Origin of the sequence: Corynebacterium sp. KPL1818, assembly GCF_000478135.1 — a bacterium.
GTDB classification, from domain to species: Bacteria; Actinomycetota; Actinomycetes; order Mycobacteriales; family Mycobacteriaceae; genus Corynebacterium; species Corynebacterium accolens.
Genome location: NZ_KI515758.1, coordinates 1,184,413 through 1,234,827, shown reverse-complemented (window position 1 = coordinate 1,234,827; position 50,415 = coordinate 1,184,413). Strand labels below are relative to the sequence as shown.

General features: G+C 59.0%; 38 protein-coding genes, 1 tRNA gene, 2 rRNA genes and 1 other RNA gene (2 of these 42 cut by a window edge). 11 read left to right on the top strand and 31 right to left on the bottom strand.

Annotated elements, in window-relative coordinates; genetic code table 11:
- The 11 genes from HMPREF1261_RS05795 to ftsE form a co-directional block, all read right to left on the bottom strand.
- A 23S ribosomal RNA gene (locus HMPREF1261_RS05795) occupies window positions 1-1,877 on the bottom strand; it reaches 1,199 nt to the left of the window's first position.
- 510 nt (window positions 1,878-2,387) lie between these two features.
- A 16S ribosomal RNA gene (locus tag HMPREF1261_RS05790) occupies window positions 2,388-3,905 on the bottom strand.
- The 16S and 23S rRNA genes sit together here, the layout of an rRNA operon.
- 583 nt (window positions 3,906-4,488) lie before the next feature.
- Window positions 4,489-5,244 (bottom strand): ABC transporter ATP-binding protein, encoded by a 756-nt coding sequence (locus HMPREF1261_RS05785; protein ID WP_023016949.1) that lies wholly within the window; start codon window positions 5,242-5,244, stop codon window positions 4,489-4,491.
- Window positions 5,241-6,218: an iron chelate uptake ABC transporter family permease subunit gene (locus HMPREF1261_RS05780; RefSeq protein ID WP_034657940.1), complete on the bottom strand. Its 978-nt coding sequence runs from the start codon at window positions 6,216-6,218 to the stop codon at window positions 5,241-5,243. The genes HMPREF1261_RS05785 and HMPREF1261_RS05780 overlap by 4 nt, the downstream gene beginning before the upstream one ends.
- Window position 6,219: 1 nt before the next feature.
- Entirely contained in the window at window positions 6,220-7,185 is a 966-nt protein-coding gene (locus tag HMPREF1261_RS05775; RefSeq protein ID WP_023016947.1) for an ABC transporter permease, read from the bottom strand.
- 67 nt (window positions 7,186-7,252) lie between these two features.
- Complete coding sequence (locus HMPREF1261_RS05770; RefSeq protein WP_023030288.1) at window positions 7,253-8,245, bottom strand: siderophore ABC transporter substrate-binding protein; 993 nt, start codon at window positions 8,243-8,245, stop codon at window positions 7,253-7,255.
- A 236-nt stretch (window positions 8,246-8,481) separates the two neighbouring features.
- Window positions 8,482-8,864: a transfer-messenger RNA gene (gene ssrA, locus HMPREF1261_RS12440) on the bottom strand.
- Window positions 8,865-8,930: 66 nt separating this feature from the next.
- Window positions 8,931-9,296 (bottom strand): DUF488 domain-containing protein, encoded by a 366-nt coding sequence (locus HMPREF1261_RS05765; protein ID WP_023030287.1) that lies wholly within the window; start codon window positions 9,294-9,296, stop codon window positions 8,931-8,933.
- Window positions 9,289-9,792 carry an SsrA-binding protein SmpB gene (gene smpB, locus HMPREF1261_RS05760; RefSeq protein WP_023030286.1) on the bottom strand — a complete coding sequence of 168 codons (504 nt, stop codon included), beginning with the start codon at window positions 9,790-9,792 and terminating at the stop codon, window positions 9,289-9,291. Before smpB ends, HMPREF1261_RS05765 begins: the two co-directional genes overlap by 8 nt.
- Before the next feature lie 44 nt (window positions 9,793-9,836).
- Window positions 9,837-10,739, bottom strand: coding sequence for a permease-like cell division protein FtsX (gene ftsX / locus HMPREF1261_RS05755; RefSeq protein WP_023030285.1), 903 nt, complete (start codon window positions 10,737-10,739; stop codon window positions 9,837-9,839).
- Entirely contained in the window at window positions 10,736-11,434 is a 699-nt protein-coding gene (ftsE, locus tag HMPREF1261_RS05750; RefSeq protein WP_023030284.1) for a cell division ATP-binding protein FtsE, read from the bottom strand. Before ftsE ends, ftsX begins: the two co-directional genes overlap by 4 nt.
- 120 nt (window positions 11,435-11,554) lie before the next feature.
- On the opposite strand from ftsE, the gene HMPREF1261_RS05745 reads away from it, so the two are divergent.
- Window positions 11,555-13,183 (top strand): AbgT family transporter, encoded by a 1,629-nt coding sequence (locus HMPREF1261_RS05745; protein WP_023030283.1) that lies wholly within the window; start codon window positions 11,555-11,557, stop codon window positions 13,181-13,183.
- Between the two features lie 21 nt (window positions 13,184-13,204).
- Here HMPREF1261_RS05745 and prfB read toward each other — a convergent pair whose 3' ends face one another.
- The gene (prfB, locus tag HMPREF1261_RS05740; protein ID WP_005277601.1) at window positions 13,205-14,308 is read right to left on the bottom strand and encodes a peptide chain release factor 2; all 1,104 of its coding nucleotides are present in this window, start codon (window positions 14,306-14,308) and stop codon (window positions 13,205-13,207) included.
- 60 nt (window positions 14,309-14,368) lie between these two features.
- On the opposite strand from prfB, the gene HMPREF1261_RS05735 reads away from it, so the two are divergent.
- Both HMPREF1261_RS05735 and hisN read left to right on the top strand, forming a co-directional pair.
- Window positions 14,369-15,205, top strand: a complete 837-nt coding sequence (locus HMPREF1261_RS05735; protein WP_023030282.1) for an inositol monophosphatase family protein — start codon at window positions 14,369-14,371, stop codon at window positions 15,203-15,205.
- Complete coding sequence (hisN, locus tag HMPREF1261_RS05730; protein WP_023030281.1) at window positions 15,198-15,980, top strand: histidinol-phosphatase; 783 nt, start codon at window positions 15,198-15,200, stop codon at window positions 15,978-15,980. The genes HMPREF1261_RS05735 and hisN overlap by 8 nt, the downstream gene beginning before the upstream one ends.
- On the opposite strand, the gene HMPREF1261_RS12435 is transcribed toward hisN, so the two are convergent.
- From HMPREF1261_RS12435 to HMPREF1261_RS05715, 4 genes are all read right to left on the bottom strand, one after another.
- Window positions 15,977-16,237, bottom strand: coding sequence for a hypothetical protein (locus HMPREF1261_RS12435; RefSeq protein ID WP_023016941.1), 261 nt, complete (start codon window positions 16,235-16,237; stop codon window positions 15,977-15,979). The two genes, hisN and HMPREF1261_RS12435, sit on opposite strands and share 4 nt — an antisense overlap.
- Window positions 16,234-18,171 (bottom strand): ferrous iron transport protein B, encoded by a 1,938-nt coding sequence (gene feoB / locus HMPREF1261_RS05725; RefSeq protein WP_023030280.1) that lies wholly within the window; start codon window positions 18,169-18,171, stop codon window positions 16,234-16,236. The genes HMPREF1261_RS12435 and feoB overlap by 4 nt, the downstream gene beginning before the upstream one ends.
- A 3-nt stretch (window positions 18,172-18,174) precedes the next feature.
- Complete coding sequence (locus tag HMPREF1261_RS05720; protein WP_023030279.1) at window positions 18,175-18,471, bottom strand: FeoA family protein; 297 nt, start codon at window positions 18,469-18,471, stop codon at window positions 18,175-18,177.
- Window positions 18,472-18,709: 238 nt separating this feature from the next.
- Complete coding sequence (locus tag HMPREF1261_RS05715) at window positions 18,710-19,801, bottom strand: S1 family peptidase (protein ID WP_023030278.1); 1,092 nt, start codon at window positions 19,799-19,801, stop codon at window positions 18,710-18,712.
- Between the two features lie 210 nt (window positions 19,802-20,011).
- Here HMPREF1261_RS05715 and HMPREF1261_RS05710 point away from each other — a divergent pair, with 210 nt between their 5' ends.
- Window positions 20,012-20,452: a DUF1990 family protein gene (locus HMPREF1261_RS05710; protein ID WP_005277593.1), complete on the top strand. Its 441-nt coding sequence runs from the start codon at window positions 20,012-20,014 to the stop codon at window positions 20,450-20,452.
- A gap of 64 nt (window positions 20,453-20,516) precedes the next feature.
- Here HMPREF1261_RS05710 and HMPREF1261_RS05705 read toward each other — a convergent pair whose 3' ends face one another.
- From HMPREF1261_RS05705 to HMPREF1261_RS05690, 4 genes are all read right to left on the bottom strand, one after another.
- Entirely contained in the window at window positions 20,517-21,134 is a 618-nt protein-coding gene (locus tag HMPREF1261_RS05705) for a hypothetical protein (protein WP_023030277.1), read from the bottom strand.
- A gap of 410 nt (window positions 21,135-21,544) precedes the next feature.
- Window positions 21,545-23,401 carry a siderophore-interacting protein gene (locus tag HMPREF1261_RS05700; RefSeq protein WP_023030276.1) on the bottom strand — a complete coding sequence of 619 codons (1,857 nt, stop codon included), beginning with the start codon at window positions 23,399-23,401 and terminating at the stop codon, window positions 21,545-21,547.
- Window positions 23,402-23,749: 348 nt separating this feature from the next.
- The gene (locus tag HMPREF1261_RS05695; protein WP_023030275.1) at window positions 23,750-24,733 is read right to left on the bottom strand and encodes an ABC transporter substrate-binding protein; all 984 of its coding nucleotides are present in this window, start codon (window positions 24,731-24,733) and stop codon (window positions 23,750-23,752) included.
- 339 nt (window positions 24,734-25,072) lie between these two features.
- The gene (locus HMPREF1261_RS05690; protein ID WP_023030274.1) at window positions 25,073-26,089 is read right to left on the bottom strand and encodes an iron-siderophore ABC transporter substrate-binding protein; all 1,017 of its coding nucleotides are present in this window, start codon (window positions 26,087-26,089) and stop codon (window positions 25,073-25,075) included.
- 631 nt (window positions 26,090-26,720) lie between these two features.
- On the opposite strand from HMPREF1261_RS05690, the gene HMPREF1261_RS05685 reads away from it, so the two are divergent.
- Genes HMPREF1261_RS05685 through HMPREF1261_RS05675 form a run of 3 tightly spaced genes read left to right on the top strand, consistent with a single transcriptional unit; the run spans window position 26,721 to window position 29,688 of the window.
- Complete coding sequence (locus HMPREF1261_RS05685) at window positions 26,721-27,746, top strand: iron ABC transporter permease (protein ID WP_023030273.1); 1,026 nt, start codon at window positions 26,721-26,723, stop codon at window positions 27,744-27,746.
- On the top strand, window positions 27,746-28,861 hold the full coding sequence (locus HMPREF1261_RS05680) for an iron chelate uptake ABC transporter family permease subunit (protein WP_023030272.1): 1,116 nt from the start codon (window positions 27,746-27,748) through the stop codon (window positions 28,859-28,861). The genes HMPREF1261_RS05685 and HMPREF1261_RS05680 overlap by 1 nt, the downstream gene beginning before the upstream one ends.
- Entirely contained in the window at window positions 28,858-29,688 is an 831-nt protein-coding gene (locus tag HMPREF1261_RS05675; protein WP_023030271.1) for an ABC transporter ATP-binding protein, read from the top strand. The genes HMPREF1261_RS05680 and HMPREF1261_RS05675 overlap by 4 nt, the downstream gene beginning before the upstream one ends.
- 88 nt (window positions 29,689-29,776) lie before the next feature.
- Here HMPREF1261_RS05675 and HMPREF1261_RS05670 read toward each other — a convergent pair.
- Together HMPREF1261_RS05670 and HMPREF1261_RS05665 are read right to left on the bottom strand one after the other, a co-directional pair.
- A tRNA-Met gene (locus HMPREF1261_RS05670) sits at window positions 29,777-29,853 on the bottom strand.
- A gap of 162 nt (window positions 29,854-30,015) precedes the next feature.
- Window positions 30,016-32,985 (bottom strand): UPF0182 family protein, encoded by a 2,970-nt coding sequence (locus HMPREF1261_RS05665; protein WP_034657937.1) that lies wholly within the window; start codon window positions 32,983-32,985, stop codon window positions 30,016-30,018.
- A gap of 123 nt (window positions 32,986-33,108) precedes the next feature.
- Between HMPREF1261_RS05665 and HMPREF1261_RS05660 the strand changes: the two genes are divergently transcribed.
- Window positions 33,109-33,645, top strand: coding sequence for a PPA1309 family protein (locus HMPREF1261_RS05660; protein ID WP_005277569.1), 537 nt, complete (start codon window positions 33,109-33,111; stop codon window positions 33,643-33,645).
- Window positions 33,646-33,681: 36 nt separating this feature from the next.
- Window positions 33,682-34,347: a hypothetical protein gene (locus HMPREF1261_RS05655; RefSeq protein WP_023030269.1), complete on the top strand. Its 666-nt coding sequence runs from the start codon at window positions 33,682-33,684 to the stop codon at window positions 34,345-34,347.
- 22 nt (window positions 34,348-34,369) lie between these two features.
- Here the strand turns inward: HMPREF1261_RS05655 and HMPREF1261_RS05650 are convergent, their stop codons facing one another.
- Window positions 34,370-35,434 (bottom strand): PDZ domain-containing protein, encoded by a 1,065-nt coding sequence (locus HMPREF1261_RS05650; protein WP_034657936.1) that lies wholly within the window; start codon window positions 35,432-35,434, stop codon window positions 34,370-34,372.
- A 93-nt stretch (window positions 35,435-35,527) separates the two neighbouring features.
- Here HMPREF1261_RS05650 and HMPREF1261_RS05645 point away from each other — a divergent pair, with 93 nt between their 5' ends.
- Window positions 35,528-36,985, top strand: coding sequence for a zinc-dependent metalloprotease (locus tag HMPREF1261_RS05645; RefSeq protein ID WP_023030267.1), 1,458 nt, complete (start codon window positions 35,528-35,530; stop codon window positions 36,983-36,985).
- 6 nt (window positions 36,986-36,991) lie between these two features.
- Here HMPREF1261_RS05645 and HMPREF1261_RS05640 read toward each other — a convergent pair whose 3' ends face one another.
- On the bottom strand, window positions 36,992-37,513 hold the full coding sequence (locus HMPREF1261_RS05640) for a M48 family metallopeptidase (protein ID WP_034657935.1): 522 nt from the start codon (window positions 37,511-37,513) through the stop codon (window positions 36,992-36,994).
- Window positions 37,514-37,633: 120 nt separating this feature from the next.
- Here HMPREF1261_RS05640 and HMPREF1261_RS05635 point away from each other — a divergent pair, with 120 nt between their 5' ends.
- Window positions 37,634-38,500 carry a hypothetical protein gene (locus tag HMPREF1261_RS05635; RefSeq protein WP_232207988.1) on the top strand — a complete coding sequence of 289 codons (867 nt, stop codon included), beginning with the start codon at window positions 37,634-37,636 and terminating at the stop codon, window positions 38,498-38,500.
- On the opposite strand, the gene HMPREF1261_RS05630 is transcribed toward HMPREF1261_RS05635, so the two are convergent.
- The 7 genes from HMPREF1261_RS05630 to HMPREF1261_RS05600 all read right to left on the bottom strand — a co-directional run.
- A complete protein-coding gene (locus tag HMPREF1261_RS05630; RefSeq protein ID WP_023030264.1) occupies window positions 38,478-40,532 on the bottom strand; it encodes an ATP-dependent DNA helicase UvrD2 in 2,055 nt (684 codons plus the stop codon). The genes HMPREF1261_RS05635 and HMPREF1261_RS05630 overlap by 23 nt on opposite strands.
- Window positions 40,525-41,256, bottom strand: a complete 732-nt coding sequence (locus HMPREF1261_RS05625) for an NAD(+) diphosphatase (protein ID WP_023030263.1) — start codon at window positions 41,254-41,256, stop codon at window positions 40,525-40,527. Before HMPREF1261_RS05625 ends, HMPREF1261_RS05630 begins: the two co-directional genes overlap by 8 nt.
- Entirely contained in the window at window positions 41,257-42,375 is a 1,119-nt protein-coding gene (locus HMPREF1261_RS05620; RefSeq protein WP_005277555.1) for a TrkA family potassium uptake protein, read from the bottom strand.
- Between the two features lie 99 nt (window positions 42,376-42,474).
- Entirely contained in the window at window positions 42,475-45,654 is a 3,180-nt protein-coding gene (locus HMPREF1261_RS05615; RefSeq protein WP_005277553.1) for an ATP-dependent helicase, read from the bottom strand.
- On the bottom strand, window positions 45,647-48,754 hold the full coding sequence (locus tag HMPREF1261_RS05610) for an ATP-dependent DNA helicase (RefSeq protein WP_198012715.1): 3,108 nt from the start codon (window positions 48,752-48,754) through the stop codon (window positions 45,647-45,649). The genes HMPREF1261_RS05615 and HMPREF1261_RS05610 overlap by 8 nt, the downstream gene beginning before the upstream one ends.
- A 32-nt stretch (window positions 48,755-48,786) precedes the next feature.
- Window positions 48,787-49,575, bottom strand: a complete 789-nt coding sequence (locus tag HMPREF1261_RS05605) for a hypothetical protein (protein ID WP_005277551.1) — start codon at window positions 49,573-49,575, stop codon at window positions 48,787-48,789.
- 10 nt (window positions 49,576-49,585) lie between these two features.
- Window positions 49,586-50,415, bottom strand: the 3' portion of a protein-coding gene (locus HMPREF1261_RS05600; RefSeq protein WP_051142520.1) for a DUF3152 domain-containing protein. Its footprint extends 124 nt past the window's final position; the window shows 830 of its 954 coding nt (coding positions 125-954); its start codon lies beyond the right edge, outside the window; the stop codon is at window positions 49,586-49,588.

The following is a 50,415-nucleotide window of genomic DNA, read 5'->3' as shown; positions in this document are numbered from 1 at the left end:
AGTTACGGGGGCATTTTGCCGAATTCCTTAACCACAGTTCACCCGAACGCCTTAGTATCTTCAACCTGACCACCTGTGTCGGTTTAGGGTACGGGCCATACACACACTCGCTAGAGGCTTTTCTCGACAGTACAGGATCACCACCATCAACCCTTTTAGGGTCTACGCATCACGCCTCAACCACAAAGTGCGGCGGATTTACCTACCACACGGCCTACACGCTTACACCACCAATCCAATAAGTGGCGCGGCTACCTCACTGCGTCACCCCATCACTTGAACCACACATCAGGCCCCACGACATCAACACCACCAACACTCAAAAAAGTGAACAGGTAGCGTATCCGCAGTGGTTAGTATCCGTGCTTTATCATGGGCGCACATGTACGGGTACCAGAATATCAACTGGTTATCCATCGACTACGCCTGTCGGCCTCGCCTTAGGTCCCGACTCACCCTGGGAAGACGAACTTGACCCAGGAACCCTTAGTCATCCGGCGGTAAGGATTCTCACCTTACAATTCGTTACTCATGCCTGCATTCTCACTCGCACACAGTCCACGCCTCCTCACGGTAACGCTTCCACCCATGCACGACGCTCCCCTACCCAAACAACGTATGTTGCTTGCCGCGGCTTCGGCGGTGTACTTGAGCCCCACTACATTGTCGGCGCAGAACCACTCGACCAGTGAGCTATTACGCACTCTTTCAAGGATGGCTGCTTCTAAGCCAACCTCCTGGCTGTCTTCGCGATCCCACATCCTTTTCCACTTAGTACACCCTTAGGGGCCTTAACCGGCGATCTGGGCTGTTTCCCTCTCGACTATGAAGCTTATCCCCCACAGTCTCACTGCCGCACAACACAATTGATGGCATTCGGAGTTTGGCTGACATTGCTAAGATTGTAGTCCCGCTCAACCAACCAGTCGCTCTACCTCCACCAAGCTAAATGCGACGCTGCACCTAAATGCATTTCGGGGAGAACCAGCTATCACGGAGTTTGATTGGCCTTTCACCCCTACCCACAGCTCATCCCCGCAGTTTTCAACCTACGTGGGTTCGCGCCTCCACAACCTCTTACAGCTGCTTCACACTGGCCATGGGTAGATCACCCCGCTTCGGGTCCAGGACATGCCACTTATCACCCCATTAGGATTCGGTTTCCCTACGGCTACCCCACACGGGTTAACCTCGCGACATGCCGCTGACTCGCAGGCTCATTCTTCAAAAGGCACGCCATCACACACAAACAGGTGCTCTGACGGATTGTAAGCACATGGTTTCAGGAACTATTTCACTCCCCTCCCGGGGTACTTTTCACCATTCCCTCACGGTACTATCCACTATCGGTCACACTGAGTATTTAGGCTTACCGGGTGGTCCCGGCAGATTCACAACAGATTCCACGAGCCCGTTGCTACTCGGGAACCCAACAACCCCCACATCATCATCTTCAGCTACAGGACTCTCACCTACTCCGGTAGATCATTCCAAACCACTTCACCTAACAACAATGCACAGGGCGTGCCACTGGTAGATGACACAAAGCTAGGCCCCACAACACCGCACACACAACCCCTACCAGGTATCACATGCACACGGTTTAGCCTCATCCACGTTCGTTCGCCACTACTAGCAGAATCATTATTATTTTCTCCTCCTACGGGTACTGAGATGTTTCACTTCCCCGCGTAACCCCCACAACAGCTATGAATTCACTGAAGGGTAACCCCACATAACCAGGGCCAGGTTTCCCCATTCGGACATCCTCGGATCAACGCTTTATTGACAACTCCCCGAGGCTTAACGCAGCCTTACACGTCCTTCATCGGCTCAGCATGCCAAGGCATCCACCATGTGCCCTAAATAACGAACACACCAACCACCACACACAAACCACACAACACAAAGGTCACACAATCCGTATGCAGTGGCAACAAGTGAACTTGACAAAATAAACAAAAAGAAAAATCACATCACACACAAGACACCACAAGCACAAAAACAAGTGGCATCATGTGAGATGCTCGCGTCCACTATACAGTTCTCACACAACACCCCAACCAGCAACAAACACCACCACAACAGACGATGCTCATCAACCAGTCAGGCACACACAAAAGGGGATAATGCCCCAGACACCCAACAATGCACCAACGTACAATCAACACTCATTTTCGTATACATGGACACTTTTACGCATGTCACAAAGCACTGTCTCAACACTTAGACCTGCTGATTAAGGTGTATGTCCTACCCGGAATTTCCAAACATCGGTGGCAGCAGAACACTCGCCTACTCAACCACCAACCCACCATCAAACAACAGTGGGCAACCCACAACTGTGGGTCATGGCTGCAACTGCAGCCAAAATAAAAGCTCCTTAGAAAGGAGGTGATCCACCCGCACCTTCCGGTACGGGTACCTTGTTACGACTTCGTCCCAATCGCCGATCCCACCTTCGACGGCTCCCTAACACGTTTAGGCCACCGGCTTCGGGTGTTACCAACTTTCATGACGTGACGGGCGGTGTGTACAAGGCCCGGGAACGTATTCACCGCAGCATTGCTGATCTGCGATTACTAGCGACTCCGACTTCATGGGGTCGAGTTGCAGACCCCAATCCGAACTAAGGCCGGCTTTCAGCGATTCGCTCCACCTCACAGTGTCGCAGCGCGTTGTACCGACCATTGTAGCATGTGTGAAGCCCTGGACATAAGGGGCATGATGATTTGACGTCATCCCCACCTTCCTCCGAGTTAACCCCGGCAGTCTCTCATGAGTCCCCAACCAAATGCTGGCAACATAAGACAAGGGTTGCGCTCGTTGCGGGACTTAACCCAACATCTCACGACACGAGCTGACGACAACCATGCACCACCTGTACACCAACCACAAAGGGAAACTACATCTCTGCAGCGATCTGATGTATGTCAAGCCCAGGTAAGGTTCTTCGCGTTGCATCGAATTAATCCACATGCTCCGCCGCTTGTGCGGGCCCCCGTCAATTCCTTTGAGTTTTAGCCTTGCGGCCGTACTCCCCAGGCGGGGCGCTTAATGCGTTAGCTACGGCACGAAAGTCGTAGAAAGACCCTCACACCTAGCGCCCACCGTTTACGGCATGGACTACCAGGGTATCTAATCCTGTTCGCTACCCATGCTTTCGCTCCTCAGCGTCAGTAACTGCCCAGTAACCTGCCTTCGCCATCGGTGTTCCTCCTGATATCTGCGCATTTCACCGCTACACCAGGAATTCCAGTTACCCCTACAGCACTCAAGTTATGCCCGTATCGCCTGCACGCCCGGAGTTAAGCCCCAGAATTTCACAGGCGACGCGACAAACCACCTACGAGCCCTTTACGCCCAGTAATTCCGGACAACGCTCGCACCCTACGTATTACCGCGGCTGCTGGCACGTAGTTAGCCGGTGCTTCTTATCTAGGTACCGTCACAAAAAGCTTCGTCCCTAGCGAAAGGAGTTTACAACCCGAAGGCCTTCATCCCCCACGCGGCGTCGCTGCATCAGGCTTGCGCCCATTGTGCAATATTCCCCACTGCTGCCTCCCGTAGGAGTCTGGGCCGTATCTCAGTCCCAATGTGGCCGTACACCCTCTCAGGCCGGCTACCCGTCGCCGCCTTGGTAGGCCATTACCCCACCAACAAGCTGATAGGCCGCGAGCTCATCCTACACCGAAAAAACTTTCCAACCACCACACTAAAGATGGCTCCTATCCGGTATTAGACCCAGTTTCCCAAGCTTATCCCGAAGTGCAGGGCAGATCACCCACGTGTTACTCACCCGTTCGCCACTCGAGTACCCTGCAAGCAGGGCCTTTCCGTTCGACTTGCATGTGTTAAGCACGCCGCCAGCGTTCGTCCTGAGCCAGGATCAAACTCTCCACAAAAAGAATTTCAGCAAAACACTGAAAAGGCCGTGAAAAGCCCAAACCTAACCAAAAGAACAAACCACCACAAACCCACAAAAGCAGGCCCATGCTGGCGTCCAAAAATTACTGCAAAGAAAAAATATACTGCCTCCCCAACCCGACGGGGCAAAAAAGGGAGACAAAAAGTTGAACACAATCACATGCCAACCAATCCATCAATGCAGCCGAAACACTAAACAGTATTCAAAAAGATGCGTATTCCAACACCTTACCGGCACACACCAACCAACAAACCACCATTAGGTTCGCCGGCCAACAGACCAATCAACACACAACCATGCACACAAAAATAAAAAATAAGTACATTGGCACACTATTGAGTTCTCAAACAACATCCACACACCACAAGAAGATTAACCAAACGTTAACCTCTCAGCGGCGGCTCGTACCAACTTACCCAACAACCTGAACCAAGTCAAATCCCCGAGCCAAGTCAGTACAAAAAGTCACTCAAAAGTAACCAACCGGCTACCTCTCGGCGACTCGCTAAAATTTATACTACCCCACTACACAACGCAAACTCGCAGGCCAACGTTGCTTTTTAGTGATAGCACGCGATCTTTCCATCGGGCCCATCGATAACGCGCACCGGAGTATTGAAGATGGGCGTCAGGATATCGTCGCGCATAATCTCCTCCGCCGGGCCGTATTCGACGATCTGCCCGTCCTTGCAGGCGCAGATATAGTCCGCGTAGCGCGCGGCAAAGTTGATGTCATGCAGAACCACGATGACCGTGCGCCCCAACTCCTGGGCAGCCTCGCGCAGGTGGCGCATCATGTCCACCGAGTGCGAGATGTCCAAGTTATTCAGGGGCTCATCCAGCAGCACGTAATCAGTTTCTTGGCACAGCACCATAGCTACGTACGCGCGCTGGCGCTGACCCCCGGATAGCTGGTCAAGATAGCGGTGCTGCAATTCTTCCAAATGCAGGAATTGGATGTACTTAGAAATGACCTCTTCATCGTGTTTATTGAGCCGCCCCTTGGTATAGGGGAAGCGGCCAAAGCCCACAAGCTGGCGCACGGTCAGTTTCGTGACGAAGTGATTTTCCTGCCGCAGAATAGACACGATCTTTGCCAAATCGGCGGACTTGCTGGATTGGATGTCATAGCCGGCGATTTCGATGCTGCCTTCATCCATGTCGAGCAGGCGCCCGATCATGGTGAGCATCGTGGACTTACCCGCACCATTCGGCCCCACCAGCGCGGTGATGCCTCCCTGTGGGATGGTCAGGTTGAGTGGACCAATAGCGGTCTCGGCGGAATAGGTTTTAGAAACGTTCTTTAATTCGATCACAGTCGGCCCTTTCGCATAATGACAAAGAGGAACACGGAGCCACCTACCAGCTCAATGATGATGGACACCACACCTTGGGCGGAAAATACGTGCTGCATGAGGAAGTACGCCGCAATGAGCACGAAGAATGCTAGCCCCACCGCCATCGGAAAGATATAGCGGTGATCGTAGGTATCGGCGAATTGATAGGCCAGCGTCGCCACCAAAAAGCCCAAGAAGGTCATGGGCCCTACCAGCGCGGTCGTCGTCGCCATCAACAACGAGACCAAAATCAGCGTGTAGATCGCATGCGCTTTATGGTTCACACCCAGGTTGGTGCTGACATCGGCGCCCAAGGAAATCACATTGAGCTTGCGCGCATTGAGTACCAAAAGGGTGGTAGCGATGGCCACGATGGGAATGGCAATGGGATAGTACTCAGTTTCGGCGTTATTCACGGAGCCAAAAAGGCGCGCGGTCAGCACGTCGAACTCGCTGGGGGTCAACATGCGCTGCATAAAGGTAGATAGTGAGCCCAGGCCACCACCGATGACCACGCCGACCAGCAGCATGGCATGCATATTCTGTTTCCTATTGGTCAGCAGCCACGAATAAAGCACCAAGGAAAGGCCCACCATGACACCCATTTGCATGAGGAAGGTGGGCACAGTGCGGGCATCGTTAAGCCCGCTAGCGCCCAGGAAGAAAATGGTCGCGGTATTGATGGCAACGTAGAGGGACTCAAAGCCCATGATGGATGGCGTCAAGATGCGGTTATTCGTCACGGTATGAAAAGACACCGTGGCCATGGCTTGGCACACAGCGACGATCGCCATGGCGATGAGGGCATCGGCGCGGCGCTGGGCGATGAGCCAAAACTTGCGGGTGCCAAAGTCCATCGGGTTGCCATAGGCCAGGTAGGCAAAAGCCAAAGCCGCAGCTAAGCCCCATACGCAGACCAGCATGATCCAGTACTTCTTGGGTGGGGCGGACATCTTAGTTCGCACGGGTCGACCTCACAATCATGATGATGAAGACGATGGCGCCAATGACGCCAAGAATGACCGAAACCGGCATCTCGAATGGGGCGATGATGACGCGCCCCACCAGGTCACACACCGTGACGATGCCGATGCCCAGCAGGCAGACCCAGGGAACGTTGGAGCGCAGGTCATCGCCGCGCACCATGGAGACGATATTCGGCACGATAAGCCCAAGGAATGGCAGAGATCCTACGACAACGGTGACCACGCCCGTAGCAATGGCAATGAGCCCTGTTCCAAGCAACAACATGCGGTTATAGTTCAGCCCAACGTTGGTGGCCACGTCCTCGCCCAAGCCAACGACGGTGAGGCGGTCGGCGTAGATATACACTGCCACCAGCACCAAGAGCACGATCCACAAAACCTCGTATTGACCCTTGTACACCGCGGTAAATGAGCCCATGAACCAGATTCCCAATTGCTGGAGCATATCCGTCATCAAGGCGAAAAACGTCGAGACCGCAGAGACCACGGCGCCCAGCATGATGCCGATGATCGGCACGATGAGCGAGGAGCGCAGGGTCACTCGACGTAAGAAGAGGAAGAATACGACGGTACCCAGGAAGGAAAAGACCACCGCACCTATCATCTTGGTCAGGATCGAGGCAGTGGGTGCGACGGCCATGACGACGAGAAGACCCAGCCCGGCCCACTCCGTGGTGCCGGTGGTAGAGGGTTCGACGAAGCGATTTTGGGTAAGCAGCTGCATGACCAGGCCGCTTACAGCCATGGCCGCGCCGGCCAGCACCAAGGCAATGGTGCGCGGCAAGCGGGTAATGCCGAACATGGCGGCCCCATCATCGGCACCAAAAACGTCGTACTGTCCGGTCAGCAGAGAAGTAACGAGCAACGCGGCGACGATGAGTACGCCGAGGCCCAGCTTCCAATCCCAGACCTTTGTGCGGGTGGTGGTTTCCATAACTATCCTTTACGCACCTGAAAACCGGAGGGCACAAATCCCTCCGGTTTCCGGTTTTTAGTGGTGGCTAGTTCTTTTCAAACGCGTCTGCCATCGCGTTGAGCGTCTCCGTGAAGGTAATGATGTTTTCATTGGTGTAGGTATCCTGCGGAGCGGCAACGATGTTGCCTTCCTTAACGGCAGTCACGTTCTTGAGTGCCGCGGAATCCTCTACCAGCTTCTTGCCTGGGGTGTAGCCTGCTTCATCCTTGGCAATGGCACCGTCGCGGTCCATGATGAGGATGTAGTCAGGGTTGGAATCAGCGATTGCCTCGACGGAGATGTCATCGCCCTCGTGGTCATCGCTAGCGTTTTCCACCTCGAGGGAAGGCTTCATGCCCAGCAGGTCAAAGAATGGCCCGAAGAAGCGGCCCTTACCTGGGGCGATATAGTTGATATCGCCACCGGTGGTGTTGACCGCCATGACGGTTTTCTCAGGATCGTAGGCGTCCTTGGCACGGTCCAGCGCCTTATTGAAGTCATCCACGAGCTTCTTTGCTTCGTCTTCGTGGTCGAAGATCTTGCCCAGTGCTTCGGTCTGGCGGATGAGTTCTTCCGCCATGTCCTTATCGTCGCGCGGGGAGAAGTCGAGGACCGGGGTATCTTCCATCAGTGCCTCGATATCAGCCTGGTGCTGGGTGAAGCGCTGACCGTTGATGACGATGTCCGGCTCTGCGGCAACCAGTGCTTCCAGGTCAGGTTCGCGGTGCATACCCAGGTTGGCCTCGATCGTGTCTTCATTGATCTTGTCCGAGAGGGTATCTGGGACAATGCCGAGCGGGGCAGCCACGATATTGAGGTCCCAGTCCGCGAGGATTTCGAAGGCGCGGTTATCCGTTACCGCGACGCGCTCGAACGGTACGTCCAGCTCGTGGGTGCCGTTATTATCTTCGATCTGCAGTGCGCTTTCCGATGTCCCCTTATTCGAACCCTGGTCCTCTTCTTCCGCAGTGCTACATGCGGTAAGTGCCAAGGAGGCGACAGCTACGACAGACAAAAGAGCGCGATGAATTTTCTTCATTGTGCTTTCCTTATAGACGAGAAACAAATGCCCCATTAACTTATCTTAAGTCACCCTAACCAATCAAGGTTGAGGGTAACCTTTCCTAAAGCGCATCGCCCCGACCATAGAAACGCGCTGCATTTGCGAAAGAAAACCCCTGTTGCGAGGACAAATCGATACCCGCCTACCCTACCCCCGCGCGGATGGATTTTATGAGAAAAGCCCCAGCTAGAACTGAATCTAGCTGGGGCTCTTGGTGGAGCTGCCGGGACTTGAACCCGGGTCCTTCGTCACCTTGCCAGGGCTTCTCCGTGCGCAGTTCGCACATGATCTCTGCTCGGCCCTCCGGTTCGGGCGAACTCGTACCGGATGATGGGCCCAGTCACCAGTAAAAGTCCCATCTGGTCCTGATGACACAGCCAGACGGCAAGTTCCTTAGTCGATGCCAGGTTCTAGGTCAGGAACGAAACCTAGGCTGACAGACACGCGTCGCTGTAATTAGGCAGCGAGGGCGTAGTCACGCTGAGAGTTCTTCTCTGCGTTTATTTGTTTGCTACGACGCTTAAACGGTGGTCGATAGCCTTCACCGGCACGCTTCCCCTGGCGCAGTGTACGAAGTCGAAACCAAATCAACCCCATAGCACTGTAGGGACGGGATAGTGCATCATTCCCTACGGTTATTCCAACACTACCGCAGACGCTTTTATTTCTCCAAGTGCTCTTCCAGCCAGTCTTTTAAGACCACCGCGTGGTTAATCGCGCGGTCGGCGGCGCCAAAGAGCAGGGTGAGGTCCCCCTCCTTTGCCAAGGAGAGCAACCGGGTGAGTTCCTCGGACTCGCGGTCATCGAGCTCGGCGCGGTAGCGGCGCGAAAACTCCTGGAAGGAATCCTCGTCATGGCCCCACCACTTGCGCAGCTCGGGGCTGGGCGCCACGTCCTTAAACCATTCGTCATAGTCCAGGTCCGCCTTGGCGATGCCCCGCGGCCACAGGCGGTCTACCAATACGCCGGTTCCGGAAATGGAGTCCTCGCCCTTGACTGCATCGTGAACCTTTACCGTTTTAAGCATTAATCCCCTTCACGCGGCGGCCGAGCTCGCGGGTGATTTCGCGGTTCTGGTCGCGCCGCTTGATGTCTTCGCGCTTGTCATAATCCTGCTTACCCTGCGCGAGCGCCAGCGACAACTTCGCGTACCCATTTTTGAGGTACACCTTGAGCGGCACCAAGGTTTTATTGCCGTTGCGCACCTGCCCGTAGAGCTTGTCGATCTCCCGGCGGTGCAGCAAGAGCTTGCGGGTGCGCCGCGGGCTGTGGTTGGTCCAGGACCCCATCGAATACTCCGGAATGTGTAGATTCCGCAAGTACACCTCGCCATTATCAATGGTGGCGAAGGCATCATTAAGCGAGATCTTGCCTTCCCGGAGGGATTTGATCTCCGTGCCGAGCAGGACGATGCCGCACTCGAATTCTTCGAGGATCTTATAGTCGTGCCGGGCCCGGCGGTTGGTCGCAAGCATGGCGTCCCCGGAAGCCGCCTTCTTATTCTTCTTGCCCTTTTTAGCCATAATTGCCTCAGTGTACTGCTCGTTTACCGCACCCGGCAAACGGCTTAGCGGCGGACATAAGAACGCAGGGTAATCTGCGCGGTGGCAGCGGTAACCGCCAAGGCGAGCAAGCCCACCAGCGGCAGCGCTACCCACAGATCGCTGGACTTCATCGGCGCCAGCAGCTGCGATTCATACAGGCCCTGTAGCGCAGGATCGATCACTTGGGATTTCGCCACGAGCAGCCCGGCGCCGCCCAGGACGACGCCAATAAGGGAGGCAAGCACGGCTTCTACCACGAACGGCGCCTGCGTCATCCAGCGCGAGGCGCCCACCATGCGCATGATTTCGGTCTCGCGGGTGCGGTGGAAAGCGGCGATTTGCACCATATTGGCCACCAAGAAGATGGCCGCAATGGACATCACAATGGCTACGATGAAGGTGGCGGTGCGGATGGAATCGAGGTTGCTTGCCGCCTCGCGCACCTCTTCTTGCTGGTCCACGACCTCTTCTACCGCTGGGTTATCCCGCACGGCATCGATGGCGGAGGCTTCTTCCGGATCCACGAGGCGCACGTGCAACGCTGCGGGCAGCGCGTCCGGCGAGGTTTGTTCCACCATCACCGGATCCGTGTCTTGGAAGAGCTCACGGAAACGCTCGTAGGAAGCCTCCCGGTTGCGAAATTCCACGGATTCCACGGAACTATCGGATTCCAGCTGGTCCTTTAAATCCGCACAGGCGGGAGTGGAGCAGTTTGGATCCGTGGCGGAAATATCCTCGTTGAGCTGCACCATGACCTCGACGCGGTCCAAGTAGATATCCTTCGTATCCTTGGTGAGGTTGGTGACCATGATGCCGGCAACCACGGCGCCGACAGAAATGGCTGTGGTAATGAGCATCGCGATGGTCATCGTCAGGTTGCGGCCCAAGCCCTTGGTGGCCTCGCGGAAGATGAATCCTAGGTTCATGCCTGCTCCTCCTGCGCCGAATAGGCGGCGTTGTGTTCATCGCGAACGAGCGTGCCATCGCGCAATTCCAGCACGCGCCTCTTCGCCTTATCCACGGCGCGGGAATTGTGCGTGGACATCACTACGGTGGTGCCGCGCTTGTTGATGCGCAACAGCAAGTCCATGATCCCGTCGGCGGTGGCGGGATCGAGGTTGCCCGTGGGTTCATCGGCAAGCAGCAGCTTCGGCCGATTGACCAGGGCGCGGGCGATAGCAACGCGCTGCTGCTCACCGCCGGAAAGCTCGTGCGGCATCGCATGGTGGCGGTTTTCCAGCCCCACCATCTCCAGCACCTGCGGCACCGCGTCGGAGATGCGGTGCTTGCTCTTGCCGATGACCTCCAGGGCAAACGCCACATTCTGGTACACGTTCAGCTTGGGAAGCAGCCGAAAATCCTGGAATACGTAGCCAATGGATTGGCGCAGGGCGTTAATATCCTTGCCCTTCAACTCATTGACGTGGAAGTCACCGAAGTAAATATCGCCCGAGGTCACATTGCTATAGCGCACCATGAGCTCAAGAAAAGTGGACTTTCCGGACCCCGAAGGGCCGATGAGGAACGCAAACTCACCGTCCGCAATTTCAAAAGACACCCCATCGAGCGCGGGGCGGGACTGGGCGGAATACACCTTAGTCACGTTATTGAAAGTAATCACCCCGCCACTGTAGCAACCAAAGTTGACAGTGACCTGTGAACGCTATTTAGTAGTGTAGTCTAGAACACAAAATCTGGTACGCAATGATGCCCGACCCGATCGACAGAAAGTGCCGATACTATGGCCGAGACTAAAACCAAAGAAAAACCGGAGAAAGCAAGCGGCTTTTTAGGCACCGTAGAAAAGATTGGTAATAAACTCCCCGATCCTTTCTGGCTCTTCGTCATCCTCGCGATCATCGTCGCCATTACCTCATGGATTGGCCACTTAATTGGCATGAGCGCCGAGGATCCCAAATCCGGCGATACCATCGAGGTTGAATCCCTCCTGACCACCGAGAATATCTCGCGCATGGTCACGGACGCGGTGGAAAACTTCACGAGCTTCCCGCCGTTGGGCGTCATCCTGGCCGTCATGCTGGGTGTGGCCGTGGCCGAACAGTCCGGGCTCTTGTCCGCGCTCGTGCGCGCCATGGTGGCCAAGGTCAGCCCGAAGTTCCTTACCTTCATCGTCGCGCTGGCCGGCGTGACCGGTTCCGTGGCTTCGGATGCCATTTATGTCATCCTCATCCCGCTGGGCGCGATGGCCTTCCACTCGGTCGGCCGCTCCCCCATCGTGGGTGCCATGGTGGCCTTTGCGGCATCCTCGGCGGGCTTCAACGCCTCGCTGATCCTCAACATCACTGACCTCCTGCTGGCCGGTATTTCCACTCCTGCCGCACAGTTTGTGGATGAGGCTTATGAGGTCAGCCCGCTGGCCAATATCTTTTTCGTCATCCCATCCGCCATCGTGCTATCGCTTATCATTACCGCCGTCACGGAATGGTTCATGGTGAAAAAGGCCCGCGACCTGGTCAACCACGACAAGATCAATTACGAGGAAGTCTCCTTCTCCCAGGCCGCCGGCGCCGCTGATAATGAGGCGGACGAGGACGCGGAAGAAGGCGACGTTGATTTCGAGGAAGAAGAAGACGAGCTGCGGGTAAAGCCGGAGGAACAAAAGGGCTTGACCGCCTCTGGCATCGCGCTGCTCATCTTCCTCGCTGGTTTCTTCGCCCTGCTCTTTATCCCGGGCTCTCCGCTCGCTAGCCAGGAAGATAGCTTCATGGAATCGCCGCTCATTAGCGCGATTGCGGTTCCCATTGCCCTGGCCTTTTTGGTCTGCGGCATCGTCTACGGCATCTACGCCGGCACGCTGAAGTCCGCCTCTGACGTGCCAGACTTTATGGCTAAAGGCATTAAGACCTTGGTTCCCATGCTGGTGCTATTCTTCGCCGTCGCCCAATTCTTGGCGTGGTTCCAGTGGTCCAACCTCGGTGTGTGGACCGCCATTAAGGGCTCTGAGCTGCTGCAGGCATGGTCGCTGCCGCCCATCTTGATGTTCGCCGCGCTCGTGGCCATGGTGGCAGTCCTCAACCTGTTCATTACCTCAGGTTCCGCGCAGTGGGCACTGATGGCGCCGGTGATCGTCCCGATGATGATGTACGTGGGCATCTCGCCGGAGGTTTCCCAGATGCTCTTCCGTATCGGTGACTCGCCGACAAATATCATCACCCCGATGTCGCCGTACTTCGCCCTCGCACTGACCTTCCTGCAGCGCTACTACAAGCCGGCGGGTGTTGGCACGCTGATGTCGCTGGCGCTGCCGTATTCCATCGCCATGATCGTTGGCTGGTTCATCTTCTTTATCGTGTGGTACCTGCTGGGTATCCCACTTGGACCGGGCGCACCGATGCACTACCCGGCTTAATCCTGCAGGGCGCGGTTGAGGTTAATCCTCGCCGCGCTCTTGTTGCATGCGCCAGCGGATGCCGGCTTCCAAGAAGCCGTCGATATCCCCGTCGAGTACCTTGGAGGGATCGCCCATTTCAAAATTGGTGCGCAGGTCTTTGACCATTTGGTACGGGTGCAAAACATAAGAGCGCATCTGGTTGCCCCAAGAGGCATTGCCGCCGGCGCCGAGCGCATCGAGCTCCGCCCGCTCCTCCTGGCGCTTGCGTTCCAAGAGCTTTGCCTGCAACACCCGCATGGCAGAGGCCTTATTTTGGATCTGTGATTTCTCGTTCTGGCAGGTGACCACGATGCCGGTGGGGATATGGGTCAGGCGCACCGCGGAATCGGTGGTGTTAACGGACTGTCCACCGGGGCCAGAGGAACGGTACACATCCACGCGCACCTCGTTATCTGGCACGTCGATGTGGTCCGTTTGCTCCACCACGGGAAGGACCTCGACCTCCGCAAAGGAGGTTTGGCGCCGGCCCTGGTTATCAAAGGGCGAAAGGCGCACGAGGCGGTGCGCGCCCTGTTCCACGGATAGCTGACCGTACATGTATTCCCCGTGCACCACGAAAGTGGCGGATTTAATACCGGCTTCCTCAGCATAGGAAATATCGTAAATATCCACCTTGTGGTCGTGCTTTCCGGCCCAGCGGGTGTACATGCGCATGAGCATCTCCGCCCAATCGGCCGCGTCTACCCCGCCGGCACCCGACCGGATATTGATCACGGCCTCGCGCGGGTCATATTCCCCGGAGAGCATGGTGGTTACCTCGAGGGATTCGATGGCGCTTTCCAGCTCAGCAAGGTCTTCATCGGCAACGGAGACGGTACCTTCTTCCTCCGCGAGCTCGTACATCACCGGCATATCATCTAAGCGCCCGCGCAAGGATTCCAGTTTGCGGACCTTTGCCTGTGCTGAAGACAGCTCAGAGGTGACCTTTTGTGCGTGCTCGGGGTCATCCCACAGCGAGGGATCCCCAGCTTGGGCTTCCAACTCCCGAATGCGCGCAGCCAAGGCTTCCGGATCCATGACCTTTTCAATGGTGGTCAGGGTGGTGTCCAATTGCTTGAGCCGTGTAATTACTTCGGGACGCATAGGCCCCAATCTTACCCACCTACCCCACAGAATTAGCCATTGGTTGGATTTAGGGCGACAATGGTGTGCATGGATAAAAAGCCAAGCTTGCAGGAGATGATCGATGCGGTCATCAAAACGTTTATTGTCGCGCATGCAGACGATGGGGATGCCCATTTGGCGCAGGCGCTTGTGTATAACGCCGGACGCTTGGCTTGGCGCTTGCGCGAGATGGGCGTCTCGGTTGAGCAGAAAACCTCTATTTCTGACGTGGTCACGGATGCGGACCGCGCCGCCGAGCGCTTTATCGCCGGCGTGCTAGAGGCCGTGCGCCCTGAGGACGGCCTCGTGGGTGAGGAGGGCACCGCCCGCGAGTCCCAGTCTGGGCGCAATTGGGTCATCGATCCGGTCGATGGAACCTACAATTTCACCTCCGGCTCCGATTATTGGTGCTCGGCGCTCGCGCTTACCGATGCCTCCGGGGTCGCCCTCGGCGCCGTCCATCGCCCCGCCATGGGCTATACCTGGTTTGGCGGGCGCGATTATCCCACCTCGCTGGATGGGAAGGACGTCGCCAAGCTGCAGGATAAGCCGGCAGAAGAAATCTCTCTCTCGTCCTACCTACACCCAACATCGCTCGCAGATCCAGAAATTCGTGCCGCGTGGCAGCGGGTGGCCGAAAACTTTGCTACAGTCCGTATGCTTGGTGCCGGTTCGGTGGACTTGGCCTCCGTGGCAGAAGGCACGTGGGGCGCATGGATGCAGCATTCGGTAGCGGATTGGGATTGGTTCCCCGGCAAGGCTCTCATTGAGGCCGCCGGTGGTGCCGCCCGCAAGTTAGAAGCCGGTGGCGTCGAGTGGTGCTTGGCCGGAAATAAACAGGTAGTTCAACAAATGGAGGAATGGCTCCGTGGGTAAATTCAAAGAAGACTTAGGCCTCGCTCTCGAGTTAGCCGGTCATGCCGATGTGGTTACGATGCACCGTTTTGAGGCCACCGACCTTTCCGTGAAGGAAAAGCCGGACCTGACCCCGGTTTCGGATGCGGATCTCAACTGCGAGAAGCACATCCGCGATTCGCTGAAGCGCTCCCGCCCGCGCGATGAGGTTTTGGGCGAAGAATTCGGCGGCCAGGCCTGCTACGAGGGCCGCCAGTGGGTCATCGATCCCATCGATGGTACGAAGAACTTCGTGCGCGGCGTGCCCGTGTGGGCAACGCTTATTTCCCTGCTCGAGGACGGCGAACCGGTCGTCTCCGTGGTTTCTTCCCCTGCCCTGCGCCGGCGCTGGTACGCGGCGAAAGGCGCCGGTGCCTACCGTGTTTTTGGCGGCGAGCCGAAGCGCCTGCACGTCTCTCAGATCGAAAAGCTTGGGCATGCATCCCTGGCCATGAGCTCGCTGACAGGCTGGTCCGAGCGCGGGTTGCGCGATAAGTTCCTCAACCTCACGGATAAGACGTGGCGCCTGCGCGGCTACGGCGATTTCTGGTCCTATTGCCTCGTGGCAGAAGGCGCCGTCGATATCGCCACCGAGCCGGAGGTCTCCCTCTGGGACCTCGCCGCCCCATCCCTGCTCGTGACCGAGGCCGGCGGCACGTTTACGGATCTGTCCGGCAATCCCGGGCCGCACGGCGGATCGGCCATTGCCTCCAATGGCCGCCTGCACAAGGCCGCGCTGCAGATGCTGCAGGATTAGGGTCGGGCCGAAAGCTTCAATAGGACCGGTTCGCGGCGCCCGCCCTCGGCGCCGGAGCAACCATCGCTGTGCGAGCAACTTCCGCAGCCACCCGTGGGGCACGAGGACAGCGATTCGCGCACGAGCTGCGCGCTGTGTTCCAAGTGGGCGAGGATAACCTCCACCGTCCCCTGGCCTAATCCCGTTGCCCGAGCGATATCCGCGGGCGTGGAGTGACCGCCGCGGATCGCTTCTTTTACCTTGTCTGTAGGGCTCATAGGAATAACCTCAGCACTTGGAAGACGCCAACGGCCAAAACCCATGCCGTGACGAGCTGCAGCACAAAGCCGATGAGGGTCCACTTCCAGCCAATTTCGCGCCGCTGCGCGGCCACCGTGGCCACACATGGGGTATAGGCCAAGAGGAAGACCATATACGCCCACACCGCGGCCAGGCCGTGCCCGCCGGAGGCGGCGTCGAAGTCGCTGCGGATGTGATCGGCCAGCGAAGACTCGGCCTGTTCCTCAGGATCCGCATCCGTGACGTCATCGACGGCGTAGGTCTGCGCCCAGGTGGAAATGAGCGTTTCCTTCGCCACGAAGCCGGTCACCAGCGGGCCGGTGAGCGACCACGAATCGAAGCCAGCCGGCGCAAACGCCGGGGATATCGCCTTGGATACCGCGCCATAGGCGGAGTCCTCAGGCGGGATGGCTTCCTCGTCAAAGGAGTGGCCACCGGTAACCGGGATGGACATGAGCAGCCAAATGACCACCACCGTGACCACGATGATGCCGCCTGCGGTATGCAGGAATCCCTTCAGGCGCACCCACATGACCGAGAGCGATAGCTTGAACGTGGGCAGCTGATACGACGGCAGGTCAATAACGAGCGCCTCGGACGGCATGGCGCGCCAGACCGTTTTGCGCAGCGCCAGGCCCACGGCAACCACCAGGGCGATGGACAGGACGTACATGCCAAAGACCGCCGAGCCGGCGTGATCTGGGAAGAAGACCTGCGCCAGCATCATAAAGACGATAAGGCGCGCCGAGCACGAGGTGAAGGGGATGAGCAGGCAGGTAAGGATGCGGTGGCGGACATCGCCAAGCACGCGCGTGGCCGAAATCGCTGGCACGTTGCAGCCATAGCCCACCACGATGGGGATAAAGGCCTTGCCGGGCAGGCCAATCGAGCGCATCACCCTATCGGTGACCACCGCGGCGCGGGCCATGTAGCCGGAATCCTCCAGCACCGCGAGGCACAAGAACATCAGCGCCAGCAGCGGGGCGAAGGTCAGGACCATGCCGACGCCGCCAATGAGGCCATCAACAAGCAAGCCCGTAATCAGCCAATGGTCGAGGCCAATGGCTTCCAGCCCGGCGCGGGCCGCATCTGAAACCGGACCGGTGACAAGGTCTTCGAGGCCGTCCTGCATGGGCCCTGCCACCGTGGTGGTGATGAAGAAGACCGCCCACATCACCGCGAGGAAGAACAGCGGGCCCACCACCGGGTGCAGCACCACGCGGTCCACGCGCTGGGTGAGGGTCTCGCCTACCTCCACGCGGTGGACCGCGGCCTTTTCGGCGGCATCGAGATCCGCGAAGCGCTGGTCCAGGCCGGAATTCGGGCGGATGATGGTCGGCTCGGCGCGCATGGCCTGTGCCACGGTGGTTTCCAGCCCGTCGAGGTTGCGCCGGCGCCGTCCATTGACGCTGACTACTGGCATGCCGGTAGCGAGGGAGAGCGCATCAGTATCGATGCTAATCCCCTGCTGCTCGGCCATATCCTGCTTGGTTACGCCGAGGACGACGCGGTACGGCTCGGCGGCGATTTGCAGCGCCAAGTTGAGCCCGCGGGCCGGGGCCGTTGCGTCCACGAGGACCACGACGACATCGGGGCGCTCATCTGCGGGGCAGTCAATGAGCATCTGCTTAGTAAAGGCCTCATCGGGGCTCATGGGGTCTAGGGAATAGGCGCCGGGCAGGTCGATGATGTCGAAGGCCTCTGGCTGCGCATTCCAGAGCCCGCGGCTGACCTCGACCGAGGTGCCCGGCCAGTTGCCGGTCTGGACCTTCGCGCCGGTCAATGCGTTAAAGAGTGTAGATTTTCCGGAATTGGGCGCCCCCACCAGCGCGAGCACCGGCGTGCCTTCGGCCGCTATCCGCATGGAGGAGGTGCTGTGGCAGCTTGCTGGGGCCGTGGAGTTATGTGCCATGGCTTATGCCTCCACTGGAATGACTTCGAGTTGGCGCAGCGTGTGCGCATCCACCGCGTAGCGGGCCGTGCCCATGCTCACCACGCGCGCGCCACCTGCGACGGTGCGGCCAATCTGCACGCGGGTGCCGGGCCGAAAGCCCAGCTCGCGCAGCCGCACGGCCAGCGCCGGTTGGGTCTCGTTTGCGTTGTGCAGGCACTCAGCGGATAGTTCCACCACGGCATCGGTGGGTGCTTGGTCCGCGCGCATGGGCCCGGATTCTGGCGGGGTGGGATGGGATGAGGAAAAGGGGTTGTGCATGGGGAAACCTCGGTTCAAACTTCGCCGTGGACGGGGCATCCACAGCAGATATTGACTAACCCTAAGTGGGCAATAGGTAAGTCTCAGTTTAGTTTAGGCCGCTGTCCGCGAACAAGGATAGCCTTCGCTTTCCCCCGCTTTGGCGGGGCGGATGCGCGTTATATGGCTATAGAAATTGCGCATAAAAAAGCGCCCCGTCCGGCTTTCGATGCCGAATGGGGCGCTACCTGCTTCGCGGTTATGCTTCGGGGAGCTTGAACCCTGCGCCAACGCCACCGCGGCGGTTCATATCCGCCAGGACGGTATCCATGTTGGTAGCGGCGGTGGGGTTATGAACTGGGCCCTGCAACGGGGTGCGGCACGGGAAGTTCACCGGGAGGAAGCCGCCGGAGATTGAACCGATGAGGCGGTCACCGGCAAGCAGCGGCGCGCCGGAATCGCCCATCATGGCGCAGACCTGGTTGACCTGGACGCTTTGCGCCTGCTGGTAGGTCATGCCGCAGGTCTTGCCGGTGGCAACGCCCTGCTTGCACACGGTCTCACCTGGGTTAACGGTCCCACCCAGGGAGTTAACGGTAACCCCGTTGTAGGTGCGGGTGACCTCAGCGTTGGAACCGAATTCGATCACCGAGTAATCCAGCGCAGCGTTCTTGGACACGATGGTGCCCGTCGGGCCAATGTGATCAGAATCGGCCGAGGTAATGGCATCGCCCTCGTTGCCGCAGTGCCCCGCGGTCAGGCCCACCTTGCGGCCGGCGGCGTCATTGCCGGCAACGCTCAAGGTGCACATGGTCTCACCATTGACGTAGATAGGGGTGCCGGGGCCATACAGGGACTTGCCCTGATTCATGGCGGCATCGGATTCCTCGGGGATGCGCGGGGCATCGAAAAGGGAACCCGGCACGCGGTGCAGGACAAAGTCCGCGTCAGGCTTTCCCGCAGCTACCTTGGAAAAGCCATCATTTTTCCACTGGTAGTTGGGGTTATTTCCCAGGGGCTTTTGTTCAACCTGGGTGGCTTGTTCCAGCAGCCCGAAGGGATTCGGGTTGGTGGCCGGCTCCGCATACTGAGCCCCCTGCTGGACGTTACTTGCCACCGTGTCGCGGGCGTTTTGCAGCGCGGAATCCACGGTATCGGTGACCTGCTTATCCACCTCTGGGGTCTCAACACCAAAGCCCGCGAGGCCCTCGCGCACGTGGTTGATAAACCCTGCCGAGTCAATATCCGGTTGGGGCAATTCTTGGGCTCCTGCTGCCGGGGAACCCAAGAAAAACGCACCAGCGAAAGCCGAGCCCACCAGGACTTTCTTTAGGTGCGGAATGCGAAGCATCAAACTACCTTCTTTCAGTTGTCAAGATCGTGCTAGCTAAATCCTGACATGGATCGCGTGTGAAAGCAGCTAAGTCCTGTGACTGTTTCCAAGCCGTTACCGTTCTTTCAGGTTTCGGGGGTGATCCCGCGATCAATCCGTCCCCAAAACTTTTCGATGCCCTATTCTTTACCCCCATGAGCTCCCCACAGATAAACGCTGGCGCTTGAGATGCCAGAGCCACTTTCTTATTCCGATACCGCCGGATTCCCGCAGCTGCACATGAGCCGGGTCATCGACGCCGATTTCGATACCGCAGCCCACCGGCTCTTTCGCTGGGGCATCCAGCGCAGCGGCCTCTTCCGCGTGCGACCTACCCACCCGGTCGTCCAAGAAGGCGCCGAAATCACCATGGGCCTTGGCCCATTTGATTTCCGCTGCCGCGTGGTCGAGACCTTCGCCGGCGATGGCCGCTGCGGCTTTACCTACGGCACCTTGCCCGGACACCTCGAGCGCGGCGAGGAAACCTTCACCTTAGAGCGCCTGCGCGATGGGCGGACGCTGCTGCTTATCGATGCCGCCTCCGAGCCCTTCCTGCCCTTCTTGCGCCCGCTTGTCGATATCCCCCGCCGCCTGCTCATCCGCCGGTTCTACCTGCACGCGCTGGACTAGCGTGGCAGCACAAAGGCCGCTGCCTCTCCCCCTACGGGAAAAGCAGCGGCCTACGCGTAGTTAACTACTTGCGCTTCTCATCGAGATTATCGCGAGCCTCGCGCACAACGTCTTTCACGCGGTCAAAGAATCCGCCCTTCTTACGGGATCCTTCCTGGTATTCCTGCGCCTTGTCTTCCACGAAGTCCTTCGCACGGTTGATGGCCTCTTCAACGACATTGCCGGCCTCGGTGACCTTATCCTTCAGGTCATCGAAGTCATCGCGCTCATCATCTGCCGCATTCTCTTCCGGCTGCTCCGGCGCGGTACCGATGTGCTCTTCTTCGGCCTCGCCCACCACATGCTGTGAGGGCTCATAGTCCGCGTTACCCTCATCCAGCTGTTCCTGCAGATCGGGCTGCTCCGCCGCAGTGCCGACGTGCTCTTCCTCAGCGCCGGTAACGACGTGATTCTTCGGCTCGTAATCACTCTGCGCCGCAGCATCATTTTGCTCATCTGCGCTTGCCGTTGCGGCGGCGCTGGCAGCAGCAGCCCCGCCAGCCGCGGCTCCGGCTACACCGGCTCCCGCAGCCTTGCCGGATTCAATCTTGTTGCCCTCGGCATCAGTGGATGCTAGGTAAGTAAATTTCTCGCGATCCACGTCTACTTCGTGGCCAAGGGCGCGTGCAGTTTCTTTAGCCATTGCTTTGTACTCCTTAACTAGATCTATTTTCTCCTATCCTAGCGTTCCAGAAAGTTAAGGTGCGTGCACAGGAAACCGGAATTGGAAAATCGGAGGGCTCTTTTGTGATTTCAGTGCCCCTCCCTTCAGTGAGAGATACGGCTGAGCCTCGGGTTGTCCAAAACAACCGCATTTCGCCAAAGATCGAGCCGAAAAGTGGACAAACGCGGTTGTTTTGGATATTCCGCCGCCGCGCCAACACAACGTCGCGGTCGAAAAGGCCCCCACCCACGGGGTCGGCTGGACAACGTTCGCCTACTTCACCGTGTTCACCACACTTATGGCTGTAACGGCTACCCGCCTCCCACGCGGGACCGTGGTCCGAAAATAAAAGGTGAAGCTCGAGGCATTTGTCCTACCGAGGTTCCTCTTTAGGAATTCGCTTCTGCTTCCAGGACGAAGAGGTGTTTGCCCCAGCCAACAGCCGTGGCAGAAGAAATAAGAGCGCGGCTATCAGCGGTAGCAGCGCTGACATCGTCCTGGGTCGGCACCTTGGTGCCGAACATGGAAAGCCTTACCAAGTCCTCTTCATAGGAATGCTCATTGCCGCCGGCTTCCTCGAGGACCTCGCTAAGGATATAAGCCCGGCGTGACTTATCCCCACCAACCGCGCGGCCTAATTCGGCGGCCACCGCCTCGCTACCAAAGACGCTCCAGGGATCGATGAAAATAACGTCAGTTGCCCACGCATAGTCTGCTTCGGTGGGATTAAAGCCGCTTTCGCCGCCACTCGTTTCGCATCGTTCACGAGAGGCTCCTGCGATTTCCCGTAGCACCGCTTCCGAGGACGCATCGGTGATAATCCGGCACTCAGCATGTTCGCATCGGCGGAGAATTTCATCCGCATATACTGCACCTCCCTGGCCAATGATGAGAACGCGAGCGGTGTCATCCAGGTACTGCTGCAGTTCCTTTGCCGCGGAAGGAGCAGTCCACCCAGCACTCACATTCTTTTGCTCAAAGCGTTCGGCTGCCAGGTGCGGGTCTTGGCCAAGATATTCTGACCACGGCAATCCCCTTTCGCCTTGCGGCGCCGACTCTCCGGTACGAAGGCTGTGTTCAAGGCGCATCAGCGCCATCGCCTCAAGATGCGCAGGCCCGCTTAACCAACGCACCACATTGGAATCTGGGTCCGCCAACTCAGTTCCCATTGCGGTCAACGCGAGGGTACGCTCGCGTACTTCGACGAGTTGAAGAGCCGCCAGGTAACGGATAAACCTCCGTAGCGCATCCTCGTGCAGTTCTGTCGCAGCAGCAAGAGCAGGGACCGTGTTCGCACCTGCATCGATTTCTTGGAAGAGCCCTAAACGCACGGCAGTGCGGAGCGCAAAGGCTGAATTCAGCTCAGCCAGATCATGGATATTGTGCAAAACACTATTGCTGCTGTTCGATGCGCTTTCTTTAGCGTCGCTTTGGCTGGTACGCCGCCAGTAGCCTGTGATTTCCCGATGCTCAGGGGAAATTCCGGAAGCCTTAAACAAACGCCGCAGCGGTTTCAGCCGGGAGGCCTCCCCCGCCGCCCATGCGTATGCTTCGCCACCTGGCAATGCCGACTGAGAAGTCTCCTCAAAAAGCGCACGCGACTTTTCTACGAAGTCCTCGCCTCGGTCACGTATGGCCCAGTGGATCTGTACCGAATCGGGAATGTCTAGGTCTTGAATATCAGCGCTCGTCGGAACCTCTATCACCGCAACCGCGCGATGCCCTGGCGAGAGTGATTCCAGGCAGCGGCCGATTGCTGGGAGCGCCGTCTCGTCTCCTGCCAAGAAAAGCCAATCGGTATGCGTGGGTAACTGTGCACACGATTTCGGCCCTGCCACAAAAATGGGGTCACCGATGCGGGCATTCTGGGACCAGTTTTCGGCCAAGCCCTGACCATGGCGCGCGAAATCTATGGCTAATCGCCCGCGTACAGCGTCAAAGTAGCGAACCGTGTATGTGCGGAATAGGTTTTTAACGGCTTCTGGCCACAATAAGTTGCCATCATTTTGCGCTATTGGGTGCGGCCGCTTCCCCGTTTCCGGATCCGGGAAGATGAGCCGAACGTCGTCGTCAAAACCATGGCTTATCAGCGAAGGAACGGAAATACCATCGCGATCGTGGTCTCGGAGTTGCTCCCCGCTGAGCGTAATTCGCCGCATGGCTGGCGATATATCTTCGATATTTTCCACATACAATTCCCGGTAAGAAATTGGATAAATTTCCCTGCTCCGGCTGTTCCTTGGCATTTTTGAGACCAGTCCCCTCTCGGTTTTGATGGCTTTTATTTCACTTTATTCGATGGCCTAAATTGTCTTATTAAGTTGTGCTGACGCCTTGAACGCCTCCCCCAGCGCCAAGCATTTTCCGGCTCACCTACCCACCTTTAATACAGTCATCGTGCTGTGCCGATGAGCGAATATGCGGGAAGCGTGAGGCCAGGTTTTCGGTTTTCGAAGGGCAAGAACGGACGCACCACTGCCTTGGGTACAGTCCATTGAAGAGAACGCCTCCCGATAAATCGGAAGGCGTTCATGACTACCTGCTGCAACGGAGCGAGCCTCTTCTAGCAGGTATCAGGGTTGTGCGGACCTTGACTACTTTCCAACTTTTTCCAGCGTCGGCATCGTCTTATCCAGCACCCAAGCTCGGCTCAAGCTCGTGGGGTTGTTGAGTCCGGCGACGACAGCTTCATCGCCAGCGAGAGTCGCATCGGATTTCACCTGTGGCAGATCTTTGTATCCCGGAATATTTTCAACCTCTTCGATTGAGCCGGTGCGGTTATAAATAACCATGAAATCAGCGGCCAGGTAGGACACGTTTTCCGGAGAAAGCGTGACGCGATCCTTATCAACAGGCACGGAACCGTCCGTCAGCTTGTCTGGGAACTTCATGCCCAAATCGTAGATGAAGGAAGCACCCGGATCCTCAGGGTCAGCAACGGCGCCAAAGGAGCCTTGGGCGAACTGGGAAACAATGCCGGTCTTACCGGAGAGGTTAGGCAGTTTCTCCTTCACGTCGGAGAAACGCTTCTGATCCTCTTCAATGGCTTTCTTCGCTTCGGATTCCTTATTGAAGATCTTGCCCAAAGCTTCTAGCTGAGATTCCCAGCCAATTCCCTCACCCTTATCGGAGATTCCGCCGAGAGTCGGTGCGATTGCAGACAATTCCTTGTAATTAGCCTCGGAAATTGTCCAGTAGTCACCAACGATGAAGTCGGGTTCGATTGCCGCAATCTGTTCCTGGGGCAGAGTCTTGAAGTCTGTCTGGTCGATCACCTTGACGCCATCAAGCTTGCCCTCGCGCCAGGGCGAGTTCTTGTCTTTTGCATTCTGCACGACGGCTGCCGGTTTAATTCCAAGTTCCAGCAGGTTATCAACGGCCGGCCCCACGGCAACCACGTTCTGCGGGTTGACCGGATACGTATCCGTGCCGCGTGCGTGCTCAATGGTCACGTCCTCTGCGACTTCGGAGGTTGTTGCCGCTTCATCGGTTGAATCGTTCGACGAGCAACCTGACAGAACCAATCCGGCACAGATAGCGGCAGCGATAAATGAACGCGCGCCCCTTTTTACTGACATCCCTTTTCCTTAAAGTCGGTTTCCTGAGGTTGCCTTTCAGCTCTTTTCATCGGATTTTCCGGTAGACCCGAAGGCAACTTTTAAGTTAGGTTAGCGTTACCTGGGCCACGTTGCAATAGATTTGTTAAACTATTTCCCTATAGATATTTCCTATTTACAGGACCCCTAAGCCCACACCTGCACAAGACCCATTCCCCTAGCTATAAAAGTGCGGGGGCCAAAGAAAATGCTGCTTGACGATGCACTTCCGGGCAGCGGATCGGCGGTGCGACCGGCTTCCCACACAGCGAAAACCGCCCCCTCACATTCATGCGGGAGCGGTTCAGCGATTGACTCCTATTACTTCGTGGCGTCCGCCAACGGCTGCTCGATCTTATCCAACAGGTAGTCCAAGCTCAGCACGGTCTGCCATCCGAAGGCCTTTTCTAGGTCACCTTCCAAGTAGACACTGTGCCCGTCCTTAACGGCGGGTAGCTTGCTCACGATTGGATCCTCGGTAACAGATGCCTTGTCCTGCGTCGGAGCGTAGGACAACTGGTCCCACACCAGTACGTCGGAATCAACCTGGTCAGCGTTTTCCTTGGAGACCTCGCCGTAGAATTTATCCTTGGTGATTGCCGCGTAGGCGGGGTTGATCTTGAACCCCAGCTCGGTAAAGAAGCGGCTGCGCGGATCTTCTTCAGCAAAGACGGCCAGGCTGTCGGCAGAGACGGTGGCCACACCGAGTTCCTTCTCGGCCCACTCTGGGTGACGGTCCTTTAGGTCTGCAAACTTCGCTTTAACCTGCTCCACCTGACGTTTTGCTTCTTTAGGCTTTCCTACGGCCTGTCCAATCTCTTCCGTGGTCACGTCCCACGGTTGCTGCAGCTCTTTATATTCACCCTTTTGCACGACGACAGGGGCGATATCGGAGAGTTTCTTGTATGTATTTTCATCAATATCCGAGTACACGGCAACGATGAGATCTGGCTTATCCTTAGCGATAGCTTCCGCATTGACCTCTGTGTCTTTGTCGATTCGAGGGGTATCTCCCTCGATCTTGTCGTTAGACCAGTTGCCCGCAGCCTGCCCATCCGGGGTCATGCTATCCCAATACTTCACAGAAACCGGTGTGATTCCGAGCGCTAGCAGCGCGTCCTGGTCCGTGTAACCCAGGGAAACCACGCGCTGCGGGGCTTCCTTGATTTCGGTGGAACCATAGCGATGCTCGATGGTGGTGGGGAATGCGCCTTGCTCGGCATTGACCGACTGGGAGTCCGCAGAGTTTTCGGATTGGTCATCAGTCGCACACGCCGTCACCGCGGTGCCCAGAGCCAGAACAGTAGCGGTACCGACAAGAATTTTCTTGAGTGTCATTTTTCTCCGTTATTACTGGTGACGGATCTCAGCGCAAGGCCTAGCCCGTTCACGAATGGGAAAGGTCAGAATATTTCGTTGGTTATACCCAAATGGGGGGGCAACCAAGTTCCCCAATCGTTGGAGACAATGACATATTCTCGCACGTTAAAAAGATACCTTAGGCTTGCCTAAATAATCAATGTTACGCTGGTCACCGAAAGATTTCCAGGCACCGTCTATGCGATGCACATGCAGCACACTCAACTTTGAGACAGGCACTACAAAAGGTGCCGCATAGAGTTTCACCTAAATAGTGGGCGCCTAGGGCCAGTTGCGATGACTTGCAGCCCTTCACTTTTACAGTCTTTTAATTAAATGAAGGCTTACCTTACATGAAAACGGTAATATGCTTGTCCATGATTGACAATCACACCCAGCAACAGCCTGAGCCACGCCTCGGGCGCAGCTCCCCTCCCCGCCCAGCGGGAGTAGCTAGGTACCTTTCTCCACCCCGCGACTTAGGGAATCCCATCGCAACCTGTGAGCCAGTACTTTCCGTGGCGTCACTCCGCAGCACCGGTGCTCGCTGGGCACTATTGGCTGGGCGTGGGGGCATCGGCAAGCGGAAGCAGCGATTGGAGGCCGCGCCATGAGTGTGCGCACTACCCGCCTCCTGGGGCTAGGGGCGCTGCTCTTGCTGGTCCTCGTTGGTACGATTTGCAGTTTGCTGTATGGCGCCCGTTCCATTCCTGCGGAGGACGTGTGGACTGCACTGCGAGAACTCCCGGCCGCACGCGGTGGCCAGGACGAAGTGTCCACCAACCAACGCGTGGTAGCTGAGCTGCGGCTGCCGCGCACCATCCTGGCCATCATCGTGGGGGCAGCACTCGGAGTCGCCGGTGCTCTAATCCAAGGCCACACCCGCAATCCCCTGGCGGATCCGGGAATCCTGGGTGTCAGTTCCGGCGCGGCGCTTAGCGTTGTGGTCAGCTTCGCGCTATTTGGCATCACCGCCCCGTGGGCCACCGCGGTGGTAGCCTTCCTCGGCGCGATTGCGGCCACCGCACTCGTCTTTGGCCTGGCCTCCGCAGGCAAGGCAGCCGTCGACCCCTTGTCCTTAGTGCTGGGCGGCGCCGCATTGTCGGCGGTCTTAAGCGCCATCACCAGCGCCTTCGTGCTCACCAATGAGAATAACCTGGACCGGATGCGCTTTTGGACCGTCGGCTCCCTGGCCGGCCGGGATATGAACATCGCGCTAGGGATCCTGCCGTTCATAGTGGTGGGATTGATCCTGGCGTTCGCTACCGGCCCTCAGTTAAACATCTTGAACTTAGGCGACGACGTGGCCGCAGGACTCGGCATCAATACCGCGGCCGCAAGGCTGGCCGGCATGGGGATCATCGCCTTGCTAGCTGGCGCGGCCACGGCTGCGGCGGGCCCGCTGGGCTTCATTGGCCTGGTAGTACCCCATATCGTCCGGGCGCTCACCGGCCCAGATTATAAGTGGATTTTGCCGTACTCTGCGCTAGCCGGCGCGGCGCTGCTGCTATGTGCTGACGTAGTGGGCCGCCTCATCGCGCGCCCCGGCGAGCTCCAAGTGGGCATCGTATTGGCCTTCGTTGGCGCGCCGTTCTTCATCGCCTTGATCTACCGAAAGAAGGTGATGACGCTGTGATGCGACGAAACAAGGCCGCGCAGGCCGTACAGGATAAACAAAGCACTTCGTGGCAGATGCCGGGCGGGGTACCATTCCGGGCTGGTCCCATCTCCTTCCTCTGGCGCCCGCGGGTGGTGCTGGTATGCATCATCGCCGCAGCGCTCATCGTCTTTTTAGGCGCGCTTTCCATCGGGCTGGGTGACTACCCTATTTCCGTTCCCCGAGTACTAGAGGTGATTTTCCAAGGGCAAGGATCCCGCGTGGAAAAACTCGTGGTCTTGGAATGGCGCATGCCCCGAGTGGCCACGGCCATCGCGGTCGGCTGCGCGCTGGGGCTTTCCGGTGCGCTCACCCAAACGGTCACCCGCAACGCGCTGGCCAGCCCCGATATCCTCGGTATCACCACGGGTGCCTCCGCCATGGCCGTAACGGTCATCGTCCTTGGCGCCGGCGGCAGTGGGTTTGCCGGCTGGCTCGCCGGAATCGGCATTCCCCTGGCCGCATTGCTGGGTGCGATTCTTAGCGCCTTGGTGATCTGGGCATTGGCTTGGCGACGCCAAGCTGATTCCTACCGCCTCGTGCTCGTAGGCATCATCATCACCGCGCTGCTGAGTTCCTACATCAATTTCCTCATGGTCCGCGCGGAACTGCGTGATGCAAGCCAAGCACAGTTCTGGCTCACAGGATCCCTGGCCAAGTCGGAGTGGAGCACCACCATTCCCATGGTCGCCCTTGTGCTTGTCTGCGCCCCCTTGCTGGCCTGGATCGCCTACCAAGCACTGGCCACCACTCTGGGGCCCGACCTCGCCCGAGCGCTGGGCCAGCGCATCAACGCCGTGCAGGTAGCGATGCTGGCATTGGCCGTAGCCCTAGCTGCGGTAGCGGTCTCCGCTGCCGGGCCCATCGGCTTCATCGCCTTCGTAGCGCCCCAGGTGGCCCTTCGGTTGTGTGGCGTACCCAGTCCCCCGCTTGCGGCGTCGGCGCTTACCGGCGCAGTGCTGCTGCTCGGTGCGGACATCGTGACCCAGGCTGTCCTGCCGGTGGAGCTTCCGGTGGGTATTGTCACCTCCGCGCTCGGCGGCATCTTCCTCATCTACCTACTCGTTCAACGCACTAGGAGCACAGACGCATGACCTCCCCCATCCCCCAGCCAAGCGCAGACCAACCGAATACCGCGGGTGGCGTGGACGCTTCCTCGGTCACGGTGGGCTACGGACAGCGCACCATCATCCGGGATCTCAGCGCCACGTTCCCGGCCGGAAAGATCACCACCATCGTGGGGCCGAACGGCTGCGGTAAATCGACCTTGCTGCGCGCCATGTCAGGACTGCTCGACCTCGGTACAGGGCACGTAAGTGTGGATGGACAAAACATCTCTGAAATGAAGCGCAAGGACGTCGCCCGGATACTGGGAGTCCTGCCCCAATCACCCGTGGCACCTGAAGGCCTGTTGGTCTCCGATCTGGTGGCCCGCGGCCGGCACCCGCACCAGGCATGGTTCCGGCAGTGGTCCTCCACGGACGAAGACGCAGTATTCGAGGCCCTAAAGCAAACCGGTTCTGCAGATCTTGCCAGCCGCACGCTGGATGAACTTTCCGGCGGCCAACGCCAGCGCGTATGGATCTCCATGGTGTTGGCGCAAAACACCGACATCCTCTTCCTAGACGAGCCGACAACGTACCTTGATCTCGCGACCTCCGTGGACATCCTCGAGGTAGTTGATAGCCTGCGCCAGAAACTAGGCAGAACGGTGGTAATGGTGCTACACGATCTCAACCTAGCGGTGCGCTACTCCGATTATCTTGTGGTTATGAAAGACGGCCAGGTCATTGCTTCCGGCACACCCGCAGAAATCATCACCGCAGAGCTCCTGCAGCAGGCTTTTGATCTGCGGGCGCGGGTCATTGAGGATCCGGAGACTGGAGATCCACTCATCGTTCCACTCAGGAAACCGGCTTAGGCCTACGCCCAAGGGTTAAGCCCACCCACTGGGGTGGCGCATAAGTAAAGGCCCTGGCCAGAATCTTTTCTGGCCAGGGCCTGGAAGTTGGTAGCGGGGGCAGGATTCGAACCTACGACCTCTGGGTTATGAGCCCAGCGAGCTACCGAGCTGCTCCACCCCGCGTCGAGATGACTTCCATCATCTGCGCTTGAACAGTGCCTTAATACTTGATGTATTCGCTCTGTCCCGGCGACTTCTGTAACTATACAGACAGGAAGGCACCTACCCAAATCCCCTGGTTAGGTGCCTTATTTCCTGAGTTTCTACTACGCGAAGTGAGAGGTTTTAGCCCTCGGACTTCTGGTAGGACTCGACTGCCTTATCCAATTCATCTAGGGCGCGGCCGTACTCTTCGAAGGAGCCATTGCGGGCATCTTCCAAGCCCTTCAGGGCCTTGTTGATGTCCTCGATAGCGCCTGCTTCATCGGAGGAGCGAGGGGCGGAAGCCGGAGCGGATTCCTCAGCGGATTCCTTCTTCTCGTCCTTCTTATCCTCAGAAGAGGCGTCCTTGTCGGCATCACCATCGCCGGAATCGCCCTCAATCTCTTCGATGTCCTGGGCGGACTTGGCGTCGATTCCCACCTGCTCAAGGGCATCACCGATAGTCGGTGCATAGCCCACGCGGCCCTTGTAGGACACGAGCACGCGCAGCAGCTTCGGGAAGGCGGAAGCCTGATCCTTGCGCTGCGAGTAAATCGGCTCGAGGTAGAGGATCTCGCCGCCGCCGACAGGCAAGGCCAGCAGGTTACCGTTGTGCAGGTCGTTGGTGCCCTCCCACAGGGTGCGGTCGCGGGCCACCTGGTCAGAAGACATCATGGCGTCCTGCGCCTGCTTTGGACCCTGGGTCTGCGTATTGGTTGGCAGCACGCGCACGGTGATATCGCCGTAGGTATCCGGATCGGAAGATACCGCCATGTGCGCGGACAGGAACTCACGGTTCAGGCCACGGTACGAGGTGGTCAGCTGGAAGCTCGGGTCGCCGGTTTCCGGATCGGCAGCCATCACGTAGTACGGCGGCTGGTTCAGATCGCGGGATTCCTCGGCGGTTGGGTCATTCGGCACGGACCAGAAGGCGTCGTTATTGAAGAAGACGTTCGGGTCATCAACGTGGTAGCGGGCCAAGAGATCGCGCTGAACCTTGAACATGTCCTCTGGGTAGCGGAAGTGCTCGCGCAGCTCATCGGAGATCTCGGATTCCGGCTTCACCACATCCGGGAAGACACCTTCCCAGGCCTTGAGAACGGGGTCTTCCTTGTCGAACTCGTAGAGGTCCACGCTGCCGTCATAGGCATCCACGGTCGCCTTCACGGAGTTGCGGATATAGCCCACCCGGTCATTGACCAAGCGCTGGGTGGTGCCATCGGGGTTGAGGGCATCCTGGGTGGCATCGGAAAGCGAAGCGCGCTGCGAATACGGCAGGGAGTCCAGGGTGGTGTAACCATCAACGATCCACTTCAGGTGGCCATCAATAACGGCCGGGTAGGTAGCGGAATCGGTGGTCAGCCAGGGGGCAACCTTCTCCACACGCTCGCGGGGGTCGCGGTCATAGAGCAGCTTGGATTCGCTGCCCACGCGGTCCGAAAGCAGGAAGTTCAGCTCGCGGTACTTAGCGGCATACATGGTGCGGTCAAACAGATTGCCAATCTCAACGCCGCCCTCACCGTCATAGGTGTAGTTGGTGCTATCGGTGTCGTACTCCACTGGGTTCTCGCCGGTGGTACCAGTAATGGCGTAGTCCAAGTTATCTGCGGCACTAGCGATGACCGGGCCGTAGTAAATGCGGGGCTGGTCCACCTTGATGCCCAAGGATTTCTCGGCATCTTGGGTCTCGCCCTCACCCTCGGACTCGCCGGCCTGGGTCTGCAGGTCAGAGACGGTGAAGATGGGGTAACCACCGCGGGCGGAACCGGCATCGCGGGCAACCTCATCGACGGTATTAGCCTGCGCGGCTACGAAGCCATTGCCGTGGGTATATACGGTGTGGCGGTTGATCCAGTCGGACTGGTTTTCACGCAGCTCATTCGGGTCCAGCTCGCGGGCCGCAACGACGAAGTCGCGCATCTTGCCATCGATTTCATAGCGGTCCATGGACAGCGTTTCTGGGAAACCGTAGAAGTTCTTCAGCTGCTGCATCTGGGTAAACGTCGGCGACAAAATCTCTGGATCCAGCAGGCGCAGGTTATTGATGGTGGCGTTATCGGAGGCAACCTTGTCATCCGATACATTGTCGCCGCCCCAGTTTTCCTTGTAGGTCACGTGGTCATCGGTAAGCCCATAGGCATACCGCGTGGCCTCAATATTGCGGGCGATGGACTCGTTTTCCTTCGCCTGGCGGTTTGGCTGTACCGAGAAGCGCTCCATGAGCAGCGGCCATGCCTGGCCGATGATCAGCGAGGACGCGAGCATCAGCACGACGGCGAGGCCAGGGATGCGCAGGTCCTTGATGACGATGGCCATAAAGAGCGCAATAGCGACGAAGACGCCGATGATCATCAAAATGATCTTGGCCGGCAGGTAGGCGTGGATATCCGTGTAGGAACCACCGGTAAACAGGTCGTGCTCGGAATACAGCAGCCCGTAGCGCTCCAGCCAGTAGCCGGCGACCTGGGCCACCATCCACAGCCCAGCCGTAATGGCAAGCTGCAGGCGCGCCGAGCGGGAGATAGAGCCGCGCACGCCCGCGGCCTTATTGCCAATGCGGATTCCGCCCAAGATGTAGTGGCCGAATAGGGCAATGAGGAAGGCGAGCACGAGCAGGATGGACAGGGTGCTGACCACCATCTGCAACACGGGCAGACTAAAAGCATAAAAGCCCAAGTCGTGGTGGAATTGGGGGTCCTGTACGCCAAAGTCCTGGCCATTGAGGAATAGCATCACATCGCGCCAGTGGGACTGGCCAATAAAACCGGCGATGATGCCCACGATGGCTGGGATGACCTTGAACAGTACGCCCATGGACTTCTCAATGGACTGGCGGTACTGATAGACCGGCGAATTCAGATCCCCCATATCCAGGGAATCGGGGCGGCCGCGCCAGGCAAAGAACCCGGCTGCCCACACCACTGCGGCAGCAACGAGCCCGAAGATGATAAAGAGGACTATGCGCGCAATAATCGCAGTGGTGAAAACGCTGCGGTAATCAATGGAGCCAAACCACCTCCAATCCGTATACATGCCCACGAGCATGGGGCCGAAGAATAAGAGGACGGCAATGATGGCCGCAATAATTGCCGCGACCTTAGGAGGCCGCTTCAATGGGGCGGCTGGTGTGGATGACCCTAGGGACAACGCCAGCTCCAATCAAATAGTGCGAATATTAAACATGTAGACTTTTCCCAGTTTAAGGAATCAATACCCAGATAACGAATAAGGATGCCTATGAGTTCCCCCGAATTATCACAGCCAGCATTAAACCGCGCTATGACGGAGGCCGTGGAATTCGTCCACGCTGAAGGGTGGGACGCCCGCCCCACCATCTTCGCCCTTGTTCCCACCCATCTGGTGGCGGACCAGCTAGCGGCGATGGATGAGGAAACCGCGTCCCCGCTCACCCTCATCGTGCAAGACAATGTCCCGGAAAACATTGAGCCGGGTTCCGAGGAATTAGCCGATTACGTCTCCCGCTTGGCCTGGCCGCGCGAGGTCGCGGGCGCCATCTTGGCCCAGGAGATCAAATTCCGGGATACCTCTAGCGAGGACCCCTCCCCTCGCCCGGCGCGCCTGTATTCGGGTGCCCTGCGCGAGGAAGGAATCGAGACCACCTTGCTGCAGCTGCGCCCCACAGAAGAAGAGCTAGAGGCGGCCGGCCCCTTTGCTGAGGACGATATTCAGCTCCGCGGCGGCCCGCAGGTGGCCCCTGGCGTAATCGCCGCGCTGCGCTATGGCCTCAACCAGGATCCGGATGAACTAGACTAAGTGGCAATTAAGCCCGCAACCAAGGAGTTCTATACAGTGCGACGCCTTTCCTTTACCCGCCGTTCTTCTGCCCGCACCGCTACCGCGGCGGCGTTACTAGGGCTCAGCGTGGCTGCGGCAAGTTGTTCCTCCGATGCCGATGCGCCTGACGATGCCCCCGTAGAGACCACTCCTGCCGCCTCCACCACGACCTCTGAGAACGACAAGGAGTCCGCGGCATCAAGCACCGAATCCTCCACGTCTTCCACGGAGTCAGAATCGGCGGATAAGGACGAGGACGAGGCTTCCGAGGAAAGCACCACCAGCGAGCCGAGTGCTGGCGGCGAATTGGATAAGTCAGTCGCCAAAGTCTACGACGTATATAAGTCGCTGGCACCCAAGGACTTATTCGCCCAGTTTGAGCGCTGCGATTCCACCGGCGGGGACTCTTCCTACAATTGCTCCGGTCCTAAGGTGGGGCAATTCCAGTTCTTTAAGTCGCACTCCAAGGCTTCCCAGACCACCCAGGTACTTACGGAGCTGCGCAGCTCCCACGCCATCGAAGACGATGGCGATCGCGTCGTCGGCTGGTCCACGTTGGGCACCACGGCCGTTATCACCGTGGTGGATAATAAGGAAGGCCTGGTCATGCAGCAGATGATCTCTTCTGACCAGGTGGACCCGGAAGAAAAAATTAAGGAATTGGGCCTAGTAAAGGACTAGGCCCCGGCCTTATGAGTTTTTATTAGCTGCATTCCTTGACGTCTTTGCCCGCCGCAAAGTCCTTCATGGCCGCCACGGCATCGTCGAGGTTTTCTACCTGCGCAATGGTCATATCGCCGTGGTCGCTGCCGGCCGCCGCAGAACAGTTGTCCTTAGGCGCCAAGAAGAGCTCGGCGCCGGCATCGTGCGCGGCGGCGATTTTATGCTCAATGCCACCAATCGGCCCGACCTTGCTATCGGCCTGAATGGTACCGGTGCCGGCCACGAAGGTACCGCCGGTTAAGTCTTCATCGCTGAGCTTGTCGATGACCGCCAAGGTAAACATCATTCCCGCTGACGGCCCGCCGATATCCTGCAGGTTGTAGTTCACCGAAATATCGTCCTTGGGCTGCGATAGCATGGCGATTCCCAGCAACGCCTTGCCCTTATCGTGCGGGTTTTCGCCCAATTCAATCTCTTCGCTGAGCTCTTTGTCCCCGCGGGTGACGCTGATTTTTACCTTATCGCCGGGGCTTTTGTCCTTGATCATGTCTTGGACCTCGCTTGGCTCGGTGACCTCGGTGCCATCGACGGCGGTGATGACATCGTCCTTTTTAAGGTGCTCCGAAGCGGCGCCGTCCTCGATGACCTCGGCCACGGTGATTTTGACCGGCAGGTGCAAATAGTCCATCGCCGCGATGGTGGCCGCGGACTCCGATTGGGTAAAGGCCTGCTTATTGGATTCTTGGACCTCTTCATCGGTCATGTTTTGCGGAATGACGGTATCGATGGGCACCAGGGTGTCATCGGTAAGCGCCCAGCGCCCCAACGCCTGCGCCAAGGTCATATTGGTGCGCACGGATACGGTGGTCATATTCAGGTGCCCACTGGGCTTATAGGTCTTTGGCGCCTGCACATCAACGACTTGGGTGCCATCAACCTCGCCCAGCGTATCCACGGTGGGGCCAGGGCCTTCGGCGGCATAAGGAACGGTCAGCGAGACATCGGTGCCCGGGATATGGTCAAGCGATACCAACGCACCGGTAAGCACAACGGGGATAGCACCCCAGGCGATGGTGCGGACGCGACGGCTAGCAGGAGAATTCACGAAGCAATAGCCTACAACCTTTGGCGTACTGTTCGCTGTCAGCGTTGCTGTGATCATGGAAACTTTCCGCACGGTGCCGGTAGATTGGAGCGCATGAGCAACGGATTCGGTTTTTCTTTCCCAAATAACGATGACGACGATAATGACGGCCGTCGTGACCAGAACCCGTTCGGCGCATTCGGCGGCGGTAATGGTGGCGGCCTCGGAGACATGCTGAACCAGTTCGGTCAGATGCTATCCGGCATGGGTTCGTCCATGAACTCGCCCCAGAACTCCGGACCGGTCAATTACGACATGGCCAAGCGCATCGCCCTGCAGCAGATCCCCAAGTCAAAAGACATCAGCGCGGAAGACTCCAAGGCGGTAGAAGAATCGGTGCGCCTGGCGGAGCTCTGGCTTGACGATGCCTCTATTCTCCCCACCGCTTCCGGTACCACGCAGGCATGGGATTCCAAGCAGTGGCTGGAAGAAACCATGCCCGCCTGGGAACGCATGGTCACCCCCGTGGCCCAGCACATGAATGATGCCCAGCTGGAATCCATGCCGGAAGAGGCTCGCGAAATGATGGGCCCGATGACCAAGATGATGGGCCAGATGTCCAGCATGAATTTCGGCATGCAGCTAGGCCACGCCCTGGGCGATCTGGCCAGCCAGGCACTGACCGGCTCCGATTTTGGCCTGCCCATCGCCCCGGCCAATACGGTGGCGCTTTTGCCGCATACCATTCAGAAGGTCGCGCGCGAGCTCAACGTTCCGGGCCAAGAGGTACTGGTTTATATCGCCGCGCGCGAGGCCGCCCGCCAGCGCCTGTTTAAGCACGTGCCGTGGCTGGTAGAGCGCATCGTCTCCTCCGTGGAGGAATACGCCATCGGCTTGGTCATTGATACCTCCCACATTGAAGAGCTCGCCCGCGAGCTGAACCTGGAATCCGGCGATCCGCAGGCCATCCAAGAAGCAATGAGCAAGTTGCAGGGCATGGATCTATCGCCGCGCATTACCTCGAAGAACACCGCGGCTGCCTCCCGCTTGGAGACGCTGCTGGCCTTAGTCGAGGGCTGGGCAGAGCATGTAGTAAACGAGGCTTTGGGCGAGCGCATCCCGTCTACCTCCAAGCTCACTGAGGCGTGGGCGCACCGCCGCAGCACCGGCGGATCTGCCGAGCAGGCCTTTAGCAAGGTCGTGGGCATCGAGCTCAACGCCCCAAAGGTCACCGAGGCCGCCGAGCTGTGGCGCCGCGCCACCGTGGCCGTAGGTGCCGAAAAGCGCGATAAGGCCTGGGACCACCCAGACTTCCTGCCCACCGCAGAGCACCTCGATAACCCGGCCGCCTTCATCGATTCCCTCTTGGATGATGAGCCGGATGAGGGCTTCGAGGAAGAATTTGCCAAGCTCGAAGAGATGCTCAAAAACGGCGAGGGCTCCGGCGAGGACTCCGAAAGCAAGTCCGAAGAGGACAAGGATTCTGCAGAAGACAAGGACGCGCAGAGCAGCGACGACGCGGACGACGGCGACAACAGCTCCGAAAAGGACAACGGCGGCGAGGATAAGTAGCTCGCGCTAACCGCCCCAGCGCTGGTAGGCCTCAAGGTAGCCCTTGGCCCGCTCGGCGTGGGGTGCCCTATCGGCCCACTGCCAGAATTCGCGCCCATGACGCGGGATGAAGGTATGGGTCAACTCATGGATGATGACCGAATCCAACACATAATCCGGAACCTGCTGTAAGCGGTTGCTCAGCCGGATATCCGCGGTGGAGGTAGTACAACTACCCCACCGCGCATTTTGATTGCTCACCCACCGGATGGACCCAATCCATGCGCGTCCTTCCAGGTACTGTGCGTTGAGCTGTTCGGCGCGCTGGAGGAGCGCCGCATCGGTTTTCGCCGCACCACCGGTTTTCTTCTCTAGGCGCGCGAGCATGTCCTGTACCGCCTCGTTTTCCTCGCGGGCGGACATCCAGGCAGGAATGCGCACTTCCAATACCCCTGCCACCATGCGCGCCTGCACCGACTTTCGCCGCCGCGCAGAGCGGATAACCTTGACCTCAGGGTGGGTACGTCCTGGTGGTTGCGTGCTCGACATGACAGGCCATTGTACCTGTGGTGCAATGGACGCACATGCGGCACATATGCCGTATTCGGGGTGATAAAAGGGGAATCGAGGGGAAAACCAGTGACTGGCTCACAAGGCACGGCTCAACGTGTGACATTGGCGCCAGGGTGTGGCGTATTTTGCCGCGAGGATTCCGTGGTGCAATTTGGGATGGACGCCACCCGGGTGGCGGTGGCGGATACGGGCAATGCGCAAGGTGTGGCCCGCGCTTTTGCCACGGCCCATCAGCCGGTCGATTCCGGGGAATTGGCGGCGCGGTTGGAAGCGGCCGGCTTGGATAGCGCCGCCGCCAGCAGCCTCATCGATGATGCTCTGGACTATGGCATCCTCTGGCCCCAGCCACCACATCCCGAGCAGCCTGAAACCATCATCATGCTAGGCGAATCCCCGCTTGCTCTGGACCTGCGCGCCCGCTTGGCAGCAGATGGATATACGGTACGCATCCCCCTTGATGAGGACAATATCTTTTCCTATATCCACGACCTCGATGGGCTTTTTACGGTCCTTGGCATCGACCAGCTCCACTGCCCCATCGATTGCGCCAATGCGCTTGCCGGCACCCCGACAACCTGGCTGCCCATTTCCTTACAAGATAACCGCGGCATCATCGGGCCCCTGCGTGTGGAAGGGCAAGGCCCCTGCCCGCTGTGCATTCACTTATTCCGCGTGGATGCGGATCCGCAGTGGAGCACCATTGCCTCCCAGCTCACCAGCGTGCGCAGGCAGCCAGAAAAGCTGGTCATCGATGCGGTAGCGGCCCAAGCACAGGTGGTGATCCGCCGCCTAAGCAAACGCCCCCTCCCGCCAGGCGCGCCAACCTCATTTCCGCGCCCAGGCCAACAATGGGAGGTAGACGTCTACGGCCGCCACCAGCAGCGCACGGCCATCGCCCATCCGCGGTGCCCGGTGTGCTTCGGCGGCAAGGTCAACCTGGCTACAACCGCACAGAGCGAATGACCTCTAGGATTTGCTCGCCGTAGCGCTCCAGCTTATTGGGCCCTATTCCGGAAATGGACAGCAACTCCGCCTCATCTACCGGTAGCTCTTCCGAGATGGCCTGCAGCGTGGCATCCGTAAAGATGACATAGGCCGGAACCTTTTCTTCCCGGGCAACCTGCGCGCGCCACGAACGCAGGGCGGAAAAGACTTCGTCATCGCCATTGCCCTCGCAGTCTTCATGCCGGCCAATGACCTTTTCCGCCGGGGTCTCTAGTACCCCGCTGCACACGCGGCAGCGTTTCGGGCGGCGGGAGCGGCCACTTCCCGCAGCCGATTCCACGCCTGGCGCGATGCCGTCGAGGAAGCGGGTGCGCTCCCGGGAGGCCCTGGAACCGGCGTTCTTCGCCAATGCCCACGACAGGGCCAGGTGCTCGCGGGCGCGGGTAATGCCTACATAAAACAGGCGGCGCTCTTCCTCGATCTGCTCGTTACCCGCCTTAATGGCGTGGTTGATGGGCATGAGCTTTTCGCTCAGTCCGACGAGGAAGACGGCGTCCCACTCCAAGCCCTTTGCCGCGTGCACCGTAGCGAGAGTAACGCCCTCCATGGCGGGGGCTTGCTTATCGGTAGAGCGGCGGCGCAGCTCACCCAGCACCCCGTTGAGATCGATGCCCGGGGTGGATTCCACGATCTTCTCAATCAATCCCACCAGCGCGTTCAGCGATTGCCAGCGCTCGCGGGCCTGCGCGCCCTGCGGTTCGGTGGCGCTGAGCCCAAGCTCGACGAAGGCGGCCCGCGCAATCGCCACGGGGTCCTCCGGCAAATCATCGCGGCGCGTGGCGGCAATGAGCACGCGAATGGCCTCCAGAATCTCCGGGCGGCGGAAGAAACCTTCACCGCCGCGGACTTGGTAGACCACTCCGGCATCGGCAAGCGCCTGCTCAAACTGCTCCGACTGGGCGTTGATGCGGTACAGGATGGCAATTTCTGAGGCCGGCACGCCCTGGTTGAGCAGGGTGAGCACCTGTCCGGCCACCTCCTGCGCCTCATTTTCCTCGGACTCGTAGGCCTTAAACGTCGGCTCCGGCCCAGGCTCGCGCATGCCCTGCAGCTCCAAGCGGGTGCCCGCCGCGCGCCCCGTAGCCTTGCCGATGACCCGATTAGCCAGGTCCGTGACCTGCGGCGTAGAGCGATAGTCGCGCTGCAGCTTGACGATGGTCCCGTCCGGATAGCTGCGCGAAAAATTCAATAGGTACTCCGGCGATGCGCCATTGAAGGAATAGATGGTCTGGTTGGCATCGCCCACCACGGTGAGATCATCGCGATCGCCCAGCCAAGCATTCAGCACGCGCTGCTGCAGGGGTGTGACGTCCTGGTACTCGTCAACGACGAAGGTGCGGTACTGCTCGCGGAAGGTCTCTGCAATGGCCGGGACGTTTTCGATGGCGCCAGCGATGTGCATGAGCAGATCATCGAAGTCCAAATGCATCATATCCGGGGTAGCCTTGGCCTTCTCGTAGCGCCGGAAGGCCTCGGCCACCTTGGCGGCATCGGCCGGGGCGGTGCGATCCGTTTCCGCGATGACGCTCTCATAGTCCTCCGCACTGACCAGCGCGGATTTCGCCCATTCGATTTCCGCCAGCACGTCGCGGATCATGTCTTTGGAATTATCCAGCCCCACCGAGCGCACCGCGCGGGCTACCAGCGGGAATTTATTATCCAAAAGCGTCCACGGCAGATCGCCTGCGACCTGCGGCCAGAAATACTTCAGCTGCCGCCGCGCGGCCGCGTGAAAGGTTTGGGCCTGCACACCAGCCACGCCCATCATGCGCAGGCGATCCCGCATTTCTCCTGCCGCACGCGCGGTGAAGGTCACGGCCAAAACGCGCTGGGGGTTTACGAATCCTTGATCCACCATATTGGCGATGCGATAGGTAATGGTGCGCGTCTTACCGGTGCCCGCGCCCGCCAAAATGCACACCGGCCCGCGCGGGGCGGTGGCCGCGCGGCGTTGATCCTCATCCAGCAGGGACAAATCCGGCTTATTCACCGTGATACCACTCCATAATCATCGTGTGTGCGATAGAACCCGCGGTGGCCAACGGGAGCTTAGGCAGCTCGGCGCGGGTCACCCAACGAATTTCTTCCAGTTCCCCATCAGTATGGCAGGTGGGCTGGACATCCGATGTCTCTGCGTGAAAGCCCAGCATAAGCGAGCCACTCGGCGGCCACGGCTGGGATCCCCAGTAGCGAAGATTCTCAATGCGCCGCCCAGTTTCCTCCATGGTTTCGCGGGCAAAGGCGGCCTCAATGGTCGCTCCCGGTTCCACGTATCCGGCGATCAAGGAAAAGAAGCTATGGCGCCCGCGATTGCGCGCCAGCAAAATCTGCTCCTCGCCCTTGAGTTCAATGAGCCCGATAACCGCCGGGTCTAGGCGCGGAAACACCATGCGGCGCGAATCCTGCGGATCGCGGCCAATAATACCCGGCGTGGGATAGTCCAACGGGTGGCCCGTGCGCGGATCGAAGCGTTGCTCCAGCCGGTTGCGAATCAAGGCAATGGCCTGCATGACGAGGGAATCATCGGCGAAAAAGGTCGCAGGTTGCAACTGCCCCATCCGCCGCGCAATTGCTTCCGGGCAGGCAAAAACGTGCAGCGTGCCGATGTCCACCATCTCCGGTGTCCCCACGCCTTCCGGCAATTCCTCCACCAACGCGGCGTCCCCACTGGCGGTGGCAGGCACTAGTCCCGTATGCGTTACGGGCAAATACAATTAATCCTCCTCGTCCTCATCTTGCACTTCCACGGGTTGTTCCAAGTCATGCTTGATATACAGCAGGCGGTCGCCCGGTTTCAGTGCGGAGGCATCAGCGGTATCAACGCGGTGAAGTTCGTTATTGCGCAGCACCGCGAGCACGATATCCGCCAGGTGGCGCGGGTTGGAACCAACCTCGAACTCGCGCACGGCGCGCTCTGATACGGAAAAGCCCTCGTTAGGAGAAAGCAGGTCCTCCATCATTTCCACCACGGTGGGGGTCACGGTGGCAAGCCCCAGCAGACGGCCGGCGGTCTCTGCAGACGTCACCACGGAATCTGCACCGGATTGGAGCAAGAGATGGCGGTTTTCGGACTCGCGCACCGAGGCCACAATCTTGGCCTTGGGGGCAAGCTCGCGCACTGATAGGCAGCACAGCACCGCGGTATCGTCCGAGGACGGGGTGACCACAATGGAGTTTGCGTGCTCCACCCCGGCGATCTTAAGCACGTCCTGCTTGGTGCCCGAGCCAAAGATGGTGACCAGCCCATGGTGTTCCGCATGAGCCAGCGAGGCGCGGTTATTATCGATGACCACAATCTGGGAGGTGGGCACGTCATCTGCCAAGAGCGCGGCGACTGCCCCAGCGCCCTTCGTTCCATAGCCGATAACGACGGTGTGGTTACGCAATTGCTTTCTCCAGTTCTGGATTTCAAAGGTGCGGCGGGCCTTGTCCGTGAGCACGGATAGCGTCGCACCAACCAACAGCACAAGGAAGACGAGGCGGGCTGGGGTAATAAGTACGAGGTTGATAAACCGCGATTGCTCCGTAACCGGAACGATATCGCCATACCCCACGGTGGTCAGCGTGACGGCGGCATAGTAGGAGGAATCCAAAAGCGACATGTCCTCGCTATAGCCCTCACCGTCTAAGTACACCACGATGGTGACAAAGATGAGGATGCCAAATGCCCACAGCGCGCGTTTGGCCAACTGGCGCCACGGGCTGGCGTTTTGATCCTTGGGCACAGTGATGACATCAAGGAGCGCGTGATCAGGTTGCGAGGACAACTCGACCTGCGGCAAAAAGCGCTGTTTAATACGCCCTTTGAGCACCTTCGCATGTTTTTTGGCCACTGGCCCAGCCTTCTTTTCTGGATCGATTTTTGATTCCGCCGGTTATACGGGGACGCAACTATCCATTCATCGTCCGCGTTCCGTCCCCATACCTTAGCCCTAGTGGCCTGCTACTGACGATTCAAGCAGGCTACGCAGCTCCTCACCTTGGGCTAAAGTATCTGGCTCAAAAGTATAACCATCGTGAACGTAATGGAAAGCGGCGCGGATTTTATCGCCGCCGTGGATGCGCCGCCAGGCTTCGGCATAGACCGCCAACTGAATCTTCGCCGCTTCCATGGCAGTACCCTTCGGCGGCCGCCCGGTCTTCCAATCCACCACCATCCAGGTGTCATCTGCCAAGCGGAAGACGGCATCCATTCGCCCGCGCACCACCGCGCTGCCGATGGTAATTTCAAACGGCGCCTCCACAAAGTCCGGCTGGCGCTGCGCCCACTCGGAATTCAGGAAAGATTCCTTAAGCTCTTCCAGATCGAAATCCTCCGGCTCATCGATGCCCGGCAATTCCTCTTCCCCTAGCAGCGCGGGGCTGCCAAAGCGCTCTTCCAGCCACGCGTGGAAGGCGGTGCCTCGCTTGGCATAGGAATTGGGCTTAAACGGCACGGGGCGGCGTTGCCGGCGCGCAAACTGTAGCGGATCGCTGCCCAGGGCCACCATGTCAGAAGCGGTAAGTTCACTGGGAAGTTCCACATCCACAACCGGTTGCTGCAAGGACTTGTATTCCTCAATGAGCGCGCCCGCATCCTGTTCCCACAACTCGAAGGTCTCGCCGTGGCTTAACTCAGGAAGGTCCTCCATCGCGGCTAGGACCGCATCCGCGCCGGCTAGGGAATCCGGATCTGCTTCAAGGGCCGGGAAGAGCCCACTTTCTGCCGCATGAGCCGAGGTTTCCACCGGCTCTTCGGGCACCGTCCATTCCCCTACGTACTGGGGGAAGGTTTCTTTTAGCCTTTCGAGGTACTCGTACGGGCCCTTCTTAGCCTTGCCCGTCCGGTTATTCGTGCCGGAGCCGGTAACGGTCAACGTGGACTCGGTTCTGGTGAGGGCCACATAAAACAGGCGAGCCGCTTCCTCCGCGTTATGCGCGCGGTCATCATCCAAGAATGCCTTGCAGGCTTTTTCGAATTCTGAGCGGGTAACCGCATCCGGTGAGACCTCGATGTAGTCATTGTCACCGGGCACCTTTTCGATCTTGGACAAAAAGGTCTCTGCTTGGGCCTTATAGCTCGAAGAGTCAGCGTGCACGACATAGACGTGTTCCCACTCCAGGCCCTTGGCCTTATGCACGGTCATGATTTGTACGCGATCCGTTGAGGCGGGCACCTCCCCGAGCTCAAGGCCATCTTCATGCTCGCGTGCGAGCTCCAAATAATCTAGGAGCGCATACAGGGAATCCCCGTGGAATCCGGCGACGATATCGGCGAATTTATCTAGGTGGGTGGCTCCCCCGGCGCTGCCGCGGGCAAGGACCTCGGTACGGATATTGAAGATGGCCTCGATGTCCGCAAAGAGATCGCTTAAAGGCTTGGATAGCGAGTAGGTGCGCAGGTAGCGCAGCTTGGCAGATACCTCTTCCATGCGCGCCAAGCCCTGCGGGGTATAGCGGTCGCGCTCGCCGAGGTCCGCCAGGGCATCGGCAAGCCCCACCGTTTGATCTGGGCCCTCAGCCGTAAGCTGCGCTAATTGGGCGCGCAGATACTCCTCAGGATCCATACCCTCTTCCCACTGCAGGCGCTCTTGTTTTGCCCCCGCCAGGTTCTTTTGGCGCGCGGCAAGGGCTTGAATATCGCCCATTCCCAGCCCGCAAATGGGCCCGGCGAAAATGCGGAGGGCCGCTTGCGCGTCTTCCGGCCGCACCAGCATGGTCGCCAGCGCTACGAGGTCCTGGATTTCCGGTTGCCACAGCAGTCCACCCAGGCCATTGATTTCATTGGGGACATCGACGGCATCCAAGGCTGCTGCAATGGCCGCGGTTTGCCGGTTGGTACGCACCAGCACCGCTGCGCGAAAGCCATCGCCCTCGCGCGCATCCCACTGCTGTTTTAATTTCTGCGCAATAAACTCGTGTTCCTCATCTTCGCTGGCGAAATAGCCCAGCTCAATCTCGCCTTCGCCCTTGTGCGGGGCCGCGTGCAGCTCATCGACGGGCCGCGGGCCGCCCCCAAAGACCCCGGCCGCCACCGAGTTGGCCAGCTCCAAGGCACCCGACGGGTTGCGCCACGAGGTAGTCAGCTGATCCTTGGGAGCAGGCGTGCCATCGGCTTGCGGGAAATCCTCCACAAACGCGGTGAGGTTTTCTGAGGTAGCCCCGCGCCAGCCGTAAATGGCCTGCATGGGATCGCCCACCGCGGTCACGGAAATGTCCTTGTGTTCCCCACCAAAGAGGCTGCGCAGGAGTACGCGCTGGGCATAAGACGTATCTTGATATTCATCCAGCATGACCACGCGGTAGCGCTGCGCCTGTTGCTTGCCCACCGCCGGGTGCTCTTGCGCAAGGCGCGCTGCCACAGACATCTGCTCGCCAAAAGTGATGACCTGCTGCTCTGCCTGCGTGCGCTTGAGTTCCTCGATCAAAGGCACGTACTGCACGCGTAGATCCTGGACATTGATGTACTTCTGCAGGTCCTTGGAATACTCGCCCTTCGTCCTCGGGGCCTTTTCCAGGTTGTCTATATCGGCGCGAAAATCCCGTGCGAATTCGGCGATATCATCCGGATCCTTCAAGGAATTGTCCATATCGGAGGTGATCTTGAGCAGGACTTCCGTAATGGAACCCAAGGTCTTTTCATCCGATAATTTGCCGCCGTAGTTTTTCACCACGTCGTAGGCAATGGCGAAGCGCTCTGCTTCCGTGATGATGCGCGCCGAGGGCTCTACTGGGACCAGGAGGCCGTATTCGCGCACGAGCTCGCCGGCATAAGAATCATAGGTGGCCACGGTAGGTGCGATATTGTTAAGCGCCTCCGCAGCGGGGCTGCCGGGGACGATGAGCCCGGAATCGCGCAGCTGAATGAGCTGGCGGCGAATGCGCTGTTCTAGCTGCTGCGCCGCCTTGCGCGTAAAGGTCAGCCCCAGCACTTCCTCTGGGCGCACGTAGCCATTGGCTACCAAATAGACCACGCGGGAGGCCATGGTTTCCGTCTTACCGGCACCGGCCCCAGCCACCACGAGCTTGGGGCCAAAAGGACCCTCGATGACGTGGGCTTGTTCCTCAGTGGGTGGGTAGTCCTTGCCCAGTGCTTTCGCTATTTGTTCCGGGGAAAAATCCTGCTTAGGCATGGATGGTCATCTTTCCTTCCTCCTGCACTGGGCAGATGGTACGAATGGGGCACTTATCGCAATCTTTATTGGTGCGGGCGGTAAGCTGCGGGCCGCGCAACTCCGCTGCCAGTGATGGCAAAAGTGCGGAGAATTCTTCCAGGGCCTCTGCGGTAAGCTGGCTTTGTGTGCGGGTGGTAATTTTGCTGGAATCTTTTCCGGGATAAACAAGCACCCCGCCCGCGCGCGGCATACCTTCGCCATCGCGCACGCGTTGCCCGTCGAAGCTGCCCCGGGACAAGGCCAATTGGTAGGTCATTAGCTGACGGTTTTCTTCTGCCTCTGCCTGCGTCGCTGCAGATTTGCCGGTCTTGAGGTCCACGACCAGGTAATTTCCATCCCCGTCCTTCATCAAGCGGTCCATGAATCCACCTACCCGAATATCCGGGGCGACCTCGACGTAGACGGGTACTTCCACCCCGGCGAGTTCATTTTTAACCTCGGATTGCTGTGCCCATTGCTGCGTGCGCTCCAGCAGGCGGGAGAATTCTTCCAACTTGCTCTGTAGCTGCCACTGCGGAACATCCAGGATGAGCTCATAGGCTTCCATGACGAGCAGGCGGGCCTTTTCCGCATCCATGCCGCGGCCGATGGCCTCCAAGAAGGCGTGTGCCATGGTGCCGCGCAAGAGGTGCTCGGCGCCGCTGGGATCTTCGGCCAAGTTTCCCACAATCGCCTTGAGCGGGCAGTTGAGCAGGGCTTCGACCCGGGATGGCGATAGGCTCTTGCTACCGCGCAGCTGCGTATGCGATGCCACAGAGCGCGCGGAGAACCATTGGTCTGGGTGGGCGCCTGGGATTCCCGCCTGCGCTAAGCGCGCCAACTGCCGGGCTGCTTGGCGCCGCTCCGCCTCGCCGGATTCTGGGTTCGTGACCACGCGGCGCAATTGCGCCACAAAGGAAGGAACGGAAAGCACCGCCACGTCGAGGGGATCGACCTCGAGCCCATCGCGCAGGGACACCGGTGCCGGCTCGGGAACATCCAAGCCCAGCTCGCGGGGAAATTGGGTGGCGCGCAAGGCGCGGCTGGCTTCCCGGCGCGCCATAGTCCCGGGCACATCGACCCCGCGCCCGGTAAATTCCGCGATGAAGCGGGAAGGCTCTGCAAAGGCATCCTCATTGGAGTTTTCCACCGCGGCGATGAGTAACCGGCTCCGGTGGCGCGTGGTGGCGACGTGGAAGAGCCGGCGCTCTTCTGCCAGACGGGAGGCAATGTGGCTAACAGGGGTATCAGGCTCAATATCGCGGTCCAGAAGATCGATGAGATCTTCTTGGCCAAAAATGGATCCGGTCTCCCCCAGCGAGGGCCACGCGCCTTCTTGGGATCCGGCGACGATGACGGTATCCCATTCGCGGCCAACGGCACCGTGGGCAGTGATGATCTCTACGGCCTGCGGGATGGCGGTGCGGCGGTCGCGGACGCCGGTGGGCAGTTCTTGTTCGGTGATGTGGGTTAAAAAGGACTGCAGCGAGGAGCCGGGACGGCGCTCGGAGTAATCACCGGCGGCGTCAAAGAGCGCCATCATGGCATCGAGGTCGCGGTCTGCTTGGGAGCCGGTGGCGCCGCCGCGCAAGGCGGATGCCTGCAGGCGCATATCCAGCTCGGTAGCGCTCCATACTTCCCACAGGATCTCTTCCACAGAAGCTTGGGCTTGCATGGCCTGCCGGCCCGCGGCGAGTACCGCGCGCACGCGCTCCAGGATGGAAAACTCGCGTTCGGTGAGCTGTCCGTTGAAGTCCGGTAGCTCGCCGTGCAAGAGCTCGCGCAGGCTATCCATGCCGCGCGTATCGGGCGCCCACCGGCGCAAACCGCGAATCAGGCGGCGCAGGGTGACGGGATCCGACCCGCCCACGGGCCCAGTAAGCAATTCCTCAAGCTCTGCATTGCTGAGGTCTTCTTCCAAGGCGCGCAGGGCAAGGAGCATGGCGGATACTAGGCGCTGTTCTGCCAAAATCACGTCGGTTGGGCTGATATGCACGGGTACACCGGCGGCCAGCAAGGTGCGGCGCATCTGGCCAATATCCGCCGTTGAGCGCACGATGACGGCGATATCGCGCCACTGCACGCCATCGTCCAAATGGCGGCGGCGCACGGTATCTGCCACCACATCGCGCAGGCGGCCCTCAGAATCCACGATGGAAACGCAGGCCGGGGATCCGCTGCGGTGCGGCTGCGAAAGCTCGACGGAGTTCTCCGCGGGAAATTCCTCGAGGAACTGCGAATTCGCACCGCGGAAGGCAAAGACGGATTGGTCCGCATCGCCGCCGATGACCAGCAATTGTGCATCGGGCGCCAGGCGGGAGATGAGCTTGCCCGCGGTGGGATCTAATAGCTGGGCATCATCGACCACGATGGTGTGCCACGGGTGCGAACTCGTAAGTTCTGGGCGCAGCAAGACCTGGTTGACTAACTCGGCCGCGGAATAGGAATGCGCCCCGGATAGGGCTTGGACGCGTTCGTATTCGCGCAGGAACGTACCGGCAGCACTCCACATACCGCGGCCGTACTTAGCTCCGAGGCTCTCTAAATCCGCGGGGCTAAGTCCTCGTTCAATGGAGCGCAAAAGAAAATCGCGCAGTTGGCGGGCAAAGCCTACGTACTCAAGGGCGGGGCGGACTTCCTCTGGCCAGTCGCCGTGGCCGGATTCAGCGTGGCCTTCGAGCAATTCCCGGATAACGGCATCTTGTTCCGCGCCGGTAATAAGGCGCAATTCCTCGTCGCTTGCACTGCGCAGAAGGGCAAAGGCCAAGGAGTGGATGGAGCGGACCATGGAGGATTGTGCCGCATAATCTTCGAGGCGTTCCGAAAGCTCGCGGCGCAGGCGGGCGCCGGATTCCTTGGAGGCGGCGACAACGAGGATGCCGGAGGGATCTGCCCCCGTCTCCTGGGCGCAGTCGAGGGCATGAATGACGGTATCGATAAGAAAACTGGATACGCCGGTTCCAGCGGTGCCGGTTACCTTCCAGGTACCGGTTTCCGGCAGCTCAACAGGCCAGGAACGAGCGTATGCGGACGGGGTGCGGGCGATGAGTCGTACCTCGGGCGACGGCGGTAAGACCACTCCCGCGCGGGCGGTGGAATGGGGATTGTAAGTCACCGCCCCAGTATCGCAGATGCCCTAGACACAAGAAACTGTTCTACCCGCTCAATATTAGAACGCACATTCGAGCGCGACCGCGGATTCAGATCATTGATATGCCGGCGGTAAGACACCGCCCGCAGCAAAAGCTCCTGCATGCCCGGCACGTGGCCAAACCGCTGGCAGATATCATCATCTACCACCTGTGCGATCAAACCGTCCACGATCACGAGCGCTGCGCTCCACCCCGCCGGGCGGGCAGATTGGCTCGGCACGAGATCCACGATTCCCGGTGGGTGCGCGCCATAAAAGACCGTGGTGGTCAGCAGAGCGGTATGAGCGGTGACCAAGGGGACATCGGCAAGCGCGGCCTTATCGTAGGCCTCCCCCGTCTCCGCCCAGGCGGTGCGCTCCGCGCGGGCAAAGGCATCATCGCGGTGCGCACCCGGCGGCGCAGGTGCATTGGCCATGGCATCGTCCAAGCGCAAGGCCGTCTGCGCCGCTTCATCGATGCGCCCGGTGACCTCGCCGGGAAGGAACTGCGTCGCCTTCCACCCGGCCGCGGTATGGCGCCCGTCGCTCGCGAGAACCGGCCTCGATACCCGCGCGCCCGGCACGCTGAGCCTTTCGCGCACCTTGGCAGACCACGCCGCGAAAGGGCCGGCCTGGGAGTAGACAACGTCTCCCACCTTGATGCCGTTATCCCATACTGGGCCCAGCTGATCGCCTTGGGCCCGGCGCGACCCTGTCGCTCCGGTCTCCGCGTGGAAGGCGCTTAAAACATGCTCTGGGGGAAGCGGCATCCAGTACTCCTTATTGGGGTTGGTGGGGATCCTTGTGCTCCGGATTGGGATATGGCCACGGGTTAGGCTCGCAGGTCACATCCTCATCAGGATAGACCTCCTTGGGATTGCGGTCATGCAATTGTTTATTGTTCAAGCTCAGCGTCTGCTGCATCATCACCGGGGCCAATTTGCCCTCGCCGCCGCATTGCTGGTGGGAGGCATAGCCAATGGCGTGGCCCAATTCGTGATTGATGACGTACTGGCGGTAATTGCCCAAATCGCCCTCAAAAGGCGTGGCTCCGCGTACCCACCGCGCCTCATTGATGATGGTGGTGGATTCGCCGGTAAACATGGTGTGGCAGGAGGTTTCCGTTTCGATCTTCTCACCACACCGCTCCGCGGCCGTACCTAATGAGGTCAGCTGGATGCGGGTATCGGGATTATCAGCGGAGGCGACATGCTCGAATTCGAAGTCACCTTGGGCGGTCCACCCGCGTGGATCCGCAAGGGTTGCCTCCACCATTGCGGCAAAGGCATCATCGCCGCCGTAGGGAGCGGTATTAAGTCCATCTTCTACCTCGATGGAATAGCGGACCTTCTTCTCGCCGCCTTCACCGGCTACAGCACCGGGGCGGCCGATTCCGTGGAAAGTACCCTTTCCCTTTTTGGTGAAGTCACTTCCAGGGGGCATCTCACTAATCTCGCGCTCTACCGCCTCCGCATTTGCGGGATCCGGGCCCGTGAGATCTTCGTGGGTAGGAGTGGCGGCGGCGGTAGTCTCCGCGCTGGATGCATCGCCATTGTCATCGGCCGAAGAGCCAGACGCGATATCCACAATCACCCAGACGGTAAGCAGCA

Coding starts and splice junctions, on each gene's coding strand:
- HMPREF1261_RS05780 (WP_034657940.1), bottom strand. CDS start 6,218: ATGTCCGCCCCACCCAAGAAGTACTGGATCATGCTGGTCTGCGTATGG.
- HMPREF1261_RS05775 (WP_023016947.1), bottom strand. CDS start 7,185: ATGGAAACCACCACCCGCACAAAGGTCTGGGATTGGAAGCTGGGCCTC.
- HMPREF1261_RS05770 (WP_023030288.1), bottom strand. CDS start 8,245: ATGAAGAAAATTCATCGCGCTCTTTTGTCTGTCGTAGCTGTCGCCTCC.
- HMPREF1261_RS05765 (WP_023030287.1), bottom strand. CDS start 9,296: ATGCTTAAAACGGTAAAGGTTCACGATGCAGTCAAGGGCGAGGACTCC.
- smpB (WP_023030286.1), bottom strand. CDS start 9,792: ATGGCTAAAAAGGGCAAGAAGAATAAGAAGGCGGCTTCCGGGGACGCC.
- ftsX (WP_023030285.1), bottom strand. CDS start 10,739: ATGAACCTAGGATTCATCTTCCGCGAGGCCACCAAGGGCTTGGGCCGC.
- HMPREF1261_RS05745 (WP_023030283.1), top strand. CDS start 11,555: ATGGCCGAGACTAAAACCAAAGAAAAACCGGAGAAAGCAAGCGGCTTT.
- prfB (WP_005277601.1), bottom strand. CDS start 14,308: ATGCGTCCCGAAGTAATTACACGGCTCAAGCAATTGGACACCACCCTG.
- HMPREF1261_RS05735 (WP_023030282.1), top strand. CDS start 14,369: ATGGTGTGCATGGATAAAAAGCCAAGCTTGCAGGAGATGATCGATGCG.
- HMPREF1261_RS12435 (WP_023016941.1), bottom strand. CDS start 16,237: ATGAGCCCTACAGACAAGGTAAAAGAAGCGATCCGCGGCGGTCACTCC.
- feoB (WP_023030280.1), bottom strand. CDS start 18,171: ATGGCACATAACTCCACGGCCCCAGCAAGCTGCCACAGCACCTCCTCC.
- HMPREF1261_RS05720 (WP_023030279.1), bottom strand. CDS start 18,471: ATGCACAACCCCTTTTCCTCATCCCATCCCACCCCGCCAGAATCCGGG.
- HMPREF1261_RS05715 (WP_023030278.1), bottom strand. CDS start 19,801: ATGCTTCGCATTCCGCACCTAAAGAAAGTCCTGGTGGGCTCGGCTTTC.
- HMPREF1261_RS05710 (WP_005277593.1), top strand. CDS start 20,012: ATGCCAGAGCCACTTTCTTATTCCGATACCGCCGGATTCCCGCAGCTG.
- HMPREF1261_RS05705 (WP_023030277.1), bottom strand. CDS start 21,134: ATGGCTAAAGAAACTGCACGCGCCCTTGGCCACGAAGTAGACGTGGAT.
- HMPREF1261_RS05700 (WP_023030276.1), bottom strand. CDS start 23,401: ATGCCAAGGAACAGCCGGAGCAGGGAAATTTATCCAATTTCTTACCGG.
- HMPREF1261_RS05695 (WP_023030275.1), bottom strand. CDS start 24,733: ATGTCAGTAAAAAGGGGCGCGCGTTCATTTATCGCTGCCGCTATCTGT.
- HMPREF1261_RS05690 (WP_023030274.1), bottom strand. CDS start 26,089: ATGACACTCAAGAAAATTCTTGTCGGTACCGCTACTGTTCTGGCTCTG.
- HMPREF1261_RS05685 (WP_023030273.1), top strand. CDS start 26,721: ATGAGTGTGCGCACTACCCGCCTCCTGGGGCTAGGGGCGCTGCTCTTG.
- HMPREF1261_RS05680 (WP_023030272.1), top strand. CDS start 27,746: ATGCGACGAAACAAGGCCGCGCAGGCCGTACAGGATAAACAAAGCACT.
- HMPREF1261_RS05675 (WP_023030271.1), top strand. CDS start 28,858: ATGACCTCCCCCATCCCCCAGCCAAGCGCAGACCAACCGAATACCGCG.
- HMPREF1261_RS05660 (WP_005277569.1), top strand. CDS start 33,109: ATGAGTTCCCCCGAATTATCACAGCCAGCATTAAACCGCGCTATGACG.
- HMPREF1261_RS05645 (WP_023030267.1), top strand. CDS start 35,528: ATGAGCAACGGATTCGGTTTTTCTTTCCCAAATAACGATGACGACGAT.
- HMPREF1261_RS05640 (WP_034657935.1), bottom strand. CDS start 37,513: ATGTCGAGCACGCAACCACCAGGACGTACCCACCCTGAGGTCAAGGTT.
- HMPREF1261_RS05615 (WP_005277553.1), bottom strand. CDS start 45,654: ATGCCTAAGCAGGATTTTTCCCCGGAACAAATAGCGAAAGCACTGGGC.
- HMPREF1261_RS05605 (WP_005277551.1), bottom strand. CDS start 49,575: ATGCCGCTTCCCCCAGAGCATGTTTTAAGCGCCTTCCACGCGGAGACC.